Here is a 57,671-nt window from a genome sequence, read left to right on the forward strand (position 1 = left end):
CCTTAGTAACTACTTCCTATTTTTATTTTTGCCCAAAACGTTTAGGACAATATTGCAAAGATATAGCAAAACGTTACATCAATATTCCGATTTTTTTAAAAACACTTGGCGTGACTTGCATATTTCTCGTTTTTTTGCATACCTTTGCGAGTGCGAAAGTGCATAGTTGAATATTTAATTGAGAAATATAAAAAACGGAAATTATGGCAAACAATTTTAAGCCGGAAACCCTGTGTGTGCAGGCCGGTTGGTCCCCTACCAAGGGAGAGCCGAGAGTGCTCCCGATTTATCAGAGTACTACGTTTAAATATGATACGAGCGAGCAGATGGCCCGTCTGTTTGACCTTGAGGACACGGGTTTCTTTTACACCCGTCTTCAGAATCCCACCAATGAGGCCGTTGCCGCAAAGATTGCCGCGCTTGAAGGCGGAGTGGGCGCGATGCTCACCTCCAGTGGACAGGCCGCCAACTTCTATGCACTGTTCAACATCTGTCAGGCAGGCGACCACTTCGTGTGCTCGTCGGCCATCTACGGCGGCACGTTCAACCTGTTTGGCGTGACAATGAAGAAGCTTGGAATCGATGTGACATTCGTCAGTCCCGACGCAAGCGAGGAGGAGATTATAGCCGCTTTCCGTCCCAACACCAAGGCGCTCTTTGGCGAAACGATATCCAACCCCTCGCTCGAGGTGCTTGACATCGAAAAGTTTGCCCGCATAGCCCACAGTCAGGGTGTGCCCCTGATTGTCGACAACACATTCCCCACGCCCATAAATTGTCGCCCGTTTGAATGGGGTGCCGACATCGTTGTCCACTCGACCACCAAATATATGGACGGTCACGCAACGAGCGTGGGCGGCGTCATCGTCGACAGCGGAAACTTTGACTGGGAGGCCCATGCCGAGAAATATCCCGGACTTTGCACCCCCGATGACTCATACCACGGCCTCACCTACACAAAGGCTTTCGGCAAGATGGCCTACATGGTCAAGGCCACTGCGCAACTCATGCGTGACCTCGGAAGCATCCAGTCGCCGCAGAACGCATTTCTGTTGAATCTCGGTCTTGAAACGTTGCACTTGCGCATGCCCCGTCACTGTTCCAATGCTCAGGCAGTGGCCGAATATCTCTCGGGCAACGACAAGGTGGCCTGGGTCAACTATTGCGGACTGCCCGGCAACAAGTATCACGACCTTGCGATGAAGTATATGCCCAACGGCTCCTGCGGCGTAGTGTCGTTTGGACTCAAGGGCGGCCGTGACGTGGCTATAAGGTTTATGGACAACCTTAAGCTCGCCGCTATCGTGACGCACGTGGCCGATGCGCGCACTTGTGTGCTGCATCCTGCAAGTCACACCCATCGTCAGCTTTCCGACGAGCAGCTCCTGGAAGCGGGAGTGCGCCCCGACCTTATCCGTTTTTCGGTGGGAATCGAGAATGTCGACGACATCATCGCCGACATCAGGCAGGCTCTCGAAGCGTGACGCTTGCTGTTAAGTAGAAAACATTAATAAATATGACGCAGGGTTTCTCGATTGAGGGGTGCCTTCCATTGTTATGTGCATTAAAATCACTAACTTTGCGCTTTGATTTAATATAATAGGACAAAAACGTGGAACCCAAATATATTTTTGTCACCGGCGGCGTGGTTTCTTCCCTTGGTAAGGGAATTATTTCGTCGTCGCTTGCCTGCTTGCTGAAAGCAAGAGGCTTCAGGGTTACGATTCAGAAGTTTGACCCGTACATCAATATCGACCCGGGTACATTGAATCCCTACGAGCACGGCGAGTGTTACGTGACTGTCGACGGTCACGAGGCCGACCTTGACCTCGGACATTACGAGCGATTCACCAACGTTCCCACCACTCGCGCCAACAATGTCACCACAGGACGCATATACCAGAGCGTGATCGACAAGGAGCGTCGCGGCGACTATCTCGGCAAGACCGTCCAGATAATTCCCCACATTACCGATGAAATAAAGCGTAACGTAAAATTGCTCGGAAACACCGGTAATTTCGATTTCATAATAACCGAAATCGGAGGTACGGTGGGTGACATCGAGTCGCTTCCCTTCCTTGAAAGCGTGCGTCAGCTGCGCTGGGAGCTCGGTCAGGACTCGCTTTGCATCCACTTGACCTATGTACCCTACATCCGTGCCGCCAAGGAGCTGAAGACAAAGCCCACGCAGCACTCGGTGAAGCAGTTGCAGGAGGTGGGTATACAGCCCGATATCCTCGTGCTGCGTACCGAGAAGGAGATTCCCGCCGACATGCGCCGCAAGATAGCGCAGTTCTGCAACGTGTCGCCCGACGCGGTAATTCAGTCGGTCGACATGCCCACAATCTACGAGGTGCCCCTGCGCATGCATGAGCAGCACCTCGATGAGATTGTGCTTCGCAAGACCGGGGTGCCTGTCGAGGGTGAGCCCCACATGGAGCCTTGGCTCAACTTCCTCCGCAAGCTCGACAATGCCGAGGAGGAGGTGACGATAGGTCTTGTGGGCAAGTATGTCGAGCTTCAGGATGCCTACAAGTCGATCAACGAGTCGCTCTTTCAGGCCGCTACCTATAACGACCACAAGCTCAAGCTCGTGTATATCCACTCCGAGAAGCTCAATGCCGGCAATGTCGATGAGCTGCTGTCGCCGCTCGACGGCGTAATCATTGCGCCGGGATTCGGCCAGCGAGGCATCGAGGGCAAGTTTGTAGCCCTGAAGTGGTGTCGCGAGCACGATGTTCCCACATTCGGCATCTGCCTTGGCATGCAGTGCATGGTCATCGAGTTTGCCCGTGATGTGCTTGGACTGCGTGAGGCCAATTCTACCGAGATGAATCCCACCACCCCCGACAATGTAATCGACCTCATGGAGGATCAGAAGACGGTTGTCGACAAGGGTGGCACAATGCGACTCGGAGCCTACGACTGTCGTCTGCAACCCGGTTCGCGAGCCGCCAAGGCTTACGGATGCACCGATGTGAAGGAGCGTCATCGTCATCGTTTTGAATTCAACAATGAATACCGCGAGCGTTTCGAGGCCGCCGGCATGCGGTGTGTGGGCGAAAACCCTGCCACCCGCCTTGTCGAGGTCGTGGAGCTGCCCGACCACCGTTGGTTTATCGGTACGCAGTATCACCCTGAATACTCTTCGACGGTACTCAATCCCAACCCTCTCTTCCTCGACTTCATTAAAGCTGCAATCGCATATAAACACGAAAAGAAATAATGGATAAGAACACAATGTACGGATTGCTCCTGATGGGAGCTGTCATCCTTGGCTTCATGTGGCTCAACCAGCCCGACCCCAAGCCCGACAGTATTGCTCCCGCCGAGCAGATAACCTCAGAACAGGCCGAGGCGATGGCCGATGCACAGCTCGCTTCATCGCTCGACACGCTCACTCCGGCCGAAACTTCGATGCTGGCCGCCGCCGTTCACCAGTACGGAACTCCCGACTCGGTGTCAGGCCGCGTAACGATGCAAAATTCAAAGGTGGATCTTGTATCCGACGGATACCTGTTGACCGGCTCGGTCAATGTCGACGGAAAGAGTGTAGACATTGCCGACCTCTCCAATCCTGCTGCCGCAGGGCTTTCACCCGTCATCGCCTCAAAGGCTGTGAAGTTGCTTAAGACTACAACCCGTGAGCTTACCCAGTATCAGGGATTTGCGCGTTACCTGCAGGGTGACAGTTCGACTGTGCGTCTTGAAAATGAATACATCGCGCTCGACCTCTCCAACAAGGGCGGCATAATATCGCGTGCCGAGCTGAAGGACTACAAGTCCTATAAGGGCGGCAATGTCGTGGTGTTTGAGGGCGACGACAACGGTTACTCATTTATCCTCAACTCGGCCGACCGTGAGTTTGACACCCGCAACTTCTTCTTTGAGCCGGTTCAGGAGAGCGACACTACGGTGTTGATGACGCTCAATCTCGGAAGCGGCGCATCGTTTGGAATGCGTTACACCCTTCTCCCCGAAAGTTACGTGGTGAGAATGGAGGTTGTGCAGAACGGCATGCAGTCGGTTATTCCGTCAAGTGTGGCGACTATGGACTTCCTTTGGCATCAGAAGATGATAAGGCAAGAGGAAGGCCGCATGTTTGAGGAGCGTAACTCGGGATTGTATTACATGTATGCCGGAGGCGGTGTCGAAAACCTCAGCGAGTCGTCAAATGACGATGAGGAGGTCAACGAGCGCATCAAGTGGATAGGATTCAAGAATCAGTTCTTCTCGATGGCGTTTATAGCTCGAGGCACGTTCAATAACGCCAATCTCACATCAAAGATACTATCAAAGAGCCAGCCCGGCTACCTGAAGGAACTTGAGGCCGTTTCGTCGGTCGACTACAACGCTTCCAACCCCATGCCGGCGCAGTTTGACATTCTCATCGGCCCCAACCTCTATCCCATGTTGTCGGGACTTGATGACAAGCTGAACGACGGCGAGGATCTTCACTTGACACGACTTATTCCTCTCGGATGGACTCTCTTCCGCTGGATCAACACCTGGATTGTGATTCCCGTATTTGACATCCTTGGCAAGTGGTTTACCAACTATGGTGTCATCATCCTGTTGCTCACAATCTTCATCAAGATCATCATCTTCCCCTTCACCTATAAGAGCTACATGTCGCAGGCCAAGATGCGCTTGCTCGCTCCCGAGATAAAGGAAATCAATGAAAAGTATCCCGGTCAGGAGAATGCCATGACCCGTCAGCAAAAGACGATGGAACTTTACTCGCGTGCCGGTGCCAATCCCATGGCGGGCTGTCTGCCCATGTTGCTGCAGATGCCGGTGCTTATCGCCATGTTCACCTTCTTCCCCTCGTGTATCGAGCTGCGTGGCGAGCCCTTCCTTTGGGTTAAGGACCTGTCGGCTCCCGACGCCATCATCACCTGGAGCGGCAACATTCCCTTGGTCACCGAGTACTTCGGCAACCATCTGTCGCTGTTCTGTCTTCTCATGACCGTGACCAACATCATCTACACTAAGGTCACGATGCAGAATCAGCCTTCGGGAGCGTCGATGCCCGGCATGAAGTGGATGATGTATCTGATGCCTTTGATGTTCCTCGTCTTCTTCAACAACTATGCCGCAGGTCTTTCCTACTACTACTTCCTGTCGCTGTTGATCACAATCGTGCAGACCTATGTGTTCCGTCACGTTGTAAATGAGGAGAAGATGCGTGCCAAGATGCAGGAAGCTTCCAAGAAGCCCCGCAAAAAGTCGGGTTTCATGGCCCGTCTTGAAGAGGCCCAGCGTCAGCAGCAGGCTATGCTACGCGAGCAGGAGAAGCGTAAAAAGGGTGCCAACCGCCGATAAAGCGGCTCGCCGATATGATTTAAATCAATTGATTAGCTATGAATAATTTCGTGTTCTGGAGCCCGACCAAGTTCGTTTTCGGGCGTGACACCGAAAGCCGCACCGGAGCCTTGGCTCGTGAGTTTGGCGGCCGCAAGGTGCTGCTTGTCTACGGTGGCGGCTCGGTTGTGCGCAGCGGTTTGCTCGACCGGGTTAAGGCATCGCTTTCAGCGAGCGGTATCGAATGGGAGGAGATGGGCGGAATTCAGCCCAACCCCACCGACGACCGCGTCTATGAGGGGATTGAACTGGTGCGCTCGCGGAACATCGATATGCTCATTGCCGTGGGTGGTGGTTCGGTCATCGACACAGCCAAGGGCATCGCATGCGGAGTTCCCTACGAAGGCGACTTCTGGGACTTCTATTGCGGCAAAAAGATAGTGGAGAAGGCTCTCCCTGTGGGAGTCGTGCTCACCATCCCGGCTGCCGGAAGTGAAGGCTCGGGCAACTCGGTCATCACCAAGCGTGACGGACTCATAAAGCTCAGCCTGCGCACCGAAAGCGCCCTTCGCCCCAAGTTTGCGGTGATGAATCCCGAACTCACCTTCACGTTGCCTCCCTATCAGACCGCATGCGGCATCGTCGACATGATGGTCCACATCATGGAGCGTTATTTCACCAATACCCCTGATGTCGAGATTACCGACCGCGTGGCCGAGGGTGTGCTCACCGCGATAATGGAGGAGGCTCCCAAAGTGATGTGCGACCCCGAGAACTATGAGGCGCGTGCCAACATCATGTGGAGCGGCACTCTCGCCCATAACGGAGTGTGCGGCACAGGCCGTGCCGAGGATTGGTCGTCACACTTTATCGAACATGAGATAAGCGCTATATACAACGTTGCCCACGGAGCCGGACTTGCCGTCGTGGTTCCCGCATGGATGCAGTATGTGGCCGGTGTCAATCCCGTCAAGGTGGCGCAGTTTGCCCGCCGAGTCATGGGTGTCGTGTCGCAGGGCGATGACAGGTCGGTAGCAGCCGAAGGCATCAAGCGTCTTAAGGATTTCTTCATGAGCATAGGTATGCCCGTTACATTCAAGGAGCTCGGCATCGACAATCCCGACATCGAGCGACTTGTTGCAAAGCTTCACGAGCACAAGGGTGAACGCATCGGCGGTTATGTCAAGCTTTCGGCCGATGACACCATAAAGATATATGAGATGATGCAGTGACGCTCAGGTCACGGCACATATACGACTTTTTAGGAGAGCCTGAATGTGTACTTCAATGACGGAGTGCATCCCAGGCTCTCCTTGAATTTACTTAGACCTTCATTTACTCCGTCACCACTGTCGACAGGCCCGAAGTCGAGCATCCTCGCTCCCTTGGCCTTGTAGTGACGCATCATGTGGAGCGCGAGAAGATTCATGGCTCCCGGATGACGGTGTTCGGGCAGGTCGCCCCAGTTGATGAGCTGCACTATTCCCGGGGCTGTGTGGTGCAGCTGGGCGGCTGCTATGTCGATTCCGTCAAGAGTCACTATGAAGAAGTCGCTGCCGGCCACCGGTGCGGTCGCCATGAAGTCGTGCAGCGACATTCGCAGCTCCCTCCCTTTTGCGTTATGATTGGCAAGTATCAGGTTGTAGTTGCGCGTTATTTCACTCTCGATTGCGGGTTGCCTGGTGATTGTATAGTGTGACATCAACGCTCGCCCTATGCTCCACCGCGATTTGGGCGACATCAGCTCGACAGGGTCGAGGTGACGCGTAAGGTCGGCCGCGTAGTTGAGGTGGGGCGTTATCTCGATGCCGGGTGTCGACATTAACGAGTAGGCGCATTTTATGGCGGCGTTGTCGCCGTAACATTCGGGGGGCAGTGTCACGACAAGCGATCGTTCCTGCGATTTAGTGAATGTGCAAAGCGTCTTGACTGCGTTGTCGATGCATCGGAACGACTGACGGCGGTTGACCGTCAATCCGCCGAACGGGGCCGACCACGGTGACATGATGGCTCCGTCACGCTCGCCAGCAATCATGCCGCAGCGCAACCTCCCTCCGTCATATAACGCAAGGTATAGCACATCGTCACACTTGCCGCGGTTCAGCTCTGAAAATTGGACTGAATTGTAGATGTGTCCCGGATGTGGGAATGCACGACGGTAGCTGTCGGAATCGAGTCGTTGTATATGCATCGTTGGGCTTTTGTCGTCACAATATTACGAAAAATAGTTCATATCCGCAATCTCCCGACATTGAATAAGCAATATTGAGCGTTGAGTAACGTTGGATTTATGTAGACGCTTACACTATGATAAATCGTTTTCTCAACATATTTCTTATAATTGTGCTTCTTGCCGTTGCGAGCGGTTGCATCGAGGATGGATTCACCGATGATTCGTCGGCCCGTCCCGAGTTTTCGGTCGACACCCTCAATCTTGGACTCACATTCACTGGCGAGCTCACACCCGTCCACAGTTTCAGGGTTTACAATCGTCACGACCGCAATCTGCTCATAAGCCGCATTGCGCTGCGTGACGGCAGTGACGCCTATCGGCTGAATGTCGACGGCGTTGCCGGCAAGGAGTTTACCGATGTAGCCATAAGGCCGCACGACTCCATCTACGTGTTTGTCGACGCACAGTTTCCTCCTGTGGGGCGCGACGGCAAGCTCACCGTTAAGTCGCTCCTCGACTTCGAGGTCAACGGCGGTCGCTCCACGGTGGTGTTGAGTGCCGAGTGCATCGACGTGACTGTCGTTCAGGCTTCGGTGTTGTCGGCCGACGCCCTTTGGTCGGGAGCTTATCATGTAATGGGTGATGTGACGGTTGCTTCAGGCGTGACATTGAATCTCGCCGAGGGCTCGACGCTCTACTTCCACGACAAGGCATCGCTTAATGTCGAGGGTGCCGTTGTAGCCGATGGAACTCCCGAAAAGCCGGTTGTGATGTGTGGCGACCGCAACGGAACGATGGTGGGCCGCATCCCCTACGACATTGTGCCTGGGCAATGGGGCGGTGTCACTTTCGCAGGCCCCGGGAGCCGGTTGTCGCACACTGTTGTGCGCAACACCTCATCGGGCATTGCCGTGACGGGCGGTGAGCTCTCAATGCTTAATTGCGTCGTGCGCAACTCGCGCGAAAGCGTCATCTCCGTTACCGATGCCGAGGTCAAGGCTGTGGGATGTGAATTTGCCGACGCACCCGAAGGGGTTGTGACGCTCGACGGCCGCGCCCGATTGACAATGAATCACTGCACTGTCGCCAACAGCTACCTGTTTGCTCCCGTGACGGGCGCTCTGCTTGAGCTGAAAGATGACGGAGTGTCATGCCACATAACCAACTCCATCGTCTACGGCAACGGCCCGATGATGAACACTAAATCGCCCGCCTCGGGTGATGTCACGCTACGGTGTTGTCTTGTGGGAACTGACGGCAGCGACGATGACACGTTCATCGACATGCTATGGAACTCCGATCCCATGTTCATTACCGACACCGACCGTTATATATTCGACTATCGCGTCGGTCCCGGTTCTCCTGCTTTGGGAGCCGCCGACGCGTCACTTACCTTGCCCGAGGCCGTGCGTGATTTCTACGGCCGTGAGCGAGGCTCGACACCCGATCTCGGTGCCTACGAGCATTGATATGGAATCATTAATATGCTATGATTCCATATCGTTAGAGTGTTACATACCGGCGTATGATTTTACTGTAGGGCTTTCAACATCGACTCCAAATTCACGGGCACGGGCCATGATAGCGCGTGCAAGCTTCGGCTTCAGGTCATCGGGACAATAACGGAAATAGGCTTCGGCAGCGCGCACATGTGCTGCATCGGGCATTGGGTATTCACGCCTTTCAGGAAGTCCGAACACCTCATCGGGCAGTTCTTTCTTCTCTTCATAACTTAATCGGTCGGTCATAATAATATTGATATTAATAGGTTACTTCTATCTTAAAATAACATATACGGGAAAGCATCGGTGTGCCTCCCAATCTATTATTATGCTTTATTAACAGTATCAGTTTCCGTCGGCGCTTATTGCGGCAAGTAACGCCGCAAGTAATAGATATATTTTCATGGGGAGATTATATTAGTTAAGATTTTTTGTGATTTGAAAATTGCAAGACGAAAAAAATACATATCTTTGTACTTGGTGAATGTGGCGATACGGGTTGTAATTTGTAATCAGGTGTCCCGAATTATTGCATTTATGGCTGGTCGCCGATTTTTAAACCGCTAAATATTCATGGACTCACATTATGATTAAAAAAATTGTATTGTTGATAGGAATGTGTCTGTTGTCGCTTCAGCTATTCGCGCTTGAAGGCAAACGGCTGCTTATCCTTAATTCCTATAATGAAGGTGCGCCGTGGGCGCAGGAAATCATAAATCCTATAATGCGTGAGGTGTCCAACTGCGACGGCTTTCAGGCCGTGGAGGTGGTGCATCTCAACAGCACCCTGATTCATAACGACAAGGACTTCGACAATATGTCGCGAGGCATATTCGACCGTTTTGTCGACCGTAAGCCCGACTACCTGGTGCTTGTGGGCGACTTTGCGTTCACGCTGCGCGACAGCATAGTCGAGCGATGGGGCGATGTGCCCATGCTGCTTGTGGTTCAGTCGGAGCAGTACGGAATGCGTGACTACTATTACACCTACATCGATGAAAATGAGGCGATGAATCCCGACAAGCTCTATCCGCTTGAGTCGATTCACGACGACTACAACTTCTCGATAGTGGTGACCCCCAATCTCTACAAGGAAACGGTCGACATGATGGCCTACATGTTCCCCGACATGAACAAGCTTGTCTTTGTGGCCGATGCGCTCTACCAGAACAGGCAACTGAATCAACAGCTGCGTGAATATCTCTCGAGAGAGTACCCCGACATGGACTATGAATGGCTCGTGGCCAACGAGGAGAACAGCCGCGCCCTGCAGCAGTATCTTAACAATACCGACCACAACATAGGAATGTTGTTGTCGACATGGTTCTTTGAGCGAATGACGGTGCACGGACATCCGCAGCTGATTGCCGGAGAGGCGAGGATGATATCGGGTGCCCACCGACCGGTGTTCGGACTGCGTGCCGCCTATCTAAACTACGGAATAACGGGCGGATATTTCCCGTCGCCCGACGAGATGCAGAAGAAGATTCATGCCGGACTGCTTGACCTTATATCGGACAAGGACATGAGAAAGGTGCCGTTCAGGAAGGTGGCCGACTCCTATCCGATTGTCAACTACAACCACCTGATGCGTGACGGCATTCCCGAAAGCTCGTGTCAGCCCGGCACCGTGTTCATGAACCGCCCCAAGAGCGCATGGGAGCTATATCACACCTACATAATCGCCGGCGGAATCGTGCTGCTGGCTATTATGGCCGTGATTGTGGCGAGAGTTATGTTTCAGAACCGCAGGATTGCGATGTTACGCGCCCACGAGCGACTGCTCAACAACATGCCGGTGGGATTTTCGCAGGCAAAGGTGGTGCGAGGCAATGACGGCAATGTCGTCGACATCGAATATCACGGCGGTAACGCTATGTTCAGGGAGTTGCTGAAGAGGAACGCTTTGCCGGGGAAGCCCGACAAACTCTTTGACGCCGATTTCATCGCCAAGATTGTGGAGCGGCTTCTGCACCGCCGCCGGTCAGTGCGCTTTTCCTACAATTTCCCGTACACCGATGTCACCTACGAGTTCCTGATAAGCATAGGCAACGAGGTCAACAAAGTGGTGGAGGATGTAAACGTGTTTGCCGTCGACATAACCGAAAAGTGTAATGCCGAGCGTGATTTGCAGGAATTTGCCCACAAGCTCGATGTGACGATGAACGTAGCCCACATAATACCTTGGCGCTGGGACATACACAAGCACAAAATCATGTGCGAGGCCATGAGAATGCTTCGCCGAAGCCACTACAACGTTACGGCCATGGCCGAGGATGTGAGAGTGATAAACGAGGAGGATTATCTGAGCTGCATACATCCCGACGACATGGAGCGCGTGTGCGATGTATATCGCCGCTTTGTCGAGGGCCGGCTGGAGTATATCAAGATGGAGTATCGATTTATACGCAGGAAGCCGAAGTGTGACATGGTTGAGTGGATTGAGGTGTGTGCCGCCGTGACCGAACGCGACGACAACGGAATGCCCACAGTACTGATAGGGTCGATGCTGCTGATTACCGAGCGCAAACGCCAGGAGGAGATGCTGATTGCGGCGCGTGAAAGGGCTGCCGAGGCCGACAAGCTGAAGATGGCCTTCCTCGCCAACATGAGCCACGAGATACGCACCCCGCTGAACGCCATTGTGGGATTCTCCAACCTGCTCGCCAAGACTGTCGATGCCGACAAGAAGCAGCGGTTTATCAACATCATAAACAAGAACAACCAGATGCTGCTAAAACTGATCGGCGATGTGCTTGATATGGCCAAGGTTGAGTCCAACACCCTCGACTTCAACTTCCGTCCCACCGACCTGAATCATCTGATACAGGAGGTCGACAGCACAATGCGTATCAAGCTCAGCAACGATGTGATGCTGAACTATGTGCTCGGAGCTCCCGACTGCATAATCGACACCGACCCCGACCGCCTTAACCAGGTGCTGATGAATTTGCTTAACAATGCGGCAAAGTTCACCACCAAGGGCAGCATAACATTCGGATATGAGCTGCGTGACGATGAGATATATTTCTATGTGCGTGACACCGGAATAGGAATTCCCGATCAGGATGCCGAGCGGCTCTTCTCGCGCTTCACCAAACTCAACAACTTCATCCCCGGCACCGGACTCGGACTGTCGATAAGCAAGAGTATCGTCGAGATGCTCGGAGGCAGCATAGGGGTGAAGTCGGCCGGACATAACCGAGGCTCGATTTTCTGGTTCACGATTCCCAATAAGCAGGTTTCGGCTATGTCGGAAATAAATGAGATCTATTTTAGAGAAGTAAATTAGCAACCAAAACGTATATAAAGCACAATACAATTATGTCATTTGAATTTGATTCAAAGCCGGCTAAAGTGGAGGTCGATGTGAACGAGTTCATAATGTCGATTGCCGGCGCGGCGGCCAAGAGGGTGCCTTCGCGCACAATTCTGAATCACGTGCTCGGAGCCGTGAGGTGTAAAGTCAACACCGACCCCGAGCTGCTGTCGCAGGTCATGTTAAATCTTCTCGACAATGCCTGCAAGTTTACTTCGCGCGGCAGCATAACTTTCGGCTACGAGATGCTGCCTGATGCGGTGTGCATCTTTGTAAGGGATACCGGCGCGGGAATATCGACGGAAAGGCAGATGACGCTGTTTGACCCGACCGACGGCAACAGACACGGGCTTGCCCTCTGCAAGGATATCGTCGAGTCGCTGCACGGGGAAATAGGAGTGGAGTCGGACGGAGAGGGAAAAGGCTCGCAATTCTGGTTCACTCTGCCGGTCGAGGCCGCTGAAGAGGCCGATGAGGCTGAGCAGCGTGATGTCACGCCTGTGGCCGTTTTCGAGAAGCCGCGTGACGCAAGCAGGCCCACGATCCTTGTCGCCGAGGATAACGACAGCAACTACTTCCTTGTGTCGTCGATACTCGAGGATGAGTACAATCTCATCCATGCACATAACGGCAATGAGGCCGTAGAGCTCTTTGCCGAATACAATCCGCATCTTGTGCTGATGGATATAAGCATGCCTGATATGGACGGATATGAAGCTACATCCATTATACGGTGCAGCAACACCGATGTGCCGATAATCGCCGTAACGGCCTATGCATTCCAGGCCGACCGCCTGCGGATAATGGATAGCGGCTTCAACGGATACATTTCCAAGCCCATTGACGCCGACCACCTCATGACGGAGATCGCCCGCCTTCTGAACAACGGCCGGTAGAGGCCGGCTGGCCCGTGGGGCTGTGCGGCGGGTATAAAGAATGAGGGCGTCAGAATTGATTCTGACGCCCTCGCTTGCTTATTGTCGGGGTGACTAGACTCGAACTAGCGACCTCACGCCCCCCAGACGCGTACTCTAACCAACTGAGCTACACCCCGATTTCTGAAAAGCGATGCAAAGATACTCACTATTTTTTTACGATGCAAGAAAACCGCCGCAAATCTGCCTAATTTTACTTATTTTAACAGTTGAAAACTCTCCGTGACGCTTAGACCCCGTACCTTAACGTTAACAAATATTGGGCCGCGAGGTCTTAATCGCGGGTGTAAAAAAGATTTGTATATAACGCGTTTTTTTTGTAATTTTGTTTGCCCTTTTAGGGCGTTTGACTACGCATTCAGCGTTTGCGTAAAATATTGTAATTCAAGAAATAAAATCTACAATAATAAATTTATGTCAGAACAAAGAGAAGAGTACGGTGCAAGTAGCATCCAGGTCCTTGAAGGTCTTGAGGCTGTGCGTAAGCGCCCGGCGATGTACATCGGAGATATCAGCGTTAAGGGTCTGCATCATTTGGTGTACGAGGTCGTGGACAACTCAATTGACGAGGCTCTTGCCGGTTATGCAACACACATTGACGTCACAATCAACGAAGATAATTCAATAACGGTTATCGATAACGGTCGAGGCATACCCGTCGACATGCACGAGAAGGAGCACAAGAGCGCTCTTGAAGTCGTGCTCACCGTGCTTCATGCGGGAGGTAAGTTTGACAAAGGTTCCTATAAGGTTTCGGGCGGTCTGCATGGCGTGGGCGTGAGCTGCGTTAACGCACTCTCCACCTATCTGCGCGCCGAGGTGCATCGCGACGGAAAGGCATACATGCAGGAGTATTCATGCGGAAAGCCCATCACCGATCTGAAGATAATCGGCGACAGCACCCACACCGGTACAAGCATAACGTTCAAGCCCGACGACAGCATATTCACCGTTACGGTCTACGACTACAACACCCTGGCCAATCGTCTTCGCGACCTGGCCTTCCTTAACGCCGGCATCACGCTGACTCTTACCGACAAGCGTCAGGTCGACGAAAACGGCGAGTACAAGAAGGAGCTATTCTACAGCGAAACCGGTCTTGAGGAGTTTGTGCAGTACATCGATTCGAGCAAGGAGTCGTTGATAAACGATGTCATACACCTCACAACCGAGCGTCAGGGCATCCCCGTAGAGGTGGCATTGACCTACAACACCACCTACAACGAGAATGTATATTCATTTGTCAACAACATCAACACCATAGAGGGCGGTACCCACCTGACCGGATTCCGTCGCGGACTCACTTCGACACTCAAGAAGTATGCCGAGGACAGCAAGATGCTCGACAAGGTTAAAATCGACATTTCGAGCGATGACTTCCGTGAAGGACTTACGGCCGTAGTGTCGGTAAAGGTGATGGAGCCTCAGTTTGAGGGCCAGACCAAGACCAAGCTCGGCAACAACGAGGTGATAGGAGCCGTGCAGACTGCCGTGAGCGATGCTTTGCGCACCTATCTCGAAGAGCATCCCCGTCAGGCCAAGCTGATTGTCGACAAGGTGATACTTGCCGCCACCGCCCGTCACGCCGCCTATAACGCACGAAAGAATGTGCAGCGCAAGTCGCCGCTTTGTGGCGGAGGCCTTCCCGGTAAACTCGCCGACTGCTCGTCGCGCACAGCTGAGGATTGCGAACTTTTCATCGTCGAGGGAGATTCGGCAGGCGGTACAGCCAAGCAGGGCCGCGACCGCACCTATCAGGCCATTTTGCCCTTGCGCGGTAAGATCCTGAATGTCGAGAAGGCTATGGACCACAAGATATTCGACAACAAGGAAATCACCAGCCTGTTCCGCGCAATGCGTGTGACTATAGGCACCGAGGAGGATTCCAAGGCGGTGAACCTTGAAAAGCTTGCCTACCACAAGATTATAATCATGACCGATGCCGATGTCGACGGAAGCCACATCGCCACACTGCTCATGACATTCTTCTTCCGCCGCATGCGTCCCGTTATAGAGAACGGCTACCTTTATCTTGCAACACCGCCGTTGTACAAGTGTACACGAGGCAAGGTCGAGGAGTATTGCTGGACCGATCAGCAGGTGCAGGCGTTTATTGCTACCAACGGTGACAAGACCAAGGTGATGCGCTATAAGGGACTTGGTGAGATGAGCGCACAGGAGCTGCGTGACACTACCATGGCCCGCGAGCACCGACTGCTGAAGCAGGTTACGATAAACGACGCTGCTGAAGCCGACCGCATTTTCTCGATGCTGATGGGCGAGGATGTTCCGCCGCGTCGCGATTTCATCGAGGAGAACGCCAACTATGCCAACATTGACGCATAGTAGAGCGTTACTTATTGTAAATACTGACATTGGACACTAACTAAAATTCATTTGTATATGGCTACAGCACCAAAGCATACCCGGCGCAAGGTTACGCGTGAATTATACGCGATGATTGATGATTTTATCGACAATCAGGGTAACAAGACATTCAATTACAAGCAGGTGTCGCATGCTATCGGGGCTGATACCCCACAGGCACAGAAAGCTGTAGCCATGCGCCTTGCCGAGATGGAGTTTGATGGTGAGCTGATTGAGGTGACTCCCGGTAAATACAAGGCTCCCAACCGGGGCAATGTGGCTACCGGAGTATTCACCCGACGCAGCAACGGCAAGAACACCGTGATTCTCGACGGTGACGATGAGGGAATATTCGTTGCCGAGCGCAATTCGATGCACGCCCTCAACGGCGACAAGGTGAAGGTTCTCGTGGCCGCCCGACGCAAAGGTGTTGAGCCCGAGTGCAAGGTGCTCGAAATTATCGAGAAGAACGATCAGGTGTTTATTGGCGCACTCACTGTCGAGCGTCACTACGGCACATTGTCGACCGACTCAAAGTTCCTGGCAACCGACATCTTCATTCCGCGCGGAAAGCTGAAAGGCGGCAAGACCGGCGACAAGGCCATCGTGCGCATAACCGACTGGCCCGACGATGCAAAGAATCCTCACGGCGAGGTGGTTGACATCCTTGGCCGCAACGGCGAGAACAACGCCGAGATGCATGCCATATTGGCCGAATTCGGACTCCCTTACCACTATCCCGAGCAGGTGGAGCGTGCCGCCGAGAAAATCGATGCCGGCATAACCCCGGCCGAGATTGCCCGCCGAGTCGACATGCGCGATGTGACCACATTCACCATCGACCCGCGAGACGCAAAGGACTTTGACGACGCGCTTTCGCTGCGCCGACTGCCCAACGGAAACTGGGAGGCCGGAGTGCACATTGCCGATGTGACGCATTACGTGCGTCCCGAGAGCGCACTCGACAAGGAGGCTCAGAAACGCGCCACCTCGGTCTATCTTGTCGACCGCGTGGTGCCCATGCTTCCCGAACACCTCAGTAACGGAATATGCTCGCTGCGCCCCGACGAGGAGAAGCTCACCTTCTCATGCGTCTTTGAGATGGACGGTGACGCAAATGTGATCAAGAGCTCGATTTGCCGCACGGTAATCAAGTCAAACCGCCGATTCACTTATGAGGAGGCTCAGGAGATAATCGAAACTGGCACAGGCGACTATGCCGAGGAGATACTCGAACTTGACAAGCTCGCCAAGATTCTGCGCCGCCGCCGTTATGAAAACGGCTCGGTGGAATTTGACCGCGAGGAGGTGCGATTTGACATTGACGAAAACGGCCATCCGGTCGATGTGTTCTTCAAAGTGTCGAAAGACTCCAACAAGCTTATCGAGGAGTTCATGCTGCTTGCCAACCGCACTGTGGCCCAGCGCATCGGCCAGCCCAAGGATAAGAAGAAGCCCAAGGCATTTGTCTACCGCGTGCATGACAAACCCGACGACATGAAGCTTGTCGACCTTGCCGCAATAGCCCGCAACTTCGGATACAAGATAAAGACCTCGGGCACTGCCAAGGAGATCAACAAGTCGATCAACAAGATGCTTGTCGACATAAAGGGCAAGGGTGAGGAGAATCTGCTTTCGGTTCTTGCCATCCGCTCCATGGCGAAGGCCGTCTACTCGACCGACAACATAGGCCACTACGGACTTGGATTTGACTACTACACCCACTTCACATCACCCATACGCCGCTATCCCGACATGATGGTTCACCGCCTGTTGGAGAAGTATCTTGACGGAGGACGCAGTGTCAATCAGCCCAAGCTTGAAGAGCAGTGCAAGCATTCAAGCGACATGGAGCAGCTTGCCGCCAACGCCGAGCGTGCTTCGATAAAGTATAAGCAGGTCGAATATCTTGCCGACCGACTCGGCGAGATGTACGACGGCGTCATTTCGGGCGTTACCGAGTGGGGACTCTATGTCGAGCTGAACGAAAACAAGTGTGAGGGCCTTGTCCCCATTCGTGACCTGGCCGATGACTACTACGACTTTGACGAGCGCAACTACTGCCTTGTGGGCCGACGCACCAAGACCCGTTATCGCCTTGGCGATGAGGTGAAAGTGCAGGTGGCGCGTGCCAATGTGGAGCGCAAGATGGTCGACTTCGCGCTTATCGACGACAAGGGTCGCCCTGCTGCCGATGACAATGCCGGAAACGATGTGACGGCAAAGGAGGCATTGGGCAACAGCGACAAGCTCAAGAAGGGCCCGCGCCGCGCCAAGCAGCAACGCACCCGTCGCCGCTGATCGGGCCGCGCCCGGGAGTTGACGCTTCACGCCTGTCATTATAAATTGGATTCACTATTAAATTTATACAACTATGAGATTTCTGATAGCCGTAATGTCGATTATGATGTTTGTGTTTGCAGCATGTGCCAACGGAGGCCATGCGACAAATGCAGTCAAGGCCGAATCCTCGCCGGTGTCGACGGCTCCGGCTGTCGAGGAGCTGCCTCTGCCTTCGGTGCCCTCCACGTTGACGGCTCCCGAGGAGCGTGCCGCCTATATAGTGTCGTATTTTTGGGACGCTATGGATTTCGGCGACACGATACGCAGCCACAATCAGGATTTCATGGAGCAGAACTTTGCCAACTACATCAGCCTGTTCCCTTATACCGACAACGCCGTGCTGGCAACCTGTGTCAGCGACCTGCTGCTAAAGGCCCAAGCCGATGAGGGGGCTTACAATCTGCTTGCCGACATTGCCGACAAGTACCTCTACGATCCCGAGTCGCCTATGCTCAATGAGGAGTATTACATCCTGTTCCTCGATGCGATAACCGGTTCCGACTACATGGACAAGACGCGCCGTTCAAAGTATGCCTATCAGCTTGAGGATGCTTCCAAAAACCGTCAGGGACACAAGGCCACCGATTTTGAGTTTGTCGACAGCAAGGGCCGCAGGTCGACGCTGTATGCCGCCGCCGACGGTCACAGTTACAGGCTTGTGATTTTTTACGACCCCGAGTGCGAGCATTGTGAGGAAACGATTGAGTTCCTGAAAGGAAATCAGTCGTTGAAAAATGCCGTTGCCGACGGAAAGATGAAGGTGATCGCCGTGTATGCCGATGGCGACGAATCGGTTTGGGAGGGTGCGAAGGGCTCTCTGCCGGCCGAGTGGGTCAACTCCTATTCACCCGACGGAGCCATTGAGGGCGAGGAGCTCTACGTGTTGAGAGCCATGCCTACGCTCTATGTCATCGCTCCCGACAACACCGTTGCGCTGAAGGATCCGTCGGACCGCATGGTTGTCCAATTCATCGAGGAGGCATTAAAGTAGGCGCAGAGAAACAATTACCTGCCGCCGTTGTTTATAATTTGACATTAAGTCGTTGCACGGCAATAAAATGCGTGAGCATTGCCGTTATGTGGCTTAAAAATGTTAAATTTGCATTTTAAAATTATTAATATGGGAAGACTTGTAGCTATCGTAGGACGCCCCAATGTGGGTAAATCAACCCTTTTCAACCGCCTTACACAGACTCGTACCGCGATTGTAAACGACACCGCCGGTACCACGCGTGACCGGCAGTATGGCAAGGTCGACTGGTGCGGTAAGGAATTTTCAATTGTCGACACCGGCGGATGGGTGGTCAACTCCGACGATATCTTTGAAAGCGAGATAAACAAGCAGGTACACCTTGCAATCGAGGAGGCCGATGTAATATTGTTTGTCGTGGACGCCATGAACGGCGTTACCGACCTTGACGACCATGTGGCCGAAATATTGCGACGCTCTAAGAAGCCGGTGATACTTGTTGCCAACAAGGTCGATTCCAACGATTGGCTCTACAACGTGCCTGAGTTCTATTCGCTCGGGCTTGGAGAACCCTATCCCGTGTCGGCTTCCAACGGCTCGGGCACAGGCGACTTGCTCGACGAGGTGGTGAAGGATCTTCCCGAAGAGGACGACACCGAGGAGCAGCTTGAGCGCATACCGCGTTTTGCCATTGTTGGCCGTCCCAACGCCGGAAAGTCGTCGATAATCAATTCGTTCATCGGCGAGGACCGCAATATAGTGACCGATATCGCCGGCACGACCCGCGATTCGATATATACGCGATACAACAAGTTCGGCTTCGACTTCTATCTTGTCGACACCGCCGGAATACGCAAGAAAACCAAGGTAAACGAGGACATCGAGTACTACTCGGTTATCCGCTCGATACGCGCCATCGAGGCATCGGATGTGTGCATCCTCATGATTGATGCCACGCGAGGCATCGAAAGTCAGGATGTGAGCATCTTCTCGCTGATTCAGCGCAACAAGAAGGGTCTGGTGGTGTGTGTCAACAAGTGGGACCTCGTCGAGGACAAGTCGCAGAAGGCAATCGACTTCTTCGCCAATTCCATAAGGCAGCGCTTCGCCCCGTTCACCGATTTCCCGATAATATTCGGTTCGGCCCTGACCAAGCAGCGCATATACAAGGTGATTGAAACCGCGGTCGATGTCTACAAGAACCGCGAGCGCGTCATCCCCACCTCGCAGCTCAATGTCTACATGCAGGAGGTTATAGGTGCTTATCCTCCGCCGGCCAATAAGGGAAAATATATCAAAATCAAGTATGTTACAATGCTGAAGGAGTCGATGATTCCCACAGTTGTATTCTTCTGCAATCTTCCGCAGTGGGTCAAGGATCCCTATCGACGCTATCTTGAGAATAAGATAAGGGAGAAGTGGGACTTCAGCGGTACGCCCATAAATATATTCATGCGCGAGAAATAGCATGACATGCACCTTGACATAACGCGTTTACTGTAATTTAAGAGAACTGAACAATGAAGACATTTGAAGAATTGGGCGTACGTGACGACTTGCGCAAAGCCATCGAGGAGCTCGGATTTGAGAATCCGATGCCGGTGCAGGAGAAGGTGATTCCCCACTTGCTGAATGAGGATGGTGATGTAGTTGCGCTTGCGCAGACCGGAACGGGAAAAACCGCGGCTTTCGGGCTGCCGGTGCTGCAGCGCATCGACATATCGCTCAATGTACCCCAGGCGCTGATTATAGCTCCCACACGCGAGCTGTGCCTGCAGATAGGAAGTGACCTGGCCGACTTTTCCAAATACATTCCCCGCCTTGAGGTGCTTCCCGTCTACGGAGGTTCAAGCATTGAAAGCCAGATACGCAGTCTTAAGCGAGGAGTGCAGGTGATAGTGGCTACACCGGGCCGACTCATCGACCTCATAAACCGTGGCGTGGTGAAGCTCGACGATGTACACACCGTGATTCTTGACGAGGCCGACGAGATGCTCAACATGGGCTTTGTCGACGACATAAACGACATCCTGAGCCATGTGCCCGAGAATCGCAAGATGCTCCTCTTCTCGGCTACAATGCCGCAGGAGATTGCCAAAATCGCCGCCAAGTACATGCACAACCCCCAGGAGTTTGTGATAGGCACCAAGAACGAAGGTGCCGAGAACGTAAAGCATGTCTACTACATGGTGAATGCCCGCGACAAATATCTCGCGCTTAAACGCATAGCCGACGACAATCCCAATATATACGGAATCATATTCTGCCGCACCCGCAAGGAAACCCAGGAGGTGGCCGACTGGCTGATTCAGGACGGATATAACGCCGACTCGCTGCACGGTGAATTGTCGCAGACCCAGCGTGATGTGGTGATGAAGAAATTCCGCGACCATGTGCTGAGGCTCCTTGTTGCCACTGATGTTGCGGCGCGCGGCCTTGATGTGAGCAACCTCACTCATGTCATAAACTACGGCCTGCCCGACGACATAGCCACCTACACCCATCGTTCGGGCCGTACGGGCCGAGCCGGCAAGACGGGTGTGTCAATCGCCATCATCCACTCTCGCGAGCGCAACAAGTTGCGTGAGATTGAGAAGCGCATCGGAAAGACTTTTGAGCGCAAGGAAGTGCCCACACCGGCCCACATCATCGAGAAGCAGCTTTACAATCTTGCCGACAGGCTTGAGCGCGTGAAGGTTGACGATGATGAAATTGCAAAATATCTGCCCGGAGTGAGCCGTAAGCTCGGATGGCTGTCGCAGGAGGACTTGCTTAAGCGCGTAGTTTCGCTGGAGTTCAACCGCCTTCTTGAATATTACAAGGATGCTCCCGCAATTGACTTTATCGATGAAAAACCGTCGAAGAAGGAGCGCAAGGAGCTGTCAAAGCCCCGCACCGCCGAAGAGAAGGATCGCCGCACGGCCGACCGTGGCATGGCCCGAATATATGTCAACGCCGGAAAGAGCGACGGATTCTATGCCGGAAATCTCATCGACATACTCAACCATTCGGTGCCGGGACCGCGTATCGATGTGGGTCGAATCGACCTGATGCCCGGTTACTCGCTGTTTGATGTCAAGAAGAATGATGCCCGCAGGGTGGTCGAGGCTTTGAACCACATCGACTTTGTGGGTCATAAGCTCTATGCCGAGATTGCCGATCCCGAAAAGGACTATTCGCGTGCAGCCACTCGTCGCAAGCGTGAGGCGGCATCGGCAGGTGCAGGCAAGCAGGCCAACGGCAACTTTGACAAGTTCATAAATAAGAAGGGGCGAAAAGGCTCGCACAAGAAATAATAATCTCTCACTCATTGATTATGAATATCTTAAAGCAACTTTTTATAGGCGTGGTCGCCATGATTGCGGTAACGCCTTCGGCAATGGCTCAGCTTAAGTCGGTCGACGCTTTCACCAATGCGCCCATGTCGGTGTTCCCGTTACTTGACAAGAACGCACGCCTCGACATGGTCGACTACTTCAACAGCGGTTCGTCGACGGCCACTCAGAACTCATTGCAGGGCCGCTCGCGTGTTACCGAGCTGACCGACAACGACATAAAGATAGCCATGACCGATGCGTCGAGCTATCAGCTGTCGATTCTTCCCGATAAGAGCAACGGTGGTTGTATAGCGCTTATTTCAACTGTCGCTACTCCGGCTCCCGACAGCCGCATAACATTCTACTCTCCATCGTGGCAGCAATATGACACCAAGTCGAGGTTTGAAGCCCCTTCGATGACCGACTGGCTCACCGATGCCGGCCGCAAGACTCCCGACGAGGTTACCAATATGGTGCCGTTCATGCTGGCATCCTATACTTACGACCCGGCAACCTCGACGCTTACGCTGACCAATAATCTTAAGCAATTCCTCTCGGAGGACATATATTCGATGGTGGCTCCGCTGCTTCGCGAGCAGCTCGTCTACAAGTGGAACGGAAGCCGCATGGTTAAGCAGAAGTGAGCAAGTCGCGGCAAGTGGAAGCGTTGACCCTGTATCAGCTTAATCGGCGCATAGCCGAACTCGTCACCAATTCATCGACTCAGAATGTGTGGGTCACTGCCGAATTGAGCGATGTCGCCGTGCGCGGAGGGCACTGTTACATGGAGCTGCTGCAGAAGGACCCCGACACGGGTGCTACTGTGGCAAAGGCCCGTGCAGCCATCTGGGCCAACGTGTTTTCGCGATTGCGCTCCGACTTCTATATTGCCACCGGTCAGGATTTCGCCACCGGGCTTAAGGTCATGGTGAGGGCGTCGGTGTCGATGCATCCGGTGTACGGGATGTCGCTGGTCATCAATGCCGTAAATCCTGAGTACACCATGGGCGATCTTTTGCGCCGCCGCAAGGAGATGCTTGCCCGGCTGAAGGCCGAGGGAATCCTCGACATGAACCGCAGCCTATGCTGGAATGAGCCCCCGCTGCGCATTGCGATCGTGTCGGCCGAGGGTGCTGCCGGTTATGGCGATTTCATGAACCAGCTCAATGGCAATCAGCTTGGCCTTCGCTTCACGACCCGGTTGTTCCCGGCCATAATGCAGGGCGAGCGCACGGCTCAGAGCGTCATTGCCGCCCTTGGCCTTATCGCTGTCGAGCAGGAGCAATGGGACGGCGTGGTGATAATTCGCGGCGGTGGTGCCACAAGCGACTTGATGGGATTTGAGAACTATGACCTTGCTGCGGCTGTGGCTCAGTTTCCGCTTCCTGTGATTGTGGGAATTGGCCATGAGCGCGATGTGACGATACTGGACTATGTGGCCAATATACGCGTTAAGACCCCCACGGCTGCGGCCGAGTGGCTTATCGAGCAGGGTGCCATGGCGCTTGACCGCCTTGACCGCCTCGGCAACGACATAGTGCATGCCGTCAGGGAGCGTCTGGCAGGATGTAAGATTCAGCTCGGACAGATGGAGGGCGCCATTCCTTCGGTTGCCCGTGGAATGCTTGAGCGTTCCCACAATAAGATGGCGCGTTACGCGATGGCGTTGCAGTCGGTGGCGTCGAAGCGCATCATCCCGCAGCTGTCGCGTCTTGAGGCTTTGGAGTCGACACTCAAGCTGACGACGGCCAATGCCATAGAGCGTCGGTCGACCCGACTTGACTCGATGAACCGACTTCTCGACGCGCTGTCGCCTATGTCGACACTAAAACGAGGCTATTCAATAACGCGCTTCAACGGTCATGCCGTGACAAATGAAGCCGACATCCCGGCGGGGGCAAGGCTTGAAACGACACTGGCTGAGGGAGTGATGGTTTCAATAAAACAATAACGCAATACGACGATGTCAAATACACCTGAATTCATCCCCGTAAAGGAACTTAGCTATAACAAGGCTGTGAGTGAGCTTGAGGATATACTGCGACAGATGCAAAGCGATGCGCTCGACATAGACCTCTTGGCCGCCTACACACGCCGAGCCACGGAGCTGCTGGCTGAATGCCGCAGCCGACTTACAGCTACCGACAAGGAGCTGCAGTCGATTCTATCCAATGACAAATGACGCACCCTCCCGCTCGCGTGACGGCGCGCTCCGGCGTTGCATGTGATGTTATCGGTTGCCCAATAGATAATAATTCATAATTATTTCGCTATTGCGTCACGTGGATTGTGGCGGCTGCAAAATTTGTTGTAATTTTGTAGTCGTTAAACTCACCGAGTGCTTGCTACCTCGTAAAAAACAAGAATCATGAATCAATCAGTTCCCCGATTTACATTGCCTTTTCTGGTGCTCACTGTGCTATTCTGTGTGTGCCTTATAGTTTCCAACCTGATAGAGATAAAGACTGTCGACATCGGATTTGCCACAATCACGGCCGGCATGGTTGTCTTTCCGTTGAGTTATATCATCAATGACTGCATAGTCGAGGTGTACGGTTTCCGCAAGGCGCGCACCGTCATCTGGCTTGGATTTGCCATGAATCTTCTTGTCACGCTGTTTCTGCAGTTTGCCATATTGCTTCCCGGAGCCGATTCGTGGCAGTCGCAGGACGCTATGGAGGCGGTCTACGGCACCGTTCCCCGCATACTCGGGGCCTCGTTTGTCGCCTTCCTCTGTGGATCGATGGTCAATGCGTTGGTGATGAGCAAGATGAAAGTAGCTTCGGGAGGCCGTCACTTTTCACTGCGAGCCATCGTCAGCACTCTTTGGGGCGAAGGCACCGACTCGATAATATTTTTCCCGCTCGCATTTGGCGGTATTTTGCCTTGGAGGGAAATCGTGTCGCTTATCGTGGCTCAGGCGTTGTTGAAGACCGCCTATGAGATTGTTATATTGCCCGTAACGCTGAAGGTGGTGAAAAAGCTTAAGAGCATCGAGTCGACCGACACCTACGACCGTGGCATATCCTACTCGTGGTGGTGATCGATTACGGGAGTTTTTGCTAAATCAGCCCGTTGCCGGCTTTGATAATGTCAACGAGAATTGGCTTCAATCCGCCCACGAAGCACTCGACGGCTATCACCATAAGTATGAGTCCCATGAGTCGCATCATCACGTTGTTGCCGGTTTCGCCGAGAATGGGCACCAGCTTCGTGGAAGCCCGCAGGATGATGTAGGTCAATATGTAGATAAATGCGATGCTTGCCACGAGCGTTATCTTCATCGGCATGGTGTTGGCGTTTTCCATCAGCATGATGCCGTTGGCAATGGCACCTGGGCCGCAAAGCATGGGAATCGACAGTGGGGTTATGGATATGTCGTTGGCATAAACCTTCACCTCTTCATCCTTCAGCTTGGTGTTGGAGTATTGCGCCTGGAGCATGTCAAATCCTATCTTGAGTATAATGAATCCGGCTGCGATGCGGAATCCGTTGGTCGATATGCCGAAGAGTGTGAATAGTATTTGTCCGCAGAATGTGAAGCATATCAGTATTATAAATGATATTAGTGTTGCGCGTTTTACTATGCGGTTGCGCTGATCGTTGTCGAGGCCTTTGGTCATCGACAGGAACACCGGCATCGTGCCAAGAGGATTGGTAAGAGTGAAAAACGATGTCAGGCAGATGAATGCAAATGGAAGTAGACTGTCCATATACGATGTGATAAATTAGGTTTACAAAATTAATATTAATTTGGGAGCCGTCACAATGTTATAATGCAATCTTTTTCATTTTTTTGTATAACCGGACATCGTATTATGTTGTTGATCCGCCGCCGGGGCCGTTTTTAGCACGATTTTTCGCAAAATGCATAAAATTTTTCTCCAAAATTTGGCGGTTATAAAAAAACTGCTTACCTTTGCATCGCAATTGAGAAATACATGACTCCGTAGCTCAGTTGGTAGAGCAAATGACTCTTAATCATTGGGTCGAGAGTTCGAGCCTCTCCGGGGTCACAGATGGGTCTATCAGACCGAAGCAAATCTCTGAAAATCGCTGGTTTTCAGAGATTTTTCTTTTTGCCCCAACCACCAATCGGCGCAAAATATTGAAACTGCCGGTGTGCAAAAAGGGTACACCTCAATTTGTATCGCGAATTGTACCCTCGCAAGGCTGTATTTCGTTATTTTTCAATATGTTGCAACAAATAAGATTGATTATGGTTGTACCCTCAGACCTTGCAGCAGGGGTGCAGAAGTAATGCAATCAAGGTGGCGGTTAAGGAGGTCACAGATGCCGAAAAACCTTTCGTTGATTGCCCTATAAGAACTTTTTAGCAGGCGACGGCTATTAAAAAGTGTTAAGAAAGGGTACAAAACGAGGGTACATTTTCCTCAATCCGGCGAAAACCGCTGAAATTGTACCCCCACTACCCAGACATTTCATTTGTCCTTCGGATTTACAGATTGTAAAACCGAGAAAAATTTTGTATCTTTAGTATTAACCATTAAAGCCACAAGAGACAAATGAAGTTATCCAACGAAAGCTACTTCTCGCTCAACTTCATAGCGAGGAAGGCGCGAATGAACAAGGAGGGAGAAATGCCCATAGCCCTCCGCATCACGATGAATGGGCAACGTGCGGAGGTTTACACCAACCGCTACATCGCTCCCAACAACTGGGACTCAGCCAAAGGCCAGTCAAAAGGCAAGACCAAGAAGGACTTGGAGCTTAACCGCTACCTCGACACCATCCGCACCAAAATCTGCGAGATTCACAACCAGCTCGTCATGCGCGATGAGATGGTGAATCCCGACACTCTGAAAAAGGCATTTCTCGGCAAGCTCCAGAAGCCGATGATGCTCTGCGAGGCGTTCCGCGAGGTCAACAAGAAAGTCAAGGACAAGAACGAGCGCGGCGACATCTGCGAGGGTACGCGCCTCCGCTGGGAGCGATGCGTGAAGTATCTGGAGGAGTTCCTAATTGACAATCAGAATGTGAAAGACATTCCGATAAAGAAGCTCACCTCCGGTATGGTGGACGATTTCGAGCATTTCCTCCGCATTAAGAAAGGATGTGCCAACAACGCTGCCGTCCGCTATATCCGCTATCTTAAAAGCGTGATACGAACCGGCATCGCCAACAAGTGGATTGAGGACGACCCTTTCCTCGGAAAGAAGTATGTCCGCACAAAACCCAAGCGCGAGAAACTGACCGAGGCAGAGCTCCAGCGCATCATCGAGCTTGACCTGAGCAATCTTTCCCGCCTCGACCTCGTGCGCGACACATTCGTGTTCTGCTGCTTCACCGGACTGGCTTTCGCCGATGTGTCAACACTGAAACGTGAACACATCGTCACCGATGACAAGGGCGAGATGTGGATACGCAAGACCCGCGAAAAAACAGACGAGTTGAGTGTGATACCTATGCTTGAAATCCCCCGTCAACTCATGGAGAAATATAAGGGGCATCCGCGAGTGGTGGAAAAAGATGGTGTAATCCCGGTAATCTCCAACCAGCGCATGAACTCATATCTTGATGAGATAGCAAGCAAAGCGGAAATCACCAAGCACCTGACAACTCACATCGCCCGTCATACCTTCGCCACAATGTCGCTCAACAATCATGTGCCTATCGAAACAGTATCGAAGATGCTCGGACACCGTGATATTACCACGACCCAAATTTATGCTACGATGCTGGAACAAACGGTGTCAGCTGACATGGGTCACATGAGAGATAAGTTCGATGGTCTGAAAGTCAACATCAAACCACTTCCGGAACAACCGACCACTTTTGAGCGTCCACCTCAGCCTAAGCGCGGACGACCCAAAAAGTCAAAGTAAACGAACCAATACCCTAAAATATAAAGGCGACAATCGAGTTTTAACCTCGGCTGTCGCCTTTCTTGTCGTTAATCGTAGTATGGTGGGTGATAATTCTCGTCAAGCATCTGCTGTATCTCATGCTCCGGATACAGGCATTTGCCACATATCATATAATATGAGAGAATGCCTTTGTCACGGTAGTTCTGCACTGTCCGCCTTGTTACCCGGAGGCGTTCAGCTACCTCCTTATCATCAAGGAAACAGACTCCGGCAAGAACCGGGTGGTGGCTGTCACGGATTATGCCGACGGCTTCAAATGCTTTTTGGGTCTGAGAACGGGCTGCGAGAATACGCATATCCGATTTTGTCACAATTTCATTCCTCATACGCATCCAAATTTGTGTGAATACCGTTCTGCTCCATGAAGCGTATGACTTCGGTGACAGGGTACCTGACGCTGCCGTCATCAATCCTGTAATATCCAATCCTGCCGCTATTTCGCAGCGATTGAAGCGTAGTCTTGCCAATTCTGAGATAATCGCAGACTTCATCAGAAGTCATCAAGTCCGCTGCTTCCTTTCGGCGCAAGCGATTAGCCAGAACGAGAACCATGTTGCAGAGAAGTTCATGCTCGTCGAGGATACAGTCGAGGGTATCCTTCTCAATTAGTAATACTTCCATAAAGTTTGTGGATAAAGTGGTGGGTGGATGACAGTTAAAAAGGCAGCGGGTATCCCTCCCGCTGCCTCACCACTAAATCCACAATCAAAATAAAATTATGACTGCGATTCAGTGGCAAAGTTAACGATTTCTATCCGATTTTCAGCTATGTAGAGCCGATTATTTTTCGGTAGAAATGGCTTTGGGAGCTATCTGGAGGGTGATTTCCGTGTCTATCATCTCCACCATGTGCTGGAGCGTGTTGCAGAAACCGTCCATTACCGACTTTCCGGTCTGGTCGCCTTCGTATAGGTCGTTGGCCTCGAACTGCCATGTGAGGAGCGCGGCTCCGAACTCCTTGCCGACAAGTTCATCGAACACGTATTGACCTTCTGGCGTGAGGGCAATCTCCTTGCCCTCGATGCAGACCAGCCCCTTGCTGATGAGAGAGCTGAAGACGCTGCCGTAGTCGTTGGTTGATTTTGTGAAAGGCACATTGGTGTGCATCATTTCGTCAACATACTCAACCTTTGATGTGAGGCTGCACATCACATCGGTGAATACGGCTGACATTCCCGGCATATCGCAGGGATAGACGGCGGCATCGCCGATTTTGACGGTTGTGTTGAATGTTCCCGGCTCAGTCACTTCGTATGCTTCGCCGGTCAGTTCCCACTGGCGGTAGAAAACATTGTCGCCGACTGAAAACTCCACGGTAGCGTATTTGTGTGTCGGCTGCTGCTCCACAACCGCCTTCATGCGGTTGAAGATAAGACGATAGAGCTGCACCTCGCTTGTCGTCATGCCGGCCTCCGCTTTGCGGAGCGTGATGATGGCGTGGTTGTTGAGCGTTGCCCTGTTGTCACCCCACGGGTACCCGGCGGTTTCACCGAAAACGGTTTCAAGGTGGCCGCGCAGTATCTCAGGAAGATGTGGGCATGATGCCAGCGGCGATGAGATATACCCTTTCTCATACAAACGTTGCGCCACCTTTGCAGTCTTTGACGGGGCAAAACCGAGGTTGTTATAAGCGTCCATCTGGAGAGTGAGAAGCGTATGGAAACGGAGGTTGTATGCGGTGGTCTCTGTCACGGTCATTGTCGCCGGGATTTCATCGCCGAGATTGAGAGCCTTCAGAACTTGCTCCGCCTCTTTCTCATCTTCCCAAACGGTTTGCGACTCCAGTTCGCTATGACCGTTCACGTTGATGCGGATTGAGTAGCCGGACTCATCGGGGCTATCAATGCCGCAGGCGATATTGCCGATATGTTCCAACGCGACTGCCTCCTGACGGGTGAGTTTGGCGTAAGGCAGTCCGATATGGGTGAATGCCTGACCGATATTGTACTCAAAGAGCATATCCATACCCTTCGACACGAGTCCCGTCTGGGCGAGGCGGTAGAGGTGTCGGCCACTCTCACGGTAGTGGAACGCTCCACGGATTGCGCCGTAGCTGAGACGTGTTAGCCACATGCGGCTTGTGGGGCAACCCACGCGGAAGTGGCGGCAGATGTTGAAGAAACGCGCCTGAGCGTCTGCACCGCCGTTTGAAGCGAACACCACTTCCTCGGCTTCACGGAACAATGGTTTGAGTTCTCGCTCCAGATCCTTCATTGTGACTGCCATCTTGAACTTCTCCGGAATGAAAGGATAGCGGTCCTCAGCCATCTCGCAGAGAGGTGTCTGGCGGATGAATTTTTCAGGTACGGTGGCGACGGTCAGTGTGTTCGAGGCGAATATGCCGGGATTTATTTCGAGGTTGGCACCCATTGCGAGGGCCACGGTGTTGGTTGTGCGATTGTTTTCGCAGATAATTAAAATCATAATTTAGTTTGGATTTGTGCTAAGATGATAATCATAGCTGGATTTGTGGTGATTTATTGAAAGGCACGGGGACGGCGGGTGCTATCCCCTTGCCTTGGGGATACTGTTCAGTTTGAATCGCAGTCGGCTTTGACTGTGGAATAAGTATCAGTGGTGGCGGCAGCGCGTCAGACTTTCGGACCCTTTGGTTTACGTTGCTGCCTTTGCTGACTGTCGTCTTTGGGTGCAGTCTGTCCGCGCTGGAGAGGCTCTTTCATGTTCTTTGTGGCCTCGTTGGTCTTGCCCTGATTGTTAACGGCATACTGCGTCTTGCTTTCTTCCGCAACACCTACAACCTTGTCTTGGTCGGGATACACCCGTGTGGTTTCGGGCTTGCGAAGCTCAGGATTGTACTGGAAATATATGGTGCAGTCATTGCCGAATCTGTCTTTGCCCTCTCCGACAAGCACTTTCTTTCCGGCGAGATAATCCGCCTGCTGCTGTTCGTTGAGAGGCAGCTTGCACCAGTGTTCAAGACGCTTGATTGAACCATCGGCTGTGTGCCATGTGTCCTTGACCTGCTCCTGATTTTTGTTCTCCTGTGTCTGCTCCTGACGGTATTTATCAGAATTGACAAACACGATGTCGCGCTTCGATGCGCTGTATTGCAGGTCGGCGGTGAATTTCGCGCCGTTGGGGAGTTCCACATGCTGCTCCCTTATCAAGCCTCCGTTTTTGAGTATTCCGATGGCTCTCATGTCAAGGTCGATGTTTGCAACTTTGGGCTTGATATATATCTTATCTACCGGAAGTGCCTCAATCTCGTTGGTGAGCTTGTCGATGCTCACGAGGCATTTGACCTTTTCCCCGGTCTTGGGGTCGGTAAGCTCGACAGGCTTTCCGAGGTTGCCGGTCTGACGGAGTTCCGCCTTGTCCTCCTTTGTGAATGAATACCCCTTGAAATCTTGGTCGAGTCGCGGCTCGTTGCGGACGAAGTGTGGCACGAGTGAATATGAGCCGTCGGGGTTGGTGCGGAACGAGAGCTTGGCTTCAAGCGAATATTTCTCGTCGCCGAACTGGGGCGTTACTGTGAATAACTGCGGCGACTTGTGGTTATATACCATCTGGTTGAGTGCCCCTGATTTTTCGAGGTCGTCGCGCGTGATGCCCCACTGTTTCTCTATTTTAGCCCAGTCAATGCGGTCAGGGTCAATGGGTGTCGTCTTGACTGCCGTTGACTTTTCCGGCTCCTGCGTGGGCGCTTCTTCCTCTTTCTGTTCAACCGTCTCTTTGGGAGTGTCAACCTCCACCTTGTACGGTTTCAGCATCTCGGCATTTTCCTCCGGCTTCTGAATGAGGTCGACCATTGCCGTGGCGATTGCTCCATAACGGTCGGCGGGCAGTCGGAAGAAGCTGAACATCGTGGGGTTCTTTGCCTGCCGCATGAAATTTGACATGAACGCTTCGAGGGGGTTCTGCCCTTTGCTGAACTTGATGAGTTCGCTGAATGGTGTTGACTTTACGTCTGCCATCCGTGGAGTGCCGTCAGGATTCTGCCCTACGACAACTCCCACCTGCCCGCTCTCATTATTGCGGGCCACCAGCAATTCCTGCTGTTCTGTGGTCTGGTCCATAATTTAATTTAGTTGGGGATTTTGTGGTGGTTTTGGCGGTTGAGCTGCCGGCTTTGGGTTTACGCTTCAAGGTTCTGTATTCTGGATGGGAAGAACTTATGAAGGTCTGTTCAAGGAAACTGTCGAGGTCGCGCTGAAGAACAAACTTGATGTTGCCTTCAATACTCTCGTAAACCTCAATCTTTCCTGCGTCGCGGTATCGGCGGATAGTCCTCTCGCTGACATTAAGCCCGGTGATGATGTCTTCAAGAAGGATTATCGGTTCACTGTGAAAGAAAAGTCTCGGTTTGTTTCCTGTGGGATATTGGCAGGGACTACGGGCGCGTTCTTCGATGAGAGAAACGTATGCCTGCACTGCGGTCTGGAAATCCGCTGTTTCTTCTGCGGTCTGTTCCATCTGCTTACTCGGCGGTTGACGGGGTGGATAGTTCCATCATCGGAGCGAGGAGCTTTGCAGCAATCATCAGGAACATTGAGCCGTAGAGCCATGCTGTTGCTTCGGGAGGAGCTTCCGCCAGTGATGAGCGGAGAGACTTAGGGTAGCCGCTGGATTTGCGGCTGTTGAACGTCTTGCGGTTTTTACGGGTGGGCTTCCTGTTGAAGCCGGGAGTGTTCGGTGGAGTTGTTGCTTCCATTCGGTTATGTGTTTTGTGTTAAACTTATCGAGGATTGCGCCTCGTTTGACAATATAACTGAATGGATTGCCTTTGGGATTATTTTACGATTGTTAAATTTGTAATCTATTGAAATTACGCCGGATATGATAAATAAAATTTCATTTGTTAAAATATAACGATTTGCCGGATTATAGTGGTGATTGTAGAAAGGTAAAGGTTTTTGGTTATTTTTCAGAGGTAATGTTAAGAGCAAAAAATAGCGTATAGAAACCTACGCTAACCATTGTCGGCTCTGCAATGCCTTGGACGATAGCTTGAGTGACTATACGCTATGCGACAAGCATAGCATAATCCTCACGCCAAGTTCGTCCTTTGTTAATTTTGCAGATTTACAATGGAACTTCTGCGGAAATTATGTTATCCTATATTGTTGAATGCGCCCGACTCTACGGGTGCTATCTTTGCTATTTACGTTGCAAAGGTACTAATTTTTAGCGAGGTAATCAAGACTGGATTTCACCGTTGCTGTCAATCCCGTACTTTTTGCGAAGGCTAATCAGCGTTTTCTCGGTGATATTTAGCAGTTTTGAGGCTTGCTTCCAGCTGCCACCTCTGTGGAAAGCTTCGATAATTTGGTCACGCTCCCTTTGAGGATTACGTAAACTCAGGTCATAAGTCACCGAAGTGTCGGAAAGGTTGAAAGTGATGTCTGCCTCAGTGATTGTATCGGTCTTGGCGTGGAAGGCGGCGAAAAGGACGATGTCCTTCAATTCGCGCACGTTGCCGAGCCACGGATAGAGTTTAAGTGCCTTTATTGCCGATGCGTCGAGCCGCTTACGCTCCTTGCCTGTCTTGGCGGCATAGGACTTCAAGAAGAAGTCGGCTATTACAGGAATATCCTCCGTTGTTTCTTTCAGCGACGGCACTGCGATGTCGGATTGTCGGAGCATATAGAACAGGTTTGCCCTGAATGACTTGTTGGCAACCATGCCCAACAACTCCGGCTCTGCGGTGCAGATGACGCGAACATCGGGGTGTTCCGTTTCAAGGATATGCAGCAACACCGATTGTTTTTCAAACGACAACAGATGCACATTCTTGATAATCATAGTGCCGCCTGCCGCCTTTGCGAAATAGCTCTTGATGCGGTCGTAAATCTCACTACGGTCTGATGCCGGGTCGTGCCTGCCGATAAATGCCGCACTGCCGGCCTCTACTATGGTGAGCGGTTTCTGCTCCCGTGAGCTGCGGAGATAGATTTGCCGTGCGATCTGTTCCTTGCCTGTGCCGCACTCGCCGAACACGATGGCATTTGCATTGGTGACGGCTATGGCTGACACCTTTTCCTCAACCGCTTTCCATGCCTCGCTTACGCGCGGGATTAGTTGATTGCCAAGCGTAAGAACAACGTGTTCCGGTCTGGCATACTTGCCGACGGTTTCCACAAGCTGCTTGTCAATGGCCGGACGTTGGATAATCGCCACCGCGCCACTGTCGCCCATGACTTCAATCAGCTCCATCGGGCTAAGGTTTTCCACTATGGCTATGACCGGGAACTTGTATCCCTCGGCATTGAGCCAGTTGATTAACTCTCTTGCAGTACCGTCGGACAAACGCATTGCCGTGACGATAACCGCGCCGGGTGGCAGCTTTGCCACCTCTACTTTCCCGGCTTCGATGCTATCGGTAACGACAGGCTCATAACCGGCTCGTGTCAACAAACCGTGCATAATTCGCCCGTCAGATGCAGACGCATCTACAATTAAAACTTTGTTCATAAATTGATATTTAGGTTGGGAATTTATAATCATTAGAAAAGGCGAGTTGCCCCGCCTTTTATGTTGTAATGATTGTATTGGCTTTATCATTTACCACCACCTAATGCGTGATATAGCGTGATAATGCTTTGAATGCGGTCATAGCGTGATTGAAGTGCGGTGAGTTCAGCATCAAGCAATGACTGTTGGGCGGTGAGCACTTCGAGGTATGTCATAGGACTGTGGCGCATAAGCAGTTCGGTCTTGCGCACCGCCTCTTTTAATGTCTCCACCCGACTGTCAGTAGTCGTTATCTGATTATCAGCTACTTGTAAGGCGGCTAGCGCGTCATTGACTTCTCTCCCGGCGTCAAGCAACGATTGACGGAACAGGAGCTTCGCCTCCTCCTGTTGCGCTTCGGCAATCCGTAGGTTGGCAATGTTCGCGCCACGGTTGAACAGCGGTTGTGTAAGCGAACCAATGGCGTTCAGTAGCCATTGGCCGGGGTTGGCTACAATACCGCCCCCATTGTTGGTCCAGCCTATTGTTCCCGATAGACTTATGCTCGGATAAAAGGCGGCACGGGCCACGTTGGTGGCATAGAATGCCTGTGCGAGATTTCGTTCCGCTTGTCTCACATCGGGACGGTTGGCGAGTAATTGCAATGGCACACCTGTGACAAGCGACTCAGGAAAGACTGCATCGACAAGCCTTCCGCGTCTGATCTCAGGATAATCCGATATGCCAATGAGCGCGTACAGCGAGTTTTCGGTTTGATTTATGCTTTTTTGCAGTGCCAACAGAGAGGATTCCAGAGAAAGCACATTCGCCTGTGCCTGAAGTACAGCGGCATCATTACTCTTTCCCGCTTTTTTCAAAGCCTCCATTGTCCTGACAGTCTTGCGCCATGTTTCCAATGTGCGGATATTCACACCGAGTTGAGCGTCAAGCATCGACAATGTGTAATAGCTGTTGGCAACCGTGGCGATCAGCTGGCTCTGTACAGCCTGACGATATGCCTCGCTGCTTTCCAACGCAGCCACCGCTCCTCGCTTGGCATTGGTCATCTTGCCGAAAATGTCAAGCTCCCAACTGGCATTGGCGCCTATATTGTATGTCTTCGAGGTTGAGCCGTCAAACCGTGCAACTCCACCTTCGGCATTCAGTCCGACAGAGGGGAGATAAGACAGACGTGCGTTAAACAATGCTGCCTCCGCCTCCTTCACTTTCAAGCGTGCAACCGAAAGGTCGGTATTGTTAACCAGTGCTGTATCAATAAGGGCCTGAAGCTCCGGCTCAGTGAACAGTTCACGCCACGACAGAGAGGCCAATGTGGTTGTGTCGGGAGTATCAATATCACGATAGCTTTCGGGAACGGATATTTCCGGCCGCTCATATTTTTTATAGACACCGCAGCTGCTCACGATGGCGGCCATAAGTGCCGGTATGATGATTTTTTTCATTTTATCTTTTCTGATTTTGTTCGTGGGAAAAATCGCTCCTGAAGATGCTGGAACACGATGAACAGAGCCGGGACAAGGAACAGCAGGGCGAGTGTGCCGAATATCATGCCGCCTATCACACCGGTAGCGAGAGAGCGGCTGCCGTTTGCACCCACGCCATGTGCGAGCATCAAAGGCACGAGACCTGCCACCATAGCAAGCACGGTCATCAGGATAGGGCGCAGACGCACCTTCGCCGCACTGTAGGCTGCCTTTGTGAGCGACATCCCCTCCTTCCGCCGTTTCCCGGCAAACTCTGTAAGCAGAATGGCAGTCTTTGCCAAAAGTCCGATGATCATGATGAGGCCTGTCTGCATGTAGATATTGTTTTCCAGCCCGAAGAAATAGGCGAATGCGAAACTGCCCATCAATCCGCACGGCACCGAAAGCAGAACAGCGAACGGCACGAACACACTCTCATACAGGGCACAAAGAATCAGATATATCAGAACCAGACAGAGAGCGAAAATCATTGTGGCATTGTTGCCCGACTTGCTCTCCTCACGCGAGAGACCTCCGAATTCATACGAGTAATTGCCCGGAAGCACCTCCCCGGCGGTCTCGGCAATGGCATTCAGAGCCTGACCGGAACTGTAGCCCGAAGCAGGGGAGCCGCTTATGGAAATCGCGTTGAACAGATTGAACCGTGTAAGGTCGGAAGGACCGTTGGACTTGGTCAGTTTCACAAACTGGCTCAGCGGAGCCATGCTGCCGTCGGAAGCACGGACATACATGTGATTTAGCGATTCGGGATTTATGCGGTATTCAGCGGGTGCCTGCATCGTTACATGATAGAGCTTTGAAAAGCGGTTGAAATCCGACACATACGACCCGGTATAATAGCCGGAAAGCGTTGAAAGCACCTCTGCCGGAGCCACACCGATGCGCTCACATTGGGCAGCGTCAATGTCAACCCAATATTGCGGATAGTCTGTTGCAAAGGCCGAATACACCTCGCCAATCTCAGGACGCTTGGAGAGAGCCGCAACAAATTTGTCGGCCTCGGCCTTGAACGCCGACACATCGCCGCTGGACCGGTCTTGAAGATAAAGCTCGAAACCGTTGCCCATGCCGTAGCCTGCAATCATCGGAGGTGACATCGCAAACAGAGTGGCATCAGGTATGTCGGCAGTCCCTTCATAAATTTTGCCGATTACGTCGCTCACCGACTGCCCCGGCTCCTTACGCTCATTCCAGTCTGCAAGGCTGAGGAAGTACATTGACTGGGAAGGACCGGAGCCTGTAAAGGAGAATCCGGCCACGGCTCCGGAATAGTTAATCTCAGGTATTGAGTCAAGCCGCCGGGTCACTTTATCCATTATAGCTCCGTTGCGTGCCATAGAGGTGCCGGGCTTCGTGTTCATGCTTATCATCACAGTGCCGGTGTCCTCATCCGGTATCAAACCGGTCTTGGTAAGGTTCATGAACAATACAAGAAGCGCCACAGACACCGCAATTGTGCTCCACATAATCCACCTGCGGCGGATTATCATCATTACTCCTGCGACATATCGTCGGCTCATACGGTCAAACACAGCGTTGAATGCACGGCGGAAGCGGGCGGCAAAGTTGTTTTTCTGGTTGCCGTTTTCGTCAATGTAAGGTTTCAGCAACAGGGCGCACAACGCCGGGGAAAGTGTAAAAGCGTTGATTGCCGATATACCGACAGCGACAGCCATAGTGATACCGAATTGTGAATAGAACGCCCCGGATGTGCCGCCCATCATCGCCACGGGTATAAATACTGCCATGAATATGATGGTGGATGTCAGGATTGCCGACGACACTCCTTTCATGGCATCATCGGCGGCGAGCACAGGCGACTGGTAGCCTTCGTCGAACTTGGCCTGCACCGCCTCAACCACCACTATGGCATCATCGACAACCGTACCTATCGCCAGCACAAGTGCAAAGAGGGTGAGCAGGTTGATTGAAAAACCAATCAACGACATCACGGCAAAGGTGCCGATGATGGATACAAATATTGAGATTGTGGGGATAAGGGTTGACTTTATATCCTGAAGGAACACATAAACCACAATCACAACCAACAGGATTGCCTCCAACAGAGTGCGGGCCACCGATTTTATAGAGGCATACAGAAACTTGTTGGAGTCGGTAAGCACTACAAACTCCGCTCCACGTGGCAGGTCGCGCCCTATCTCATCAAGCACCTCATGGATTTCATTGATGGTGCTCGATGCGTTTGAACCGCCTTTCTGATTTATCATCACCATTGCCGCCGGGTGACCGTTGACTTCCGAAGAATAGTTGTAATATTCATCTCCAAGTTCGATTGTGGCCACATCCTTGAGCCGTAGCACGTCGCCTCCGGGGAGCGACTTGATCACAAGTTCGCCAAACTCTTCGGGTGTGCTCAGACGACCACGGTATTTCATGGTGTATTCACTGGCCCCGTCATAGTTCTGACCGAACGAGCCGGTGGCGGCCTCTATGTTCTGACGGGCAAGCACCGCCGATATGTCATCGGGAATGAGTCCGTACTGAGCCATCACATCCGGTTTTATCCAGATGCGCATGCTGTAGTTTGAGCCGAAAAGCTGGACTTTACCGACACCGCCTATTCGTTTGAGGCGCGGCTCCACATTGATTTTGATGTAGTTGTTCAGGAAAGTCTGGTCAAAACGGTCGTCAGGAGCATACAGCGCAAAGGTCAGCAACTCGGCGTTCTGCTGTTTCTCGGTGGTGACACCTATTTTCGTGGCTTCGGCAGGAAGTTGGCTCAAGGCTCCGTTGACGCGGTTCTGGACGTTCACGGCAGCCATGTCAGCGTTTGCCCCCTGTTTGAAATAAATATTGATTGACGCATCGCCAGTATTTGATGCCGTCGAAGTCATGTAGGTCATATCCTCCACACCGTTTATCGCCTCTTCGAGAGGTATGATGACGGCCTTTTGCACTGTTTCGGCATTGGCACCGGGATACGATGCCCACACGTTGATTGTCGGAGGCGCGATGTCGGGATATTGTTCCACCGGCAACGAAAATATGCCGATGATACCCATAAGAACAATCACTACTGAAATAACGCCTGAGAGTACAGGGCGGTCAATGAAATATCTCAGATTCATAAGTTCATTTCTTTATCTTGACCGACATTCCATCCTTGACGAGTCCCACGCCCTCGCTTATAATCACGTCGCCGGCCATCAGACCGTCGGTAACTACATAGGTCTTGCCGTCGTTTACCGAGCGCACTTTTATATATGTGGCTTCGGCCTTACCCTCGTGGACACGATATACAATAATCTTGTCCTGCAATTCGTATGTCACCGATTGCGGAATGACAATTGCATCTTTCTCAACATGCGGGATTATGACATTACCGACACCCCCGCTCCAGAGTATCCCGTCCTTGTTCGGGAAAGTGCTCTTTATTGAGAGCGTTCCTGTCTGCGGATTTATCACACCGCTTATCGACACCACGCTGCCGGGCGTGGCGTAGATGCTTCCGTCATTAAGCTGGAGTTGTATTTCGGGCATCCCCTCAATCATCTTAGCCGGAGTGCCGTATTGACCCATCAGAGACCGCATCTGGTTTTCGGTCATGGAGAAATAGACGTGCATATTTGTGTTGTCCGATACCGTTGTCAACGGTTGTGTGATTGTCGGCCCTACGAGTGCTCCGACTTTGAACGGCAATGTGCCCACAACTCCTGCAGCCGGACTTTTAACCTCGGTGTAGGATAATGAATTGCGTGCATCAACCTCGCCGGCTTTCGCCTGTTCGAGCGCGGCATTGGCGGCTGTCAAGGTATTCTTTGCAGTCTGCAGGTCATAATCCGAAATAACCTCTTCCTTGAACAATTCTTTTTTGCTCTCATAATCCAGCCTCGCTGTCTCTACCTGAGCCTGCGCCGCATGGACATTGGCGGTTGCCGTGCGCAAAGCCGCCTGATATGGTACTTGGTCAATTATGAACATTGGCTGTCCTTTGGCAACATGCTGCCCTTCCTTGACAAGCACACGCGAGATTGTACCCGATACCTGCGGATAAATCTCGATGTCCTGCTGACCTTGTATGGAGGCTGAATAACTCTCGTTTACTGTCATTGATGACGGAGAGATGGTGATTGCCGGGAATTCGGGAACGGTCTCTCCGGATTCGTCACCATTGTTCTTGCACGAAGTTAGAGCGACAGCACCTATGGTGGTCACTCCGATTAAAATTTTTTTTATCATATGGAAACTCATTATTTCGATGACGGGAGTGGTTGTTCAACTTTCAGTGTCACTTGTTCGGCTCTGTTCGCAGGGTTTAACATGACACTGCAAGATGATGTGACGCAGCACAACAGGAGCAGTATCAATATCAATATTATGGGGCATCCGCGCCGTATGTGAATATTCATAAATCTATTGTCCATTTTGATGTCGCTATTTTTTCGCAGTGCAAAATTATTGAGAATACCCATGCGTTATTGAAATATGTGGTCGAACCGTACAAATCGGCACTTGAACCGTCGTTTTCTGCACTTGAATCGTCTTTGGCTGACTGGTGACGGTTCGATGGCGGTTTTGGCCGTTTCACCCCCCGATTTTGACGCTTCGACAACTTTTATAACCTGATGCGATTGGGAATTCCCTAACTTTGCAGCAGTAAACTGAAATCACAATGACTACAATATTTACAAAAAAATCGATAATGCAGTGGTGTCGGCTAACACTGCTGATTTTCCTTTGCTACAATCTCCTGTGGATTCCTGTGATGGCGGAGGAAGAAAATTTCACGTGGACTCAGACCGTCAACAGCATTATATTGGATTTGGTGGCATGCGCGATAATTTCTTTTATAAATTGTATGGTTCTGGCCGTTCTACGACGCCGATTGGAGATAACTGAATGGACTAATAAGAGAATCACAGTCACAATAACAGGAATAGTGCTTTTCAACATGGCTGTATGTTTCCCCTTATCAGTGGTTAAATGGTGGCTCTACGACCGGATATTTCATAATTGTCCTTGGGATCTCGGAGAGAATTGGCTTGACAACTACGTTATGTCGTCGGTAATCTCAATCATCATCGTCAGTCACATGCTTATATGGGTAAATTCCGCTCTACGTAAGAAAGAAAAATTCCTCGCGGGTATGAAAATCAAGTCGCTTAAAAACCAGATAAATCCGCATTTTCTTTTCAACAATCTCAATGCCGGAATCTCACTGATAGATTATGCCCCGGATAAGGCAGTCGATTTTTTCACCTCCATGTCGAGGGTTTACCGTACAGTCCTTGACCATTCTATGGAAGCGATCCATCCCCTTCAGGATGAAATAAGGGATTTGGATCATTATCTGAATCTCCTGCGTATTCGTTTTGGCAATGCAATAAAGATAGACTATTGGCTGAATGACAAGGAAAGACAGATGATGATACTGTGTGGCTCTCTGCAAATAATATTTGAGAACATAGTCAAGCACAATCGTTTTTCCGTTGAAGAACCTATGTCAGTATCCATTCTGACAAAGGGAGATTCCCTTGTTGTAGTGAATGATTACCGGCCTCTAACCGACAATCCCGCCTCACATGGCATAGGTCAGTCCGCCCTCATCCACCGGTATGAGGATTTCGGCAAGACCAACATATCCTTCCGTCAGGAAGATGACAAATACATTTCCGAACTCCCCCTATTCCACGCAAAATGAAGATACTTGTCATTGAAGATGAACAGCCGAATTTTTTGAGGCTTAAGAAACTGCTCTCCGAGATAGACCCTAAATGTACCATAGATGGGCCGCTCGTTTCTCAAACCGCCGTAAGGGAATATTTCCTCCAAGGCTATGCCCCCGACATTGTGATTTCAGATATCCGGTTGAGCGATGGGCTTGTATTTGACGCATTCGATGAAATGAACGTCAACACACGCATCATATTCACAACCGCTTATTCTGAATACGCAGTCAAGGCGTTCAATTACAACAGCATCCATTATCTTCTCAAGCCGATAGTCAGGGAGGAGCTTGCAGCGGCTATCGATAAAGCCTTGAGGCAGAATCCCGAAAGGCTGTCGGATATACTGCCTCTTGCCGGACAACCCGTGCGCAAACGATTTCTTGTTCCTTGGCGTGACGGATTTGAAATTGTGAAAGTTGAAGACGTCGCATATCTCTCGCATGATTGCGGCACACTGCGGCTGTTTCTCAACAGCGGTGCCAGTTTCCCGCTTGAAATGACCATTGACGATTGCGAGAGTCAACTGCCACCGGAAATGTTCTTCCGTGCCAACCGTCAATATATTGTCAATATAAATTCCATAAGAAAGCTCGTTTCCTTTTGGGACAGAAAAATCAAAGTGGTCTTGACCGATTTCCCGGAAGTTGAGATACTCGTCAGCCGTGACAAGTCAAAGACGCTCCGGCAGTGGCTTGACCAATAAAAGTTAAGGTATATGGACAATCAGCAATTCAGACTGGAGATACTCTCAGCTTCCGACAAGGATATATTCATGGCAGAAGCACAGGCCGCGTTTCAGAAAGGTTTTGAGGACTATTATGGCAAAACTGATGATTTCGTTCTTCCTCTCAGCGATATTGTAAGTTCGTTCGATTGCAAAGGTTCGATAGCATATAAGGCAATACTAGACGGAGAAATGATGGGAGGAGCCATAATAGTGATTAAGCCGGAGTCCGCTTACGGGCATCTGGATCTCCTGTATGTAAAAACCGAAACACAAAGCAGAGGAGTCGGTAAGCGGATATGGCAGGAGATAGAGAGGCTCCATCCTGAAATCAAGGTTTGGGAAACCTGCACACCATATTTTGACAAACGAAACATTCATTTCTATGTTAATGTATGCGGATTCCACATTGTTGAATTTTTCAATTCACACCATTCCGAACCGGAGATGCCGGATAATTTTATCGGGGATGGCGGTGAAGGTATGTTCCGTTTCAGAAAAGAGTTGTGAAGAACACAAGCAACAAACAAATGGGATGATATTTGAGTAGGACTTTTTTATCTTTCCGGTATCTTATCAAAAAAGGCAATCATAATGAAATATATTCTATCCGTAATAATCTCCCTGACTTCTGTTTTTGCTCATGCCCAAACAGAAGCCGAAATTTATGGAAGAGAAACGAAAGGACATGACAGCATTCCTGTCAATCTGGATATTTCATACAAGGCGATGCCATCCTATTATTCATCTGAAAATCCTGCTTTTAAATACGTTTTTCCAAAACTATCATCATCTTTTTTTGCACGCAGAGAAACATCAGATTTGAAACTACCAATATGGACATTAACGCCGGGTCAGTCTAATGTTTTAGAGTGGAAAACGGGAAGTATTGTTGCATCCGGATTTAGTTCCATATATCCGGGACTGATGAAAATAGACAGCGGAAGCATCGGGATTCATCAACAAATTGGGAATCTGTCTTTCTGTGTTGGAGGAATAGCCAACAAATACGGCTATTTCAGAGGAATACACACTCAATATGGTCTTAATGGGAGCCTGACATATCATTTTTCGCCACAATTATCTTTCACTGGTTTCGGCACTTATTATTGGGGTAAACCTCCGGTAATGTCCAACGGACTGCCAATGCCTCCAGCAATGATTGGGTTTTATGGAGTGTCGCGTTTCGGAGGTTACTTTGATTATGAAGCTTCCGAACATTTTGGTGTGAAAATGGGAGGTCAGATGATTCAACAAGTCGGCACGGAACACTATGAATTTGAGCCAATCGCAACTCCATATTTGAAACTTGGCAATGGAACAAGAAAAATCAAAATAGAATTACCCGTAGGACAGATCCTATATAATGCTTTGAAAAAGTGACAATAATGACAGTACGGGAATTTGAGACATATTTCAGACGACTGTATTTGCCATTAGGCATGTACGCACTCCGTATCGTTGATAATGCCGACGATGCGGAGGATATTGTGGAGGATTCATTCATGAAGGCTTGGCAAAGTATTTCTTCCGGCACCGAGATTGCGAATTTCAATTCATATATTTACCGATGCGTGAGAAATGAATGTGTGAGTTTCCTTCGAAGAAAAAAGGAATTTGAAAACATTGATACAATCCCGGAGGTGTGCGAGGAAATCATTGACACCTCTTTCAGAGACGCAAGAATATGGAAAGCGATAGATGAACTTCCGGATAAATGCCGCGAAATATTCTTGATGAGCAAGCGTGACGGACTTTCAAACGCAGAAATTGCCGAGGAAATGAAAATTTCCATTAAAACCGTCAAGAATCAGATGACCAAGGCGTTTGCCCGGCTACGAGAATCTCTGTCAACCGGTCACAAACCATTCTTTCTACCTTTTTTATAAAAAATTTTTCGCGGATAGGACCTATCCATAATGGGCGCGTCATATAAGTGAGTGGGGACAAAAACCGGCTCACTTATATGAACAACCATTATGAAAGAAGAAGTATCCTACATAGCAAAGCGTTACCGCAAAGGCAAGTTCTCCGTTGACAAGGGTTGGAAACGGTTGAATATTAAACCAGCCTTCAAATGGAGCGGTCTCAAAATTGCGGCTGCCATTGCCTCTGTCGTTGTCTTATCAGCGACTGCGGCTGTCATATATCATCAGTACGACCTTAATACCTCACCTGACAATCAAGACAAGGAGGTAGTCAAATCTGTAGAACCGTTGAAGGTGGTCAAAGTCATCGACTTTGAAAACACGCCGCTTCCAACCGTTATTTCCAAGATAAAAGAGGTATATGGCGTAGAGGTCGTGAATGTTCCGGATAATGCGTCCGACTACAACCTTTCACTGCACTATGAGGGCAACGCCATTGACCTTGTGGCTACAATCAACGATATTCTTGAAACTCAAATGACAGTCAAGTAATGAAGCGTCTTATATCTTTGCTTATAGGCATTGTTTGTTGTGCTTCGGTAGTGACGGCACAGAATGTCACCATACGCGCAGTAAATCAGCCTGCCTCAACGGTATTCCGGTCTATTGTTGAACAGACAGGCAAAAACTTCGTGTATTCTTCGGAATTACTGAAAGATGTGAAAGTTACTGTTACAGCCAAGAATAAGCCTTTGAAATATGTGCTTGCCGAAATGTTTTCAGGAACATCCATTGAATATAAGATTAATGGTAACAATATTGTCCTGAAGCGTAAAAAGAAAATGGAAAAACCTAAAAAAGTCACGTCCACTACAGTTATTATCCCCACAATCAAAATGGAGGAACCTACAATAAAATCGACCATGCTCGACGAGGTGGTGGTCTTATCGCGTCTTGAAGCACCGCAAGTTGAGACCTCTGAAATAGGCGCGAAAAAGGTTACGGCTGATGAAGTGAGGAATACACCTGTCCTTTTAGGTGAGGCTGATGTTATAAAGGCTTTGCACACCCAGCCGGGTGTTACTGAGGGAACGGAGGGAATGGCAGGAATGTATGTGCATGGAGGTAATGCTGATGAAAACCTGTATATGCTCGACAATGTGCCTTTATATCAGGTTAATCACTTTGCCGGACTTTTTTCAGCATTCAACACTGACATAATCAGATATATCGACTTTTTCAAGTCCTCGATGCCAGCCAAGTATGACGGTAGACTCTCGTCATTTATGGATGTGCGTCTGCAAAATGGCAACCGCGAGGGACATCATGGCTCGGCACGCCTCGGACTCACATCCGGCGCTTTCAATATTTCCGGACCGATAGGTAAGAAAACGACCTACCTTGTCGGATTACGCCGTTCATGGTTTGATGTGCTTTCAATTCCATTTGTGGCTATTGCCAATTCTCAAAATGAGGATGAGAAACTACGCTTCAACTATTATTTCATGGATTTTAATGCCCGTGTTCAACACCGTTTCTCACCAAAGGCAACCGCCTTTGTAAGCCTTTATTTCGGTGACGACAAACTTAAAACGGGTACTGACGAAAAAGGAATGGACCAAAGTGATTCTTGGGGTTCTTTTGAAAATGACAGATTCGACATGCATTGGGGCAATCTCCTAGTCCATACAGGACTTAATTATCGCTTCAACCACAATCTTTCGTCGGAGTTCACTGCTGCCTATACTCGTTTTTTCTCAGGAATGAAACATGATCTCCACAACATTGACAGGATGCCCGGAGGCACCACTGAATCAAGATCCATTCTAAACACTGACAACAACATCAACGATTGGATATTTAGGGGCGATTTTGACTGGCGTCCGAATGACAACAACCGAGTTCGTTTCGGTGCGGGCTATACACGCCATTCTTTCCTCCCGGCACGTACCACGCGCGAATATAAGGCCGGAAATACACATACTTTTTCCCGGGACTCAACTTGGGCAAACGGAGCTAATGAAGTCAACGCATACATAGAGGATGACTGGAAAATCAATGACAAGTTTCGGATGAATGCCGGTTTTCACGGCTCCCTGTTCAATATCAGTGGTAAGACTAAATACGGATGGTCGCCAAGATTGTCATTCAGTTACCGACCTGCGCAAAATTGGGCTGTAAAATTTGCTTACGCCCGAACAACCCAGTACGTTCATCAGCTCAACCAGAGTTATCTTGCACTCCCTACTGACCAATGGATACCTATAAGTGGAAAGTTTAAGCCGGAGACGGCTGACAAGATTTCTCTTGGCGGTTATTGGCAATCCTCAGACAAGACTTATGCCATATCAGTGGAAGGTTACTACAAGTGGATGGATAATCTTGTCGAATATAAAGATGAATATTATCTGCGTCCACCTCTCGATTTATGGAACGCACAGCTTTGCAGTGGTAAAGGTACTGCGAAAGGTATTGATTTCAAAATTGAGAAGGTGTTTGGAAAAGTGACAGGTCATGTATCCTATTCACTGGCTTGGGCAGACCGTACTTTCGCCGACAAAAACGGAGGACGCACATTCCCCGCAAAATTTGATAACCGCCATACTATAAATGTAATGTTGAATTGGAAAATCAATGACAAGGTTCAGCTCAATGCGTCATGGGTCGGACATTCAGGCAACCGTTTCACTCTGCTCAATCAAGTGTGGGATGCCCCTGATTTTGATACTGCCGATTGGTCCGGCGGTGGAGAGTCTCCATTGCGTACAGGCATCAATAGTTATCAGTTGCCGTTCTACCATAGACTTGATTTAAGCTGTACCGTAAAAAATAAGAGAGGCTATTGGACTTTCGGACTTTATAACGCATATTGCCACATGAACACGGTGGCAGTGAAACGTGGAACCCGTGATATTACAGTGTCGAAACCCGGCGAACACTATATCACCAGTGAACCGGTGTTCAAACGTGTCAAACTTCTTCCTGTCATACCCTCATTTTCATATACATGGCTATTCTAAGAAAAATATATCCCTTCCTGATTTTACCGTTTCTCACAGGGTGCGAAGAAGTGTTTACACCCGACATGCCACATACTCCGGTATTGTGTGTAAACTCTTTAATAACAACTGGAGAACCGGTTGAAGCAGTTGTGTCCAAATCACGGCTTTATACCGACACATCCGATAAAACTGAAGTCAAGGATGCCGATTTGAGGATTTATGCCAACGGAGTGTTGCAGCTTGACTCGTATATTCCCAAAGAAGGTGACAATATAAGAATTGTTGCCGAGAGTCCTACTCTTGGTCGGGGTGAAGCAGACCTTTCCATGCCGATGTCCATAAAAGCACCCACCGCAACGTGGGAAACATACGATGTGAGTTGTTGGAAATCGGATAATGATGTAGTCTCCGTACAGTTCAAACTAAAGGTTGCTCTAAGGATAGAAGATCCCGATGGAGAAAACTATTATAAATTCTCATTCAACAGTGGTACTCAAACGAATGAAAATTCGGACAATCTTGATGCAAGCGGTAATTATGGATTTGAGATAAACTCTTTGGTCTATAAGATGGAGCCTATTTTCAGCGAACATATAGGCATTTTTGAGTCCATAATGGGTGGAGATGCGGATGGTTTCACATTCTTCTCTGACCGCCAGTTTTCCGGTAAAAGCTATACTCTTAATCTTCAGTTTGACAACTGCTGGTTCCGCTATCCAACAGGTGAAATACCTGAGTGTAAGGTCAATCTTATCATAAACTCAGTATCACCGTCATACTATAATTGGGCAAATTATGTATGGCAGCGTGACAATGGCACGCTCTCAGACCTCAGCGACTATGGGTTGGGAGATCCAATATGGGGATACAGTAATGTGTCTTCCGGAGCGGGCGTTGTGGCGGCTCAATCGAAATCAGTCTGTATGATTGATTTAACAGACTTCATTCTGAAAACAATAAACGAAACAATCAAATAGAAGCATACAATGAAAAAATCGAAAACAATCGGAATAATCTCTCTCATCATGATGTCTGTCCTTGTGTTCGCATCATGTGATAAAAATGGCTACGAGCCAATCCAAACATCTACTGACGCATGTCAGATAATAGTCCAATGTATTGACGGCAGTGGAAATAACCTTCTTGACAACAAGAAATTTGTTGACGGAATATCCATAGAAGGCAACGCGTCACACTCAAAAATCAAGTATGATGTAAGAAATGCAAGCGGTGGAAAATCATTATTCTTCACAGCAGAACTCCCGGATCAAGATGACATGAGGTGGTCAAAAGACAGGAAAGAAGCAAATGGTATATCTAAAATGACCATGAAATTCAACAAGCACAAGGTTGAACTGAAATGTCATATAAAATATATCGCCAACCGTCCTCCGGCAGTCTCTGGCGGCAAGGCCACACTTGAAGAGGTGTCTTGCAATAACCAGACATTCAAACGCTCAGGTAGTAGTGTGACTATTACATTACGTATGGATAAAAACGGAAAACTGATATAAACCTATAAATACAAATTTCAAAATGGACAAAATTAAATTCCTTATTGTCGCAATTATTGCGGCAATCTCATTCTCCTCATGCAGCGAGGATGAACCGGCAAAGATGCTTTGGGAGGTATCTGCCACCCCGGCAGAGAACGTAAAGGCTGTTTTTGATCCGAGTTTCTACCACCAGATTCAGATTACCGCAGATGGTGAGGGTGGCGAAGTTACCCTCAAATGCACCAACTACAAATCCCTCAATCTGGTTGGTGCTAAAAACAGTAACGGGGAATATGTTGATGCAGATTGCCACTTTTCGGCAAAAGTCACAGAGCCAGGAGTTGTCAAGATAATTCTTGACAAAATGCCGGAGGGCTTCAAAGAAACAAAATCATTCCTTCAAATAGACGGAACTGAGGGTAAGGACTCCAATTCAACAACCGTAGATATTACCCGTAAACCATAAGAACACTCCGTTTGGGTTGCAACGGAAAGTTCTCAATAACCAAACATATATAAATCAATGAAAAAGTTATTAAGCTATCTAACCATCACGATGATGGCTTTCGTTATTGCTTCGTGTAGCAATAACGATGAACCGCTATTTAATGCGGTCAGCGAAACCTCAGATTTTGAGGTTATCACATTGAGCGATTCTCCTGCTACCCGCTCAACTGGAGAATACTCAGCAAGTCAAATTCTTAAATTCAAAGACCAAGCTGCTTTCGACAGAACTCTTGCAAAGGTAAAAGAGATGGACGATTCCTCGAAGCGTACTTTCTTTAATGAAATAGGCTTTGAAGGGGCATATATGCTCTTGGATAAAGCTGATGAAGAATTGGACTATGCTTTCGATCTTGCGGAAACCGTGGATTCTATCGCGGGCATCAAAATCATTCGTGATTGTGTCGCCAAATATGATGGTATCCTTAAATTCAGCGATACTGACTTATATGATGTCACTCCTTGCCTGCCATTTAAGGACGAGAAGGCAGAACTACTCGGAAACAATGAGGGTAAAATAATGATTGGCAATCAACTTGTTGCACCTCAAGCTGCCCCGGGTCCAGTATATAATGGTGGGTTTATAAAATATAAAGCTGAAGTGAAGGTAAAAAATGGTAAATACACAAGTTACTTCAGACTTGGTCGTATCGGACAGAATATGGCTTTTGAGCTTGAAACATATCGTAGAATTGTCGGAATCAAAAAATCTGACAAAAAATGCTGTTACGATGGTGATTTGGAAATTTCGGGTAATGGTAAGTTCGAGAAAGCGCGAATCCACAACGGTAAAGGCGCATGGAAACTTTATTCACTGGCAAGCGTATACTCGCCTCGTGTAAATATGAAAATGACAAATTTTTCATCAACAAGGAACTCTAACAATAAGGTTTCAAAAACTATAACAAATATCCTTGTACAGTAAGTAGTATAACCGCAATTTCAGACATAAATAGCAACGAGGAGTCAACACCATAAGGTATTGACTCCTCTCTCCTTTATAATCTACGACCTACATTGTGAATTTCATTACTTGCATATTTTGAAATGGTAGTCATAGGAATATAACTTTTTTCGCAATTACCTATTGGCTCTGCCACCATTGACTTTTTATCATCGGTTGATTGGGATTGAGGCGATGGATTGGCCTCAACGACTTTGCCGGGCTGTTGGGTATCAGGTTTGACTTCCTCGCCGTCTTTCTCATCATGTTTAGGTGCTAATTCAGCGGCAATCTTTCGGTCGAGGGCTGCGAGGTCTGATTTGAGTTGTTTCAGTTCGTCCTCCTTGCCCCATTGCTTGGCTACAATGCTTTCTAGGATTGGAACATCGGCTTTGAGTTTGGCGGTGCGTTCCTCGTGCTGAGCGATAATGCCGGGGATGCGTTCAAGGGCGTTTACGAAGTTCATACAGGCGGCGTGGGTGTCGCTCATGGCGATAAAGCCGTTGTTGTACTTGTATTTATAGTTGCCCTCGACAACGAAACGGTTTTGCACCCCCTCACGACCGTCAACGAGTGTCCGCTCACTGATTATTGAGATTGGAAAGCCATAAACCTCGCCGATACGCTGATACTGACCGTGGGTGTCCGTGCGCTGTGCCAGACCTTGCAGGTGTACGCCCATGTTCTTCTCATCGGAGAGATTGCAGGTGTCAATCTTCAGATTATTGAGAGGGTTGCCGTCTTTATCTCGCTGCACAACTTTGTCGTAACGCTCCCAGTCAGCTTTCAGGCGCTCGATTGCCGCCTCGTTGTTGGCTATGTCGTGGGTGATGGTCTGGAGCCTGAACTCTGCATCGCCACGACCCTTGTTGAATGATTTGCGCTCACTCTCCAACGCCGCTATGCGCTTTTCAAGTTTCGCCTTGTCGAGAAGGTCAGTATTGCCTGAGAGGATAGCCATGTATTCCGAATAGTTCATGCCTGATTTCTCGTCCATAGCACCCTCATCAATAGTACGCGCTCCCAATGCTCCGCGTTTAAGCTGTGAAATGAATGTCGCCTTGCATTGAAGCAGATTAAACTTATATGAGTCCAGCGATTTCTCAACGGCATATATATGTACATCAACATTGTTCTCCGCATAAATCTTAGCTATCTCATTACCCGCTCTCTCCCCGCGTCCGTTGCGCTGGTCAAGGTCGCTCGGACGCCACGGTGCATCAGCATGATGTATTGCCACACAGCGCTTCTGGGCATTGACACCAGTCCCCAACATGGATGTTGAGCCGAAAAGCACACGTACATCTCCGTCATTCATGGCTTTGATGACTGCCTGCCTCGCTCTGTCGGTCTTGCACTCCTGAATGAACCGGATTTCATGCGGAGGTATGCCGTAGTCCTCAATCAGTTTGCGCTTGACTTCTGAATAGAAATTCCATTCCCCCGGTTTGTATGTGCCGAGGTCACTGAATACAAACTGGCTTCCTCTCTGAGTGTTGTACCGTTGGTAATATTCAGCGATTACCCTCGCGCAATGCGAAGCCTTGTTATTTGGATTATCTCCATAAGCCGGGTCAATCATGCGCATATCCAGTGCCATCTTCCGGGCATAGTCAGTAGCTATGAGCATCTTCGCCTTCTCCTCCGTTTCCGACAACGGCGCACGGCCTAAAATCGTTGCATCACCGGTTTTTGCGAACTCCATCAGTTTTTGAATAAACTCCTCCTGCTGTGGAGTAGGCGGAATGTTGTGGAATATCTCATGTTTTTTAGGACGGTCAACGCCAACATCCTCGGCGGTACGGTAGTCGGTTATCTCATTGTAGAATGCCGCCAGTTCCGGGACTTTTATGAAGTAACGGAAACGCTCCTTTGCGACTATACTGTTTGTCACATTGAACTCATAGTCGGTGGTCTTCTTAGCGAAGATTGCCGCCCATGCGTCGAAACACCTTATATCCTGCCTTTCAAGTGCTTTCGGACGAAGATACTTGAACAACAGGTACAACTCTGTCAATGAGTTGGAGATTGTCGTGCCGCTGAGGAAAGTAGCACCCAAATCCTTGCCCGTCCGTTCCTGAATGGTACGGATTGCATAGAGGAGATTTAGCGCACGTTGGGAGCCTTCCGGGTTCCCCAGACCTGCCACGCGGTCATGGCGGGTGTTGAACATCAGATTCTTGAACTGGTGGCTCTCATCAACAAAGATATGGTCGATGCCCATCTGCTTGAAGTCAACCATCTGGTCCTTGTGCTGCTCCATTTCGTATTGGATTGTTGCGAGTTTTGCCGAAAGATTCTCCTTGCGCTTGATAAGCCCTTTGAGCATACCGCGCGAAACGTCCTTGCCCTGCTGCCTGACCACCTCAAGATTTTCCTCCACGGTGTCAAGCTCCGCCTGAAGTATCTCCAGCTGAATCTCCGGCGACTGTGGTATCTTGCCGAACTGGTCATGGCTCATTATAACGCAGTCATAGTCATTGTTGCGGATATTGTTGAAGAATGCCACACGGTTCTCAGCCGAAAAACTCTTGGCGTCGGCAAAGAGGATACGTGCGTTGGGGTATGCCGTCTTATATGTCATGGCAATCTCGGCTACGTTGGCTTTCAGTCCGATAATCATCGGCTTGTGAGCTAATCCTAATCGCTTCATCTCATGCGCCGCAATGCACATTATCAGCGTCTTGCCACACCCCACCTCGAAATCGCAAATACCCCCTCCGTTCTGGTTCAGCATCCACACGCAATCCTTCTGCGACTGGTATATGGAGTTTATTCCGTAGCGGTCTCCCAGCAGTTTCATATTGAGGTCGGGGAATGTCTGGTGGCTTCCGTCATACTTGGGGCGCACGAAGCAGTTGAACTTGCGGTTGTACAGATCCACAAGCCGCTCCTTGAACTCCGGGCTTTGGGCCTCCAGCCATTCGGAGAAGCCGTTGCGTATCTCGTCAATCTTGGTGTTGGCGAGCTGTATCGCCTCGGCGTCGGGCACTTTTATGTCGTTGCCGTTGTCGTCCTTGCCGATTGACTTCTTTATGTCCGGCACAGTGTTGTGCAGGGCGTGTTTTAGCAGATGCAGTCCATCGTATGTGCGGTATTGTCCTCTCACACAGTATTCCTCCCATATCTTCATATTCTTGTGGCGGCTTTCGCAGGAATACTCGTCCATCGAGGGTGAATACACTATTTTCACATCGGTGGCATACAGGTTGCTCATGTAGGCGGAGTATATGCCGGTGGGTATCCAGCGTTCACCGAAGTTGAAATCAAGCTCATCAAAGGTGATGCGGCGGGGTGTCGCCTCCTCCAACGCCTTCAATGACTCCTTCGACAAGTCAATGAACGGCTCAATACCGTCAAAGCCGGGGAAATCCTTGATACGTTCTTCCTCGCGGTCTATCCATGCTTTGACTTCCTCGGCTTTCTGTACCACATTACCGGCTATGAATCGGTCGGCAATCTCATAATTGCTCACGAGGGGATTATAATATATGTGTCCGGTAAGGCTCTCCACCAATTTGTCCTCCTCCATGTCGACAAGGCCGCCCATGTATTCCAGATTCACCACGCCGTATTTGTTGAGCGACGCTGATAACGCCTCCATAGGGGTATCGACAGATGTAACCTCGTCAACGGCGAAGGCTACCGGGTGGTCGAAGATGTCAGCCTTGACAAACTGACCGTTCTCACCGCGCTCCAAAGCCAGTGCGTCACGGCCGTTGGCGTCCAAAAGGATGAACTTGACGTTCCGTTTCTCGTTGAGATTGCCGTATTTGCCAACGAACTCATCATAATACTGGTTGAGGTGTTCGCGCATATCAGCATTTTCCTCATGCGTCTCAGCCTCGTAGTGATAAAGCTGCTGGTAGGTCTCCGATAAGGTAACATATAGTATGGCTCGTTTCTCCTGTTCCGGTTTGAGAGCAAGCGGCGTGAATGTAGCTCCATTTTTACGAACCTCCGAAAGAAATCCAATCTGCCCCTTGTCAACAACCATGCTGCCGTTATGGTGAAAATACTGTATATCCTCGGAGAATGAACGGGGCGACATATCACGCTCGACTGGGGGTGATGTCGCAGCCTTAGCCACTCTTGGCTGAGGAATAAAATTGCCTTCGGTCTTTTCGATGATTGTACCGTTCTCGGTGATTATTCCCTGCTTGGCTGCTTCCGCCGCCTGTCGCTCAGCTTCCATTTCCGCCATTTGGCGATGGGCGATGCTCATCATCGTTTCATAAAAGCCGTTGATTGGTGGATTGTCCTCCCAGTTCAGAGAACCGTAAAATTCCAGCTCCTTTTCAGAAAGCGGACGGAATTTCTTGGCGGTAGCATCTGAAATTTCTATTTTCGGTGTGGGCTTCGGCTTTTCCTTCTGCACCTTTGGCTGACGGGGCTGACGCTTGGGCTTTTCGATTGGCTCCAGTTCACCGAAAAGATTGTAGGTAAACAGTCGCGGGTCGGGATTATCATTATAATCGGGTCCACCGTCGGTTCCAATCTCCTTAGATGGTTCAGGTGGTGGCGTAGGTGTCGGTTTAGGCTCAACCACTGGCGGTGGAGTGATAATCTCCGTCGGCTTTATTTCCTCTTTATTTCGCAGTTTCGGGTCTTCAAGCTGCTCACAGATAGCAACACGCTGCCCGGCTCTTACCAATTTAGGCAGATAGGTGTCGAGGGCGTGGTGTGGAAATCCGGCAAGCTCTATACTCCCGGCGTTGCCGTTGCGCCGGCGCGTAAGGGTAATACCCAAAATCTCGGAAGCCTTGACTGCATCAACACCCATCATCTCATAGAAATCGCCCACACGGAACAGCAATATCGCGTCCGGGTGTTTCTTCTTCATTTCCTTGTACTGCTGCATAAGGTGAGTTTCAGTGACACGCTTAGGCTTTTCTACTCTGTTTTCAGTGCGAGGCTTGACGGTTTCTGGCGCAGGTGGTTCCGGAGTTGGCGGCGTGATACCTTTATTGTTATACAACTCCAAGTTGAGCCGCAGTTTCAGCGTCTCGCCGAGTGCATTGCGCAGGTCATGGGCGATGCCCTCGACACCGCCGTCATGCTTGTAGATGACAGCCGGTTTGCCGAACTGGTCAGTGCCGACTTTCGCCTCCGTACAGATTACATTCTGCGGGAACGCCGCGAAATATTTGTTGTTCGGCACTTTCGTGTCGCGGTCAACAATCGACTGAATGAAAAATTCCTCGTCTGCCGACAAAGCTTTCTTGCCCGTATGCTTCTGCAACAGGATAAGGTCAGACCCCGTATCCGTTCCGGCATTGTCGGAAAAAGTGTTGTTTGGCAGACGCAATGCGCCCACAAGGTCGGCACGACGCATCAGCTCCATTCTGACAAAGGGGGAGGCGGCATTCATCACCCCCTGCGAGGTTATGAACGCCACAATGCCACCCTCACGCACTGAATCCAGAGCCTTAAGGAAGAAATAGTTGTGGATCGCCTTTGTTGACTGGCGGTAAGCAATTTCTTTTGAAGTAGCATACTTTGGATCAGCCACGGCAAAATCCCCGAAAGGAATATTGGAGGCAGCCACATCAAAATACCCTTCAAAATCAGGGTCAATCTTTTCAAAGCCGCTTATCTCGGTGGTAATTGACGGATGCAACGCCGACAAAATTTTGCCCGTGAGCAAATCCTTCTCAAAAGCCATAGCCTCCGCACTGGGATATAGACCATTTCTGAGGAACGAGTCTATAAACGCACCCTGCCCGGCGGACGGCTCCAGAAATCGCCGTATCTCCACACCACCTGATTTCAACGAGTCTGCAAGCGCATCAATGACAGGCTGAGGTGTATAGAACGCCGTCAGCACCGACGCTTTGAGCGAGTCCATATAGGCCGTAAATTCCTTGTCATTCTTGGAATAGTCGTGGATAAGGCGGCGCAATTCGATTGTCGGCGCAAACAACTCAATATCAGATTTGCTCCACTTGGCAGCGTCAGCAAGCTCATTTGCATCATTTAGAATACATTTAAGCCCACCGAATCCGGCATACCTGCGTAGTATCTCCAGTTCAAGGGTATTTTCCGCATAGCGGTGTTCAACATCAATGCGCAAGGCTAACCTAATGGCATTGATGTTGTCGCGCATGGTCTGTAACTTATTGTAGGCCATAGTCGGTAAGGTAGATTACGATTTTGCCTACGATGTCATTCTCCATGACGGAGAGGTCGAGCGGGTCTAAGCCGATAGCCATACGGTCAAAACCGTCAAAGAGGTCGGGAATATCGGTCATTACCTGATTTGTCCAGTATTCCACCGCCTCGGTACAGTCGAGGTCAATAGTGTCGCCGAAATTCTCAAGGATAAGCTCGGAAACGATGTTATACTCCGACTCTCCTATGTTGGTGAAAAGCACCCTGATAGCCTCCTCCTCGGCTGCCGTGACAGATGCACCGTTGCGTCGGGCATCTTCAAAGGCTCCAAGGGCCGCGATTGAGTTGGATTGTAACTGTGGATGGTCGGTATCGACCTCGTACTTGTTGATACGAAGGAATTGCAACAGGTAAAAATAGTAGTAGTTGAAGTCGTTTAGACTTCGGTCAGTTTCTAACATGATTGTGGATAAATTTAGTGGTGATTATTTTGGCATGAATAGATGGCGCAGGGTCGGGTCTGCCATGATGCGGGCTTTCTCATCTTCGATGAGCCGGATAATGTCAGCCTTTACTTTCTCGTAGTTGCGCTGAATAACCTCTTTCATATGTGTCTTGTCGGGAGTATCATCGTTGAAATCGGTCAACTGCGGTATCGGCTTATAGCGTTTCATCTCGGCGTTGACTTTCTTGCTGTCAATCACAATCTCGGCATGAAAAATCTTCTGGTCGATACGCTCGTCAATATTGTCGCAGACCGCGCCGACAAACATACCCTGAGTGAGAGTGGAAATCTTGCTCGGCGGTATGAGCGAATCCATCTGCGTGTTGATAGAGTGACTGATGTCCTGACGGTTGATTGAGATTGACTGCCGTTTCTGCAACACCTTTCCGAAACGCTCTGATAGTGTTTTTGCGGTTTCGCCCACGACCTGCCCGGAGAAGATGTTGCCGACGGTGTTCATCACAACAGCCGCCTCTTTGTCGCCATAGTCACGCTTCAACTGTGAGAAATCCTGAAAGCCGAGACACACGGCAACCTTGTTGCTTCGTGCCGTGGCAATGAGCTGATCCAAGCCCTTAAAATATATGGTCGGCAATTCATCTATCAGTACACCAGACTTTTGCATCCCTTTCTTGTTTATGATTTTCACAATTCGGGAATTGTATAGTCCAAGTGCCGCGCCGTAGATGTTCTGGCGGTCTGGATTATTGCCCACGCAGAGGATTTTCGGCTCTTTCGGATTGTTGATGTCGAGCGTGAAATCATCGCCGGTCATTACCCAATAGAGCTGCGGT

Annotated in this window: 44 protein-coding genes and 2 tRNA genes (1 of these 46 running past the window's edge); 29 read left to right on the plus strand and 17 right to left on the minus strand. The window is 50.2% G+C overall.

Annotated features, from left to right (window positions below):
* Positions 1-203: 203 nt before the first annotated feature.
* From E5354_RS02560 to E5354_RS02575, 4 genes are all read left to right on the plus strand, one after another.
* Entirely contained in the window at positions 204-1,484 is a 1,281-nt protein-coding gene (locus tag E5354_RS02560) for an O-acetylhomoserine aminocarboxypropyltransferase/cysteine synthase family protein (protein WP_123395002.1), read from the plus strand.
* 128 nt (positions 1,485-1,612) lie between these two features.
* Positions 1,613-3,226, plus strand: a complete 1,614-nt coding sequence (locus E5354_RS02565) for a CTP synthase (RefSeq protein WP_123395003.1) — start codon at positions 1,613-1,615, stop codon at positions 3,224-3,226.
* Entirely contained in the window at positions 3,226-5,325 is a 2,100-nt protein-coding gene (yidC, locus tag E5354_RS02570) for a membrane protein insertase YidC (RefSeq protein ID WP_246863721.1), read from the plus strand. The genes E5354_RS02565 and yidC overlap by 1 nt, the downstream gene beginning before the upstream one ends.
* 38 nt (positions 5,326-5,363) lie before the next feature.
* A complete protein-coding gene (locus E5354_RS02575; RefSeq protein WP_135946320.1) occupies positions 5,364-6,536 on the plus strand; it encodes an iron-containing alcohol dehydrogenase in 1,173 nt (390 codons plus the stop codon).
* Between the two features lie 29 nt (positions 6,537-6,565).
* Here E5354_RS02575 and E5354_RS02580 read toward each other — a convergent pair whose 3' ends face one another.
* Complete coding sequence (locus tag E5354_RS02580) at positions 6,566-7,495, minus strand: GNAT family N-acetyltransferase (protein ID WP_123395005.1); 930 nt, start codon at positions 7,493-7,495, stop codon at positions 6,566-6,568.
* A 116-nt stretch (positions 7,496-7,611) separates the two neighbouring features.
* On the opposite strand from E5354_RS02580, the gene E5354_RS02585 reads away from it, so the two are divergent.
* Positions 7,612-8,946, plus strand: coding sequence for a hypothetical protein (locus E5354_RS02585; protein WP_123395006.1), 1,335 nt, complete (start codon positions 7,612-7,614; stop codon positions 8,944-8,946).
* A gap of 42 nt (positions 8,947-8,988) precedes the next feature.
* Here E5354_RS02585 and E5354_RS02590 read toward each other — a convergent pair whose 3' ends face one another.
* Positions 8,989-9,225 carry a hypothetical protein gene (locus E5354_RS02590; RefSeq protein WP_123395007.1) on the minus strand — a complete coding sequence of 79 codons (237 nt, stop codon included), beginning with the start codon at positions 9,223-9,225 and terminating at the stop codon, positions 8,989-8,991.
* Between the two features lie 340 nt (positions 9,226-9,565).
* Here E5354_RS02590 and E5354_RS02595 point away from each other — a divergent pair, with 340 nt between their 5' ends.
* Positions 9,566-12,271: a sensor histidine kinase gene (locus E5354_RS02595; protein ID WP_135946321.1), complete on the plus strand. Its 2,706-nt coding sequence runs from the start codon at positions 9,566-9,568 to the stop codon at positions 12,269-12,271.
* A gap of 32 nt (positions 12,272-12,303) precedes the next feature.
* Positions 12,304-13,194, plus strand: a complete 891-nt coding sequence (locus tag E5354_RS02600; RefSeq protein ID WP_123395009.1) for a response regulator — start codon at positions 12,304-12,306, stop codon at positions 13,192-13,194.
* A gap of 84 nt (positions 13,195-13,278) precedes the next feature.
* On the opposite strand, the gene E5354_RS02605 is transcribed toward E5354_RS02600, so the two are convergent.
* Positions 13,279-13,352, minus strand: a tRNA-Pro gene (locus E5354_RS02605).
* A gap of 295 nt (positions 13,353-13,647) precedes the next feature.
* Between E5354_RS02605 and gyrB the strand changes: the two genes are divergently transcribed.
* The 9 genes from gyrB (at position 13,648) to E5354_RS02650 (ending at position 25,273) form a co-directional block, all read left to right on the plus strand.
* Positions 13,648-15,579 (plus strand): DNA topoisomerase (ATP-hydrolyzing) subunit B, encoded by a 1,932-nt coding sequence (gene gyrB / locus E5354_RS02610; protein ID WP_123395010.1) that lies wholly within the window; start codon positions 13,648-13,650, stop codon positions 15,577-15,579.
* Between the two features lie 57 nt (positions 15,580-15,636).
* Positions 15,637-17,901 carry a ribonuclease R gene (rnr, locus tag E5354_RS02615; RefSeq protein ID WP_123395011.1) on the plus strand — a complete coding sequence of 755 codons (2,265 nt, stop codon included), beginning with the start codon at positions 15,637-15,639 and terminating at the stop codon, positions 17,899-17,901.
* A gap of 73 nt (positions 17,902-17,974) precedes the next feature.
* Positions 17,975-18,934, plus strand: a complete 960-nt coding sequence (locus E5354_RS02620; protein WP_135946322.1) for a DUF5106 domain-containing protein — start codon at positions 17,975-17,977, stop codon at positions 18,932-18,934.
* A gap of 129 nt (positions 18,935-19,063) precedes the next feature.
* Positions 19,064-20,380, plus strand: a complete 1,317-nt coding sequence (gene der / locus E5354_RS02625) for a ribosome biogenesis GTPase Der (RefSeq protein ID WP_135946323.1) — start codon at positions 19,064-19,066, stop codon at positions 20,378-20,380.
* Between the two features lie 53 nt (positions 20,381-20,433).
* Positions 20,434-22,209: a DEAD/DEAH box helicase gene (locus tag E5354_RS02630; protein WP_123395014.1), complete on the plus strand. Its 1,776-nt coding sequence runs from the start codon at positions 20,434-20,436 to the stop codon at positions 22,207-22,209.
* Positions 22,210-22,229: 20 nt separating this feature from the next.
* A complete protein-coding gene (locus E5354_RS02635; RefSeq protein WP_135946324.1) occupies positions 22,230-22,874 on the plus strand; it encodes a DUF3256 family protein in 645 nt (214 codons plus the stop codon).
* Positions 22,875-22,888: 14 nt separating this feature from the next.
* Positions 22,889-24,181, plus strand: a complete 1,293-nt coding sequence (gene xseA, locus E5354_RS02640) for an exodeoxyribonuclease VII large subunit (RefSeq protein ID WP_168353805.1) — start codon at positions 22,889-22,891, stop codon at positions 24,179-24,181.
* Between the two features lie 12 nt (positions 24,182-24,193).
* A complete protein-coding gene (gene xseB, locus E5354_RS02645; protein WP_123395017.1) occupies positions 24,194-24,412 on the plus strand; it encodes an exodeoxyribonuclease VII small subunit in 219 nt (72 codons plus the stop codon).
* A gap of 186 nt (positions 24,413-24,598) precedes the next feature.
* Positions 24,599-25,273 carry a queuosine precursor transporter gene (locus E5354_RS02650; protein WP_135946326.1) on the plus strand — a complete coding sequence of 225 codons (675 nt, stop codon included), beginning with the start codon at positions 24,599-24,601 and terminating at the stop codon, positions 25,271-25,273.
* A 19-nt stretch (positions 25,274-25,292) separates the two neighbouring features.
* Here E5354_RS02650 and E5354_RS02655 read toward each other — a convergent pair whose 3' ends face one another.
* Positions 25,293-25,943, minus strand: coding sequence for a MarC family protein (locus tag E5354_RS02655; RefSeq protein ID WP_123395019.1), 651 nt, complete (start codon positions 25,941-25,943; stop codon positions 25,293-25,295).
* Positions 25,944-26,173: 230 nt separating this feature from the next.
* Between E5354_RS02655 and E5354_RS02660 the strand changes: the two genes are divergently transcribed.
* Together E5354_RS02660 and E5354_RS02665 are read left to right on the plus strand one after the other, a co-directional pair.
* Positions 26,174-26,246, plus strand: a tRNA-Lys gene (locus tag E5354_RS02660).
* Positions 26,247-26,756: 510 nt separating this feature from the next.
* Positions 26,757-28,076, plus strand: coding sequence for a site-specific integrase (locus E5354_RS02665; protein WP_128702820.1), 1,320 nt, complete (start codon positions 26,757-26,759; stop codon positions 28,074-28,076).
* A 68-nt stretch (positions 28,077-28,144) separates the two neighbouring features.
* Here the strand turns inward: E5354_RS02665 and E5354_RS02670 are convergent, their stop codons facing one another.
* The 10 genes from E5354_RS02670 to E5354_RS02715 form a co-directional block, all read right to left on the minus strand.
* Entirely contained in the window at positions 28,145-28,444 is a 300-nt protein-coding gene (locus tag E5354_RS02670) for a helix-turn-helix domain-containing protein (protein ID WP_168353806.1), read from the minus strand.
* Positions 28,434-28,739, minus strand: a complete 306-nt coding sequence (locus E5354_RS14450) for a helix-turn-helix domain-containing protein (protein WP_128703521.1) — start codon at positions 28,737-28,739, stop codon at positions 28,434-28,436. Before E5354_RS14450 ends, E5354_RS02670 begins: the two co-directional genes overlap by 11 nt.
* 159 nt (positions 28,740-28,898) lie before the next feature.
* Positions 28,899-30,542 carry a DNA topoisomerase gene (locus tag E5354_RS02680; RefSeq protein ID WP_128703520.1) on the minus strand — a complete coding sequence of 548 codons (1,644 nt, stop codon included), beginning with the start codon at positions 30,540-30,542 and terminating at the stop codon, positions 28,899-28,901.
* 167 nt (positions 30,543-30,709) lie between these two features.
* A complete protein-coding gene (locus tag E5354_RS02685; RefSeq protein WP_135946328.1) occupies positions 30,710-32,155 on the minus strand; it encodes a DUF4099 domain-containing protein in 1,446 nt (481 codons plus the stop codon).
* Complete coding sequence (locus tag E5354_RS02690) at positions 32,109-32,552, minus strand: helix-turn-helix domain-containing protein (protein ID WP_128703518.1); 444 nt, start codon at positions 32,550-32,552, stop codon at positions 32,109-32,111. The genes E5354_RS02685 and E5354_RS02690 overlap by 47 nt, the downstream gene beginning before the upstream one ends.
* Positions 32,553-32,556: 4 nt before the next feature.
* Complete coding sequence (locus E5354_RS02695; protein WP_135946329.1) at positions 32,557-32,790, minus strand: hypothetical protein; 234 nt, start codon at positions 32,788-32,790, stop codon at positions 32,557-32,559.
* 485 nt (positions 32,791-33,275) lie between these two features.
* Complete coding sequence (locus E5354_RS02700) at positions 33,276-34,550, minus strand: sigma-54-dependent transcriptional regulator (protein WP_168353807.1); 1,275 nt, start codon at positions 34,548-34,550, stop codon at positions 33,276-33,278.
* An 86-nt stretch (positions 34,551-34,636) separates the two neighbouring features.
* The gene (locus tag E5354_RS02705; RefSeq protein WP_135946331.1) at positions 34,637-35,992 is read right to left on the minus strand and encodes an efflux transporter outer membrane subunit; all 1,356 of its coding nucleotides are present in this window, start codon (positions 35,990-35,992) and stop codon (positions 34,637-34,639) included.
* Positions 35,989-39,123, minus strand: a complete 3,135-nt coding sequence (locus E5354_RS02710; RefSeq protein WP_135946332.1) for an efflux RND transporter permease subunit — start codon at positions 39,121-39,123, stop codon at positions 35,989-35,991. Before E5354_RS02710 ends, E5354_RS02705 begins: the two co-directional genes overlap by 4 nt.
* 4 nt (positions 39,124-39,127) lie before the next feature.
* The gene (locus E5354_RS02715) at positions 39,128-40,234 is read right to left on the minus strand and encodes an efflux RND transporter periplasmic adaptor subunit (RefSeq protein ID WP_246863723.1); all 1,107 of its coding nucleotides are present in this window, start codon (positions 40,232-40,234) and stop codon (positions 39,128-39,130) included.
* A 433-nt stretch (positions 40,235-40,667) separates the two neighbouring features.
* Between E5354_RS02715 and E5354_RS02720 the strand changes: the two genes are divergently transcribed.
* From E5354_RS02720 to E5354_RS02770, 11 genes are all read left to right on the plus strand, one after another.
* Positions 40,668-41,696 carry a sensor histidine kinase gene (locus E5354_RS02720; RefSeq protein ID WP_135946334.1) on the plus strand — a complete coding sequence of 343 codons (1,029 nt, stop codon included), beginning with the start codon at positions 40,668-40,670 and terminating at the stop codon, positions 41,694-41,696.
* Positions 41,693-42,427: a LytR/AlgR family response regulator transcription factor gene (locus E5354_RS02725; RefSeq protein WP_135946335.1), complete on the plus strand. Its 735-nt coding sequence runs from the start codon at positions 41,693-41,695 to the stop codon at positions 42,425-42,427. The genes E5354_RS02720 and E5354_RS02725 overlap by 4 nt, the downstream gene beginning before the upstream one ends.
* Before the next feature lie 12 nt (positions 42,428-42,439).
* On the plus strand, positions 42,440-42,958 hold the full coding sequence (locus tag E5354_RS02730; protein ID WP_135946336.1) for a GNAT family N-acetyltransferase: 519 nt from the start codon (positions 42,440-42,442) through the stop codon (positions 42,956-42,958).
* Positions 42,959-43,042: 84 nt separating this feature from the next.
* Positions 43,043-43,831, plus strand: a complete 789-nt coding sequence (locus tag E5354_RS02735) for a hypothetical protein (RefSeq protein WP_135946337.1) — start codon at positions 43,043-43,045, stop codon at positions 43,829-43,831.
* A 5-nt stretch (positions 43,832-43,836) separates the two neighbouring features.
* Positions 43,837-44,337, plus strand: a complete 501-nt coding sequence (locus tag E5354_RS02740) for an RNA polymerase sigma factor (RefSeq protein ID WP_246863724.1) — start codon at positions 43,837-43,839, stop codon at positions 44,335-44,337.
* Positions 44,338-44,427: 90 nt separating this feature from the next.
* On the plus strand, positions 44,428-44,868 hold the full coding sequence (locus tag E5354_RS02745; protein ID WP_135946338.1) for a hypothetical protein: 441 nt from the start codon (positions 44,428-44,430) through the stop codon (positions 44,866-44,868).
* Positions 44,868-47,336 (plus strand): TonB-dependent receptor domain-containing protein, encoded by a 2,469-nt coding sequence (locus E5354_RS02750; protein WP_135946339.1) that lies wholly within the window; start codon positions 44,868-44,870, stop codon positions 47,334-47,336. The genes E5354_RS02745 and E5354_RS02750 overlap by 1 nt, the downstream gene beginning before the upstream one ends.
* Positions 47,324-48,295, plus strand: a complete 972-nt coding sequence (locus E5354_RS02755; protein WP_135946340.1) for a DUF4249 family protein — start codon at positions 47,324-47,326, stop codon at positions 48,293-48,295. Before E5354_RS02750 ends, E5354_RS02755 begins: the two co-directional genes overlap by 13 nt.
* A gap of 9 nt (positions 48,296-48,304) precedes the next feature.
* A complete protein-coding gene (locus E5354_RS02760; RefSeq protein WP_135946341.1) occupies positions 48,305-48,832 on the plus strand; it encodes a hypothetical protein in 528 nt (175 codons plus the stop codon).
* 22 nt (positions 48,833-48,854) lie between these two features.
* A complete protein-coding gene (locus E5354_RS02765; protein ID WP_135946342.1) occupies positions 48,855-49,280 on the plus strand; it encodes a hypothetical protein in 426 nt (141 codons plus the stop codon).
* Positions 49,281-49,337: 57 nt separating this feature from the next.
* The gene (locus E5354_RS02770; RefSeq protein ID WP_135946343.1) at positions 49,338-50,243 is read left to right on the plus strand and encodes a DUF4848 domain-containing protein; all 906 of its coding nucleotides are present in this window, start codon (positions 49,338-49,340) and stop codon (positions 50,241-50,243) included.
* Positions 50,244-50,316: 73 nt separating this feature from the next.
* Here E5354_RS02770 and E5354_RS02775 read toward each other — a convergent pair whose 3' ends face one another.
* The 3 genes in view from E5354_RS02775 to mobC are tightly spaced (at most 24 nt apart) and all read right to left on the minus strand, a layout consistent with a single transcriptional unit that may run on beyond the window.
* A complete protein-coding gene (locus tag E5354_RS02775; RefSeq protein WP_136419353.1) occupies positions 50,317-56,391 on the minus strand; it encodes a helicase-related protein in 6,075 nt (2,024 codons plus the stop codon).
* The gene (locus E5354_RS02780) at positions 56,378-56,833 is read right to left on the minus strand and encodes a DUF1896 family protein (RefSeq protein ID WP_135946344.1); all 456 of its coding nucleotides are present in this window, start codon (positions 56,831-56,833) and stop codon (positions 56,378-56,380) included. Before E5354_RS02780 ends, E5354_RS02775 begins: the two co-directional genes overlap by 14 nt.
* 24 nt (positions 56,834-56,857) lie before the next feature.
* On the minus strand, positions 56,858-57,671 hold the 3' end of the coding sequence (gene mobC / locus E5354_RS02785) for a conjugal transfer protein MobC (protein WP_135946345.1). 1,187 nt of this gene lie beyond the right edge of the window; 814 of the gene's 2,001 nt are visible here — the last part of the coding sequence; the start codon falls outside the window, past its right edge; the stop codon is at positions 56,858-56,860.

Origin of the sequence: Muribaculum sp. NM65_B17 (assembly GCF_004793735.1) — a bacterium.
In the GTDB taxonomy this organism is placed as follows: Bacteria; Bacteroidota; Bacteroidia; order Bacteroidales; family Muribaculaceae; genus Muribaculum; species Muribaculum gordoncarteri.

Coding starts and splice junctions, on each gene's coding strand:
- E5354_RS02560 (WP_123395002.1), top strand. CDS start 204: ATGGCAAACAATTTTAAGCCGGAAACCCTGTGTGTGCAGGCCGGTTGG.
- yidC (WP_246863721.1), top strand. CDS start 3,226: ATGGATAAGAACACAATGTACGGATTGCTCCTGATGGGAGCTGTCATC.
- E5354_RS02575 (WP_135946320.1), top strand. CDS start 5,364: ATGAATAATTTCGTGTTCTGGAGCCCGACCAAGTTCGTTTTCGGGCGT.
- E5354_RS02580 (WP_123395005.1), bottom strand. CDS start 7,495: ATGCATATACAACGACTCGATTCCGACAGCTACCGTCGTGCATTCCCA.
- E5354_RS02585 (WP_123395006.1), top strand. CDS start 7,612: ATGATAAATCGTTTTCTCAACATATTTCTTATAATTGTGCTTCTTGCC.
- E5354_RS02590 (WP_123395007.1), bottom strand. CDS start 9,225: ATGACCGACCGATTAAGTTATGAAGAGAAGAAAGAACTGCCCGATGAG.
- E5354_RS02595 (WP_135946321.1), top strand. CDS start 9,566: ATGATTAAAAAAATTGTATTGTTGATAGGAATGTGTCTGTTGTCGCTT.
- E5354_RS02600 (WP_123395009.1), top strand. CDS start 12,304: ATGTCATTTGAATTTGATTCAAAGCCGGCTAAAGTGGAGGTCGATGTG.
- gyrB (WP_123395010.1), top strand. CDS start 13,648: ATGTCAGAACAAAGAGAAGAGTACGGTGCAAGTAGCATCCAGGTCCTT.
- rnr (WP_123395011.1), top strand. CDS start 15,637: ATGGCTACAGCACCAAAGCATACCCGGCGCAAGGTTACGCGTGAATTA.
- E5354_RS02620 (WP_135946322.1), top strand. CDS start 17,975: ATGAGATTTCTGATAGCCGTAATGTCGATTATGATGTTTGTGTTTGCA.
- der (WP_135946323.1), top strand. CDS start 19,064: ATGGGAAGACTTGTAGCTATCGTAGGACGCCCCAATGTGGGTAAATCA.
- E5354_RS02630 (WP_123395014.1), top strand. CDS start 20,434: ATGAAGACATTTGAAGAATTGGGCGTACGTGACGACTTGCGCAAAGCC.
- E5354_RS02635 (WP_135946324.1), top strand. CDS start 22,230: ATGAATATCTTAAAGCAACTTTTTATAGGCGTGGTCGCCATGATTGCG.
- xseB (WP_123395017.1), top strand. CDS start 24,194: ATGTCAAATACACCTGAATTCATCCCCGTAAAGGAACTTAGCTATAAC.
- E5354_RS02650 (WP_135946326.1), top strand. CDS start 24,599: ATGAATCAATCAGTTCCCCGATTTACATTGCCTTTTCTGGTGCTCACT.
- E5354_RS02655 (WP_123395019.1), bottom strand. CDS start 25,943: ATGGACAGTCTACTTCCATTTGCATTCATCTGCCTGACATCGTTTTTC.
- E5354_RS02665 (WP_128702820.1), top strand. CDS start 26,757: ATGAAGTTATCCAACGAAAGCTACTTCTCGCTCAACTTCATAGCGAGG.
- E5354_RS02670 (WP_168353806.1), bottom strand. CDS start 28,444: ATGAGGAATGAAATTGTGACAAAATCGGATATGCGTATTCTCGCAGCC.
- E5354_RS14450 (WP_128703521.1), bottom strand. CDS start 28,739: ATGGAAGTATTACTAATTGAGAAGGATACCCTCGACTGTATCCTCGAC.
- E5354_RS02680 (WP_128703520.1), bottom strand. CDS start 30,542: ATGATTTTAATTATCTGCGAAAACAATCGCACAACCAACACCGTGGCC.
- E5354_RS02685 (WP_135946328.1), bottom strand. CDS start 32,155: ATGGACCAGACCACAGAACAGCAGGAATTGCTGGTGGCCCGCAATAAT.
- E5354_RS02690 (WP_128703518.1), bottom strand. CDS start 32,552: ATGGAACAGACCGCAGAAGAAACAGCGGATTTCCAGACCGCAGTGCAG.
- E5354_RS02695 (WP_135946329.1), bottom strand. CDS start 32,790: ATGGAAGCAACAACTCCACCGAACACTCCCGGCTTCAACAGGAAGCCC.
- E5354_RS02700 (WP_168353807.1), bottom strand. CDS start 34,550: ATGAACAAAGTTTTAATTGTAGATGCGTCTGCATCTGACGGGCGAATT.
- E5354_RS02705 (WP_135946331.1), bottom strand. CDS start 35,992: ATGAAAAAAATCATCATACCGGCACTTATGGCCGCCATCGTGAGCAGC.
- E5354_RS02710 (WP_135946332.1), bottom strand. CDS start 39,123: ATGAATCTGAGATATTTCATTGACCGCCCTGTACTCTCAGGCGTTATT.
- E5354_RS02715 (WP_246863723.1), bottom strand. CDS start 40,234: ATGATAAAAAAAATTTTAATCGGAGTGACCACCATAGGTGCTGTCGCT.
- E5354_RS02720 (WP_135946334.1), top strand. CDS start 40,668: ATGACTACAATATTTACAAAAAAATCGATAATGCAGTGGTGTCGGCTA.
- E5354_RS02725 (WP_135946335.1), top strand. CDS start 41,693: ATGAAGATACTTGTCATTGAAGATGAACAGCCGAATTTTTTGAGGCTT.
- E5354_RS02730 (WP_135946336.1), top strand. CDS start 42,440: ATGGACAATCAGCAATTCAGACTGGAGATACTCTCAGCTTCCGACAAG.
- E5354_RS02735 (WP_135946337.1), top strand. CDS start 43,043: ATGAAATATATTCTATCCGTAATAATCTCCCTGACTTCTGTTTTTGCT.
- E5354_RS02740 (WP_246863724.1), top strand. CDS start 43,837: ATGACAGTACGGGAATTTGAGACATATTTCAGACGACTGTATTTGCCA.
- E5354_RS02745 (WP_135946338.1), top strand. CDS start 44,428: ATGAAAGAAGAAGTATCCTACATAGCAAAGCGTTACCGCAAAGGCAAG.
- E5354_RS02750 (WP_135946339.1), top strand. CDS start 44,868: ATGAAGCGTCTTATATCTTTGCTTATAGGCATTGTTTGTTGTGCTTCG.
- E5354_RS02755 (WP_135946340.1), top strand. CDS start 47,324: ATGGCTATTCTAAGAAAAATATATCCCTTCCTGATTTTACCGTTTCTC.
- E5354_RS02760 (WP_135946341.1), top strand. CDS start 48,305: ATGAAAAAATCGAAAACAATCGGAATAATCTCTCTCATCATGATGTCT.
- E5354_RS02765 (WP_135946342.1), top strand. CDS start 48,855: ATGGACAAAATTAAATTCCTTATTGTCGCAATTATTGCGGCAATCTCA.
- E5354_RS02770 (WP_135946343.1), top strand. CDS start 49,338: ATGAAAAAGTTATTAAGCTATCTAACCATCACGATGATGGCTTTCGTT.
- E5354_RS02775 (WP_136419353.1), bottom strand. CDS start 56,391: ATGGCCTACAATAAGTTACAGACCATGCGCGACAACATCAATGCCATT.
- E5354_RS02780 (WP_135946344.1), bottom strand. CDS start 56,833: ATGTTAGAAACTGACCGAAGTCTAAACGACTTCAACTACTACTATTTT.